The sequence below is a fragment of the Ulvibacter sp. 2305UL32-6 genome (assembly GCF_058148545.1).
In genome coordinates, this window is record NZ_JBYVKA010000002.1 from 230686 (window position 1) to 288356 (window position 57671).

The window sequence follows — 57671 nt, forward strand, 5'->3', positions numbered from 1 at the left end:
CTGAAATATCAGATTATATTATTAAACCTATTAAACCAGGAGAGTTGATCTCGATAGTTAGCTCATTTCAGGACAATAAAAATTAGATCGACTGCTTTCCAAGATTATTCTAATTTTGTAATTCTAACCTTTCGCTTTTTAAGGCGTGAGTTATTGGTTCTCGCAATAACACTCTCCACCCTATCGCGAGGTACTGCTACAAAAGCACAGTCTTGCTTAAGTTCAATTACCCCTACTTCATCACCAGCCAAATTCCCTTGTTTAATAAGTAGCCCCGCAATATCTCCTTTTGATATCTTATCTTTTCGACCACCTGAAATATACAGCGTCGCCCATTCAGGTTGAATTTTTGTCGATTTCTTCTGAAATTTTAAAATTTCCGAAGTAGTAATAAAATCAGGTGTTCTTTCTTTCTCCCATTGCAACACATATGCTGTTCCCGCTGCATTCATTCGAGCGGTTCTACCGTTGCGATGTGTGAATTCTTCAGCTTTAAAGGGCAATTGATAGTGTATAATAAAATTTAATTCCGGAATATCGAGTCCGCGTGCCGCTAAATCTGTAGCAATAATAATTTGGTGTGTTCCGTTTCTAAATTTGATGAGGGCGCGTTCTCGATCGATCTGCTCTAAACCACCGTAAAATAAGCCATGTGGAATATTATTTTCTTCTAGAAAAGAGCTCACAAACTGAATTGTATCTTTATAATTACAAAAGATGATCCCTGGTTGATTTCCAATATGATGAATAAGATCCACCAAGGTTTGCAACTTGTCTTTTTCTGGCGAAACCACCTTCTTAATAGCCAAATTAGAGGTTTTGGTTCCTAAGTGATCTATAATCAAAGGGTTTTGAACCTGAGCAAAACTAGGAATTTCTATTCCTTGTGTAGCCGACGTTAAGACTCTTTTCTCAATATTTGGGAGATAGGATATAATTTCGCGCATTTCGCCTTCAAAACCGATCTCTAAAGATTTATCAAACTCATCTAGCACAAGTGTCGTAATATCTTCTACGGAAAAAGTTTCGCGCCTTAAATGTTCAGCAATACGACCGGGTGTTCCAATAAGAATAGCCGGTGTATGTACTAAGTCAACTTTGTCTTTTGAAAAAGGTCTTCCGCCATATACCGCATTAGCCTTAAAACCAGTACCCATTTCTCTAATAACTTGCTCTATCTGTATGGCTAGTTCACGTGAAGGAACTAAAATAAGTAGCTGTACATTGTCGCAATTAACATCCAAAGCCTTGAGGGTAGGCAATAAAAAAGCAACGGTTTTACCCGTTCCTGTAGGTGATAACAAAACGGTGTTTTCGGTAGAAGAGATTGCCAGAAGTGCTTCTTCCTGCATCGGATTCAAGGTCTCGATCCCTAATTTTGCTAAAATATCTTTTTGTGATTTTAATGTATTTGCCATCCTGATTCTACTTCTTTTTAGGCTTCTTCTTTTTTGTCGTTGCTACCTTCTCAGATATGATACTTTGGTCTAAGTGATCTGCTAAGATCTTTTCGATCAATTCATCCTTAGTGAGGTGATGAAAGATAGTTTTGACATTTGTTTTGCATTCTTCGGAAATAGCTCTATTTGGCTTCGTTTTAAAAATTTTTCGCGCCCATAAGATTGCGTTATTCTCTTCTATCGCTACCGCATTTGCTTTGGGCATTTCAGAAAAAGTAATTCCCAATTCATTTTCTAGATCCGGAAGATCAGCTACTTCATCCTCTTGGATCACACTCAAGGAAAGTCCTTTTGCTCCTGCTCGCGCCGTCCGCCCACTTCTGTGCACGTAAGCATCGTAAGTATCAGGCAAATGGTACTGCACTACATATTCTATCTCTTTTACATCAATACCTCGAGCGGCAAGATCAGTTGCGACTAAGATATTGATATTTCCTTCGCGAAACTGTCCCATCACGCGGTCTCGAATGCCCTGGGTTAAGCTACCGTGTAAGGCTCCTGAAGAGAACTTATTTATAGCGAGATTCTTTGCGAGTTTATTGACCGCAGCTTTTGTTTTACAAAAAATAATTCCACGTTGTCCAGCTTTGGTGTTTAAAAAATGCATTAACACCTCTAATTTTTCAATAGGTTCTACTACAACGTATTGGTGATCAATTCCTTGATGCCCAATGGTAGCCATATCTGCTTCGATATGCACAACATGCTTTGATAAATAATTCTGAACAAGCTGCTTGATCGTACCAGGCATGGTAGCTGTAAAAAGAAAGGTTCTTCTAGTTTTAGGAAGTTCTTTAACGATAATATCTAATCCTTCCTTTAAAATGGAAATCATTTCATCTGCTTCATCAAGAACCAAATATTTCGTTTTTGTAATATCTATGGCTTTGCGTTGCAAAAGATCAATAAGTCGTCCTGGCGTGGCAACAATGATATGCGTATCCTCTTTTAACCGCTCAATTTGAGGTTTTATAGGAATTCCACCGCAAATAGAAGCAATCGAGATTTCAGGTTTATGTACTGCGAAATCACTTAAATTTTTAAAAATTTGTTGTCCGAGTTCCCTCGTTGGAGCTAAAACAACCACCTGAATATCCGTGTTTTCTGAATCAACCAATTGCAATAATGGAAGTCCGAAAGCCGCAGTTTTACCTGTACCTGTCTTTGCCAATGCCACTACATCCTCTTTTTGGTTTAAAACCACAGGGATCACTTTCTCCTGAATGGATGTAGGCGTTGTGATATTTGCTGCTTTTAATGCTTTTATCAAAAAAGCTGCTATGTCAAGATCCTTAAAAGTAGTATTCATAGTACATTAATTTAGTATTGCTCCATAATATGCAAAAGTAAGGCTTCTGTTAAGCTTCCTGAAGAGTCCGTTTGGTCTTTCGGTACGTATACTTAGGATAAATGGTGCGCTTTGCAAAACGATTGAGGTTGCCGGCATTAACCATTTTGATATAAACAGGCTTAGTCACGCCGAAATATTCATAGGTGCTTCCGTCGGTAAAAGTGATCTCAAGTAATAATCCTTTGTGCTGGTAATCTGCAATAGCAGCATTTGCAATGGTTTCTTTGTAGTGTGGAAGGTTTTTTTCTTTGGTTTCGGGGGCCATACTCACCAAAAAATGATAGCCGTCAATTATTTTTCGGCTTTGTATTTCTGCTTCTTCCTGAAGCGAGTCCCCTTCTTGGAATTTATCTGGATGCCACTCTTTGACCAAGTCGCGGTAGCTTTTTTTAAGTAGTTTAAGATCAATTTCTTTCTCTACTCCAAATAGTTTTTTATACTCGTGTATTCGCTTCATAATCAGGACTTTTATTTTGGCGCGAAACTACCTCTTTTTAATGGATATCTTCTGAAAATTAGGCAATAAAAAAGTCCGTCAATAATGACGGACTCTCCTTAAAAAATATAGGTGTATATGTTTAGCTTAACTTTACGTTAACCGCGTTTAATCCTTTATTTCCTTCTTGTAGGTCAAATGTAACCTCATCGCCTTCTCTGATCTCATCGATCAATCCAGAAATGTGTACGAAGTGATCTTTTTCAACTCCTTCTTCAGTGATGAATCCAAAACCTTTAGTGTCGTTGAAAAATTTTACTGTTCCTTTACTCATTTTACTATAATTTAATTTATTAATACTTATTACTAGGCAAAGATGGTGCCATTAATTTACATTATAAGCTTTTATCTTCTTTATTATTCTTTTATTTACTAATTCCCGTTCGCTTAGTGGGCTACAAGGCTATCGTGCTCTGTTTTTTTGAACTACCTTTATAGTCAAATTTCCCTAATTTACTGACAATTGCAACAACCAAAAAAAGAAAAAGAGTCAAAAAACCCTATTAAAAAGTGGTTTCAGTCCTTTGTTTCCTTAAAATATCTTCCTCGATTTTTTAGATTAGTTTATAAAAGTAGCCCTAAACTCTTTATTGCCAATTTAATTTTAAGGTTGTTGAGCTCTATTTTTCCCGTGCTACTATTATGGGTAGGGAAAGAGATCATTGATGAGATCATCGCGCTGACTAAAGTTCCGGTAAATGATTATACATTATTATTTCAACTTATTGGTCTCGAAATTGGTTTGGTCATTTTAAATGATATCTCCGGAAGGCTCATCTCACTAACTGACACATTAATAGGAACACGCTACGGAAATACCTCCTCTATTGATCTCATACAAAAAACTGCCCGGGTTGAGATCTCAGATCTGGAGGACTCCGAATTTTACGATAAACTAGAACGTGCGCGTAGACAAACAACCAACCGAGTAACACTACTATCAACTGTGCTTTCGCAGGTGCAAGACCTCATCACCATCGTAACCTTAGTTTCAGCATTGCTTTACTTCTACCCTATTTTGATTATTCTGGTGGTCCTCTCGGTGATCCCTTCGTTTATCAATGAGATGAAATTCAGTAAAGAAAATTATAAGCTGCAAAGTAGAATGACCCCCGAACGACGTGAATTAGATTATATGCGCTTGCTTGGAGCGAGTGATGTCACCGCTAAGGAAATCAAACTATTTGGTTTAGCCGATTTTATAAGTGATAGTTTTTCTCGGATAGCCGACAAGTTTTATGATGAAAATAAAAAGCTGGCAGTAAAACGAACCTATTTGGGAGCCATATTTCACATCATAAGTGATCTAGCATACTATGGCGCCTATGTATTTATTGCAATAAAAGCCGCTGTTGTAATCATTACAATTGGAGAACTTACTTTTCTAGCGGGGTCTTTCAATAGGCTGCGAAAGCAAATTGAAGCCATATTTTCACGCTTTACACAGATTAATGAAAACGCGCTGTACCTTAAAGATTACTTCGAGTTTATCGATATGGAATTCCATCATACGAGTGATTTTGAAATATATCCACTTCCGAAGGATATTAAAGAAGGTTTTGAATTTGTAAACGTTTCATTTCACTACCCGAAAAGTACGCAAGCCGTTTTTAGTAATATTTCATTCAAACTCAAGAAAGGAGAAAAATTAGCACTCGTAGGTAAAAATGGTTCAGGAAAAACAACTCTAATAAAAATTCTACTTCGGTTCTATGAGCCTTCCGAAGGTAAAATTCTGCTCGATGGTGTTGATATTCGGCATTATGATAAAGCACAATACCAACAGATGTTTGGAGCGATCTTCCAGGATTTTGTTCGCTACTATCTTACAGCCAAAATAAATATAGCTGTTGGTAATATAGAGGACAAACAAAACCTAGAAAAGATAAAGGATGCAGCCTCACTGAGTTTGGCAGATAGTGTTATTGATACCCTTGAAAAAGGCTATGAGCAAGAACTCGGAAAACGTTTTAGATCTGGAACCGAATTATCGGGCGGTCAATGGCAAAAAATTGCGCTTGCCAGAGCTTATATGTCGAAAGCGCCCGTGATCATACTCGACGAACCTACTTCAGCCCTAGATGCCGAAGCTGAATACGATGTTTTTCAACGTTTTATGGGCCTTACGGAAGGAAAAACAAGCATTATTATCTCTCACCGGTTTTCGACGGTGCGTATGGCCGACAGGATATTGGTATTGGAAAAAGGAAAGATCTTAGAACGCGGTAGTCATGAAGAGTTGATGGAAAACAAACAATTGTACTATAAACTGTTCGATTTACAAGCCGAGGGCTACCGGCAATAACAATTCGCAGTGTTTCTCATTATTGAAACCGTTAATGATAATCAATTTGTAAGATTTCAATTTTTCGAATCTCATCGCCTAGTTTGAAATCAATAAAGTCGCCTACCTTACCCCCTGTGATCGAGCGAGCAATAGGTGCTACAAAAGCAATTTTCTTTTGCGCAACATCAGCCTCATCGACGCCCACAATCTGGAATGTTTGTAACAGATTATTCATCTTTAACTGTACTGTAGCACCAAACCTAATTTCATTTGACGCCTGACTTTTAAGCTCTAAGATACGCGCTGAGGCAATACGCTCTTGTAGTAAATTTAACTTTCCATTCAATAACGCTAGATCCCTGCGACGCTGTTGCTCTTCAGTTACAGATAGGTTGGCCATCGCCAATTCGAGGCTCTTTCGCTCGTTTAGCAATTGTTCCATTCCTACAGGTGTGACATAATTAGTTACACCGTCAGGCAAAGCCGCCCTTGGTGGAATTATGGGTGCTTCTTCTTGATCATCTTCTTTTACAAATCCCCTACTCATTTTTAAAATTTTCTAATAATTATGTATTCTGAAAGAACCATTACTTGTACCTCAATCTATTTTACTTACTCAAGTGTTATCTTTTCTATTTCCAACGAGAAAGATTCTTTGGTTTTGTTTCCTATAAGGATCGCAATTTCCTCCATCAATTCACCACTATAGTTTGGCATCTTTAATTTAACCCCTCGAAAGCTAGGATAGCATGTAGCAAGTGAAATCTCGATCGTTTCCCAATCTCCCGCTGTTTGAAAGGCTTGGATGTAAGAATATTGTTGAGAGCGGTCTTCTTTTATTCTGAATTGATACGATTTACCATCTCCTTTTAACTTTAATTTGACTTTCGTATAATCTGAAACATTTATAGATTCAAAATTATGACGGATCGACGAAAAGCCACCGTTATTCTCAGTTCGTACGGTGCCAGTATATAGTGCATTTCCTGAATCATTTTTCCGTAATGCGCCTTGGGAGAGTCCGCCCATAACACCATCATCGACAACAAACCAATTTTCGGTTCCTATTTGATTCTGAAAATCGCAAATAACGAGAGGGTCTTCTTGAGACATAAAAAGTAGTACTAAAAAGGTGGATAAAATAAATTTCATAATAAGGTTGAGAGAAAATTACAAAGGACTAAACAAAATAATCCTATCATTAACTTAATCTTATCATTTCAACATTGCTAGAGCAACTCACAAGCGATATATGTAGTGTAAAACACAAGCTCTTTTCTATGAGAAGCGCATTTTTGACACTTCTTTTACATTTATTTGACAGTTAAAAGCCAGAACTAGCCTATTATTACCGAAGTATCTATATTAAAATATACCGAACATGATTATAAAACGCCCAAATACCATTACACTTTTATACATAACGCTACTTATCTCAACCGCAGCGCTATGTCAAGACCTAAAGGATCTGTCTATTTTAGCGGCAGATGCGTCCTATGGAAAGGAGATTATTAAACTTCCTGTCGATTGGGCTCCTAATATGAACATAGAAGGTTTTGAAGAATTACGATTCTCACCCGGTTGGAATGACCTTGAGAGTCCGCAGTTTTGGTCGTACGTACTTGCTTGGGACATAAAAAGTACAAGTGCACTTTCTGCTTCGGAAATCGAACAAAACCTAGAACAGTATTTTGACGGTCTTATGAAGCCTAACCATTGGGCTACCGCCTTTCCCGAACCCGTAGTGGTTCTATTTCCTTCCGAAGATAAAAACACCAAGCAACAGTTTAAAGGGCGCATGAAGTATTTTGATGGTTTCCATACCGGAAAAATGATAACTACCTATATTTTGGCAGAACAAACCTTTTGCGCGACAACGCAACGTGCGATTGTTGTTTTCCGCATTTCGCCCAAAACTATAGACCATGAGGTTTGGAAAGAACTAGCAACTATTCAGAAAAAACCGAATAGCTGCAATTCTAATTAAAAACATTGATAGTAAGCACTACCAGATCTTGATACGCTCTTCTTCGCTTCTGTAATTCACTTCTCCCGGCTGAACGTCAAAAGCCTCATAAAAGGGTGTAAAGTTCATCAACGGACCGTTAACACGCCAAACGGGTGGTGAATGTGGGTCTGTAGCAACATAGTTTCGTAAATAGGCATCCCGCGTTTTAACACGCCAGATACGCGCTATAGATAGAAAAAAACGTTGATCGGGCGTATAACCGCCAATTTTAGTGGTGTCCTTACCTTGTTCAGTCATTTTAAAAGCATCGTATGCAATCGCAATTCCGCCATTATCGGCTGTATTTTCTCCTACTGTCAAAGCGCCTTTTAAATGAACACTATCCAATACGGTAAAACCGCTATATTGATCAATGATCTGTTGAGTTTTCGCCTTGAATTTGGTATAATCTTCTTCCGTCCACCAATTGGTTACATTTCCGTTTTTATCATATTGAGCGCCTTGATCATCAAAAGCGTGAGTAAATTCATGACCAATCACCATTCCAATACCTCCATAATTCACGGCATCATCGGCATACAGATCAAAATACGGCGATTGTAGAATTCCCGCGGGGAATACAATTTCGTTTAACGACGGATTGTAATAGGCAGTCACCGTAGAAGGTGTTGTATGCCATTCATCTCTATTGGGCGCTTTGTTTAGCTGAGCTAATTCATACTGGTATTCGCTCTTCCTTAAAGCAACAACATTTTCAAAAAACTGATCTCTATCAATGCTTACGTCGTATTCTCTCCAAACATCGGGATACCCTATCTTTTTACTAATAGCAAACAACTTCTCTTTCGCTTTTACCTTGGTACTATCACTCATCCAATCCAAACGCTCAATACGCTTTTCTAAGGTTTTCTGAAAGTTGTTAACCAATGATAACGCACGTTTTTTAGCATCTTCATTAAAGTAACGCTTTACATACAATTGACCTAAAGCAAAACCGATCTGCCCATCCACACGTCGCACCATAAGCTTGGCTCGTGGCTGTTGCACGGATTGACCCGACAAAACTTTTGAATAGGCAAAAGAAGCATCTTGAAAAGGCTTGCTTAATATATCATCATGTGTACTTATGGAATGTGCTTTTAAATATAGTTTCCAATCCTCCAATGGAACGGAAGCTAGCATGGTATTCAATTTTTCATAATACGCTGGTTGGCGTACATCTACTGAATCTGCCTGCATTCCCAACTGCTGCAACATCGTTGACCAACCTATATTCTTCTGACTTTTATTCAGATCTGAAATAGCCATTTTGTGGTAGTTCTCCGTGATCACTCTACGCTCAATGCGAGTTTTGTGCGATTCGGCTAGTTTTTTTTCGATCTCATATACAATGTCGGCTTGTTTTTTTGCTTCGGAAGCGCCTGTCAACTCAAACAAGCTAGTGAGATAGGTTTTATATGCGTCCTGAATTTCAGCTACTGATGGATCCGTTCCGAAGTAATAATCACGATCGGGTAAGCCCAAACCTGTCTGAGAAAAATGTAAGATATTGATACTGCTGTTCTGCTGATCTGGAGAAATATACGGACTGATCATAGAGCGGTCTCCCGACATCAGCTGCGTTGCTACAAACTCCATCAACGAAGGAATATCACCAATAGCATCGATTCTATCTAAGATAGGCTGAATAGGTGTCATTCCACGTTCGTTTATTTTTAATGTATCCATTCCCGAAGCATAGAAATCGCCTACTTGCTGTTCAATACTCCCTTTTGGATGTTGCTCTGCAGAAACCTCTTCGAGAATGTTTTGCAGTAATTTTTGTTGTGGAATATTCAGAAAACGATATGCCCCTACGCCTATTTGATCTTCTTCAATAACTGCGTTGTCATACCATTCCTTATTTACATGGTGGTAGAAATCGTCACCAGGTTTGATTGATGGGTCAATACCATCAAAAACGACGGGTTCATGCTTTGCAATGTCTTTGGTTTCATTGGATGTTTGTTCGTTTTTGCACGAAATCAATACAAATGTCAGTAACAAAAGGAAAACGATTTTTTTCATAAGATGGGTTGTTGTTTTCTCAAAGATATTGAATTATAAGAAAGTATGTAGAAACCAAGGGGATCAAAATATGCAAAGAGCAAAAATCACAAGCGGCCTGTCCGCTCTAACTTAAATGCACTGGAAGCTTCGGTGAGCGTCTTTAATTCAACATTTACTCATTAATTCATTTAGAGCATTAGATCATTAAACCAATAACTATCCCTCCACTTCCAATTTATAACCAACACCATGTACATTGGTAAGTTTGATAGCATCGTCTTCTTGTAGTTTCTTCCGAAGTTTAGAAATGTAGGTGTCTAGACTTCTTCCTACAATAACACCATTATCCTCCCAAACCTGCTTAGTAAGTTCTTCGCGGGTTACAAGCTGATTTGGTTTGGCTACAAAGATGGCGAGCAACTCACATTCCTTTCTTGAAAGCGGAATATCTATAGCTTGTTTTACCAATTTATTCTGTTCAGGATAAAATCGAAAGCTCCCCAATACAGTAGCATCACTATCCTTTTCTTTGGAATGATACGCACTATATCTACTATAAAATACAAAAGCGAGAAACGCCAAAACAAGCATTACCAACACATAAAAGAGGATCGACTGTGCTTTGCTTACTGGCTTCGCTCCAAAAATCACCTTGATGATATAGCAATTTTCTGGTACAAGCCTACCGCCACAGGGAATGATGTTTTTTTCAGTTTGACCAGACATTTCATAACTATAAGCTACTTCCCCATCATGACATTGAATGACTTCTATAAGATAATCTTGAGGAAGTTCTGCCTGTTTAAATATGGTACTTGTGGAAACATTCAAAGAAGTTGGATCGAATGCCAATGGTTTTTCAAATGTGAGTTCAAAAGTGTTTTCCGCTTTTTGTATAACGGGCAACACCAACGACGTAGAATCTTTATTAGACAATAACAATTCATTTCCCACGGCCCGTAAAGCAACTTTTACGCGCTGAGTATCTAAGGTCGCTTCCTTTTCAGAAGTACAAGAAAACGTTATTAGCAATAAGAACACAACGCATATTACTGATATACATCGTTTAATTTCCTTTTTCATAAGTACAAATAACACGCAATTTGGTGAGATTTTACAGCTGTTGACACTTCTTTTACATTCTTTTGACACTTTTGGTAGTCTGCAAATCTAGTTTTACATCAAAAATAAAACATATGCAACATTTACTTATTACATGGATCCTTTTTATCAGTTTAACGGCTTTTGGTCAGAATCAAGAAATTCATCAACTAGATACCGAAAAGAGCACAATTAAATGGAAAGGCACCTATGCGTTTCAATTTAGTGAACACCAAGGCACGGTACAATTTCAAGACGGAAGATTGATCGTTGTTGACGACGCTATTATTGGCGGTGATTTTGTTATTGACATGACCACGATATCAAATGAAGACTACCTTCAAGGCATCGGACCGGTAGAACATTTACGTAACGCCGACTTTTTTAATGTACCGAAATTCCCCCAAGCACAATTGGTAATTACTTCGGTCGAGTATTTTCCAAATGAAAACATACATAAAATGCTAGCCGATCTTACTATTAAAGGAATAACAAAACCAATAGAATTTTGGGCCACTGCTGATGGTGTAAAGAAAACACTAGAAACCAAATTCAAGATCGATCGTACCCAATGGGGCATTACGCATAATAACAAACTGAAGAATCATTCTATTTCAGACGCGATCGAATTTTACGTTACCTTACAATTTTAATTAGCTGGATCATGAAAACTTTCCTTCTTACAATAAGTTCATTACTGTGTTTCTTGATGCTTACAGCGCAGCATAATGAAGAATATTTACTCCTCGAAGCCGATTCGTTATGGTCTAAAGAAACCTTCGATATTCCCACGCGGTTTGCTCCTGAAATGACTTTGGAAGGGTTTGAAGACGCCCGATTTCCTCCCAAGTGGGGAAAACCCGAAAGTGAAGCGTTTTGGTCGTATGTTTTTGCTTGGTCCGTTTCCGAAGAAAACCAAATCCCTATTAAAGATCTTGAACACAACCTAACAAGTTACTTTGACGGACTCATGAATATTCCGAAAGACACTATCATTGCTTCCAAACTCCCTACAACTGCTTTATTGGTTGAAAAATCCCGTACAAAAGACAAGATCGTTTATCATGGAAAAGTAAGGACTTTCGATAACTTTAGTGCTCAAAAAATGATGACCTTATATCTGTTAGCCGAGCAATATCTATGTGCATCTACAAAACGAAACATCATCGTCTTTCGGTTTTCACCCAAAGCGTTTGATCATTCCATCTGGCAAAAACTGAACACGATTTCCTTACTTAAAGGTGTTTGTGCACCAGAATAGTGCCATGACCCCAAGTTTTAGTATAAACAATTAAATCATTATTCCATTAAATCACTAATCCAGCTCATTTCCGTAGATATCTAGCTCAATAACAGGCTTCCCTAGTTTTTTTACTTCGGAAAATTGTGTGGTTTTGTCACCTACTACTAGGTAGATCATATCTTTTTCAGCAATGTACTGATCAATAACGCTTTTAAAATCTGCTAAGGTCATATTCATCAACAGGCGTTGCTCCTGATCGACATAATCTAAAGGTTTGTTGTATTTGCTAATATTACTTAGCATGTTCAACTTAGCGCCAAAAGATTCAAAGGCTCTGGTGTTTGCTTTGACCACTTTATTTTTGGTTAATTCCACGTCGGCTTCCGTAAAATCAGCACCGTAGTTGGTTACCATTTCTTCAATGATCTCTAAGGATGGTAAGGTTGCATTCGATCGTACGCTAGACGCAATTCTAAAAGGCGCTACATCCGTTCTATTAGGCACACCCGAAGAAGCCCCATAGGTATATCCTTTTTCAATTCGCAAGGTTTGAAATAATCGGCCACTAGAACCACCCCCTAAAATTTCATTGGCGTAATCTAGCTTCTTACTATCAGGATCTTCAGCCGATAAAGCGAGCTTTCCGATATATAAAACTGATTGCTTAGCGTCCGGAACATCAATAAAATAAAGGTTTCCAGCGATGTCTTGCTGCGGAATCGTGTTCTTCGGAATGCTGACATCACTGCCTTGCCACTTTTCAGAAAGACTTTCTAAACTACTTTTTACTCGCTTCGGGCTCACATCTCCAACGACATGAAAACTTGCCAAGGCGGGTGATAAATTATTATAATACGCTTTGACATCGTCTAGGCTAATGTTCTTTGTAGTTTCAATAGTTCCATTGTTTGGCACGCCATACGGGTGCTCTTTTCCGTAGAGCAACTGATTAAAATTAATGGACGCAATAGCATTCGGGTTCGCTTCTCTGCCTTTTAACGCTGTTTGTAATTCTTGCTGTAATCGCTCAAATTCCGTTGCATCCCATCGAGGCTGCAACAGCATCTCTTCAACAAACGCGATCGTTTTTTCAAAATTTCGCGACAGACAACTACCACTGATATAAAATTCTTCGGTGCCTGCATTCACTGAAATACTTGAACCTAACAAACCGATCGCCTCTTCCAATTCGGCTGCAGTTTTGGTCGCAGTGCCTTCATTCATCAAATCGGCCGTTAACCCAGCTAATCCTGCTTTTCCACTTGGATCTAGTAAATGTCCGCCTTTAAAAGTAAGTTCAAAATTAACTAGCGGAAGTTCATTGGTCTCAATTCCGTAGAGTGCAACTTTGTTCTTAAGTTCTCCAGTCCAAACTTCTGGCACTTTTAACAGTGGTGCAGCTCTAAAAGGAGGTTCAGAACGATCAAATTTAGAAGGCGTTTTATCATAAACAGCTTCAGCGCCCTGCCCTACTTCTTCGCTGGCCGCCATTTGTCCAACCTCTTCGATCCAAACACTCGCTTCTTTTGCATTCGCAACAGCAAGCTCAGCGCTATCCTTAGGTACAACGCTGGTCATTACGTAGTTTTTATTTTTGATGTATTTGTTATACACGCGCATCACATCGTCTCGAGTCATGTTTTGAATGATCTTGGTATCTTTGATCGTTTGTTCAGGATCGCCTGCAAATTCATTGTCCCGTACCAGTTGAAACGCTTTGTTTAACACAGTGGCCACGCCATAATAGACTTGTGTTTCAAGTTCGGCTTTAATTCGTTCTAACTCATTATCTGTAAAACCATTGGTTTCAAAATCTGTAAAACCTTCATTTATTGCTTGCTGAACATCATCAAGATCAACACCTTCATTGGCCCGCACTCGAATCACAAATTCGCCTGCGAGCTCATTACTACTTTGATAAGTTCTCACATTGGGAGCCAATTTCTTTTCCTCTACGATCTTTTTATACAAAGCAGATTTTTTACTGCCGCTCATTAACTGTCCCAACACTTGTAGTGCATACGAGTCGTTATTGTAGTTTTCAACGGTTGGAAAAACCATGCGAAGTTCGGGTAACTTGGCAAAGTTATCTTTAAAATACAGTGATTTGGTTTCAGATAGGGTAACCGGCATAGGCGGAAGTTTCGCCACATCTGGACCACTCGGAATCTCACCAAACCATTTTTTTACGAGTTCTTTAGTTTCAGCAATATCAATATCTCCAGCAATTACCAAAGAAGCATTAGATGCTCCATAATATTGATTATAAAATTCTTTTACGTCCTCAAGCGTTGCTGCCTGTAAATCGGGCAAAGCTCCAATTACGGTCCAGCTATAAGGATGACCTTCAGGATAAAGATTTTTTCTGATGATTTCGTCGGTATACCCATATGGCGCATTATCAACACGCTGACGCTTCTCGTTTTTTACTACTTGCTTTTCACGCTCTAATGCTTCTTTAGTCACTGTATTCAGCATATAACCGAAACGGTCACTATCAATCCATAAGATCTTTTCGAAAGCATCGGTTGGCACAACTTCGTAATAAATAGTACCATCGCTCCAAGTACCCCCGTTTCTACTACCTCCCCATTCTGGGATCATTTTTCGGTTGGCCCCCACGGGAACATTTTCGCTGTCATTAAACGACATATGCTCAAAAAAGTGTGCGAAACCAGTTTTTCCAGGCTTTTCGCGATTCGAACCTACATGCATTACGGTTGCGACTGCTACTATGGGATCACTTTTATCTACATGCAAAATAACCTCTAAACCGTTATCGAGTTTAAATTTTTCGTAATCTAACTTGAATTCGGTTTCGGTGGTTTTCATATTTTCTTCGGAAGGTGATTCACAAGAACTGCAAAACACAAGCAACAGGATTGCTATTGTAAAAAAAAGAGGTTTCATAATACTTAATGAGTTTGATTATTAGTAGTTTAAGATTGTAAGATAACTATAATTTTAAGCGAATTATTTCAAAAAAACATACAGTTTTCGATTTTTCCATCATAATTGTGACCACCAAGCACTGTTTGGTTTTGGTAATTGGTCTAGCACAATTGGTTCGCCTATCACAGGTGTAACTAACGGAAGCCCTAATGCTTCGGCTTTTTTTGTAACTCGCTCAATTGGATCTGTCCAGCTATGCAAAGCTAATTTAAATCCGCCCCAATGTATAGGCATGATCGCCTTGGCTTTAAGATCAAGACCGGCTTGTGCGGTCTCTTCAGGCATCATATGAATATCAGCCCATAATTCATTGTATTGTCCGCATTCCAGCATTGCAAAGTCAAACGGACCGTATTTTTCGCCAATCGCGGTAAAGTGATCGTCATAACCGCTGTCGCCACTAAAAAAAATGCGTTCTTTTTCTGAAGTGATTACCCATGAACTCCAAAGCGTACTTTGCGCACCGCCAAATTTTCTTCCCGAAAAATGCTGAGCTGGTGTGCAGGCAAATTGAAGTCTATCAAATTGGACTTCCTCCCACCAATCAAGTTCGGTGATCTTTTCCTGCGGAATACCCCACGCCAAGAGATGAACGCCAACACCAAGTGGTACAAAATAATGGTTTACCTTACCTTTTAGTTTGTTGATAGATTCATAATCTAAGTGATCATAGTGATCGTGTGAAATAATCACTGCATCAATATTTGGTAGCTTTTCAATATCAATGGGCATTTCTTTATTAAATCGACTGCCACCTAGCCATGGATGTGGCGCTGCTACATCACCAAACATGGGATCTATCAAGATATTTTTTCCTTCCATTTGGAGTAAAAATGCCGAATGGCCAAACCAAATAAGTCGGGTGTCTTGGGTATAATCTGAAACCGCTGCCGAATCGATCTTCTGTACTTTTAAATCATTTTCTGGTCGCCCTTTAGGAACTTTGGTGGTAAAAAACGTGTAGGCCAAGGAAACGGTCTTTGAAAAACCCAAGTCTTTTGGAACGTCTTTTTTATTTACAAATTTGCCCTCTTTAAAGTTATTCGACTTAGCGTAGTCTTTTTTTAGTGATTCTGAAACATCTCCACCAAAACTGGGATAGAAATTTACAAAAAGAAAATAAGCAATAACTAGGAGTCCGAGGATCGCCAAGAGCGTTATTAACATGCGTTTGAGGTATTTTTTTAATGTTTTCAAGAGTCCGAAATTACAACAAAACCCATCAAAAAACGAATTACCAATGTTTTTGGCATTTCACAGGGTTTGAGTAGATTTTCAGCTTGTGTACGATAATAATTAAAGCTAATAAAATCGGTATCCCCCAAGGCCTCTGCATAGACCTTTATACTTCTCCCGCCATTAAAGTCTGTACGAGTCAAGCCGTAACGTTTTCCGAGGTAACGACCTTCCGAATATCCTAACGGCAATTTCAAAATGGCAGAATGTAAAAGATCTGAATTCATTAAAAATTTGGTTGTTTTCTTCGGAAAAGTATATCGCGACTCCAAGACCCTTCCGAAGAAAAAAACACCTTTATTCAAATGGCAAGGTGCTTTTTATTGTTACTTCAATTTGTCGGCGTGCAGTTGCCGAAGTTTTGCTAATTTCGGATCAATCACCACTCTGCAGTAGCCTTGTTCGCTGTTATTCGCGTAATAATCTTGGTGTTCCTGCTCCGCCTTATAAAACGTCTGCACAGGGCTGATCTCGGTCACGATGGGTTGTTTAAAATATGGGCTCATCTCATTTAAAACAGTCTGGGCCATTTGTTTTTGAGCTTCATTGTGATAGTAGATCACCGAACGATATTGCGTGCCAGCATCAGCTCCTTGGCGATTAAGTGTTGTTGGATCATGCGTCGTCATAAAAATGATCAACAGATCTTTATAGCTCACTATGGAAGGGTTAAAAGTGACCTGAACCACTTCAGCGTGGCCAGTAAGGCCCGAGCAGATCTCGCGATAGGTTGGTTTGCCAGGAACCGTTCCGCCTGTATATCCTGAAATTACTTCGGTTACGCCTTTTACTTCAGCAAAAACCGCTTCGGTACACCAAAAGCAACCACCACCAACAATCATTGTGTCAAGATTATTTTCTTCCATTAGTTTTCTTTCTTTACAGTTTGTATGGTCATTGATTCAGAATTAATACAATAGCGCAAACCGCTAGGTTCTGGTCCGTCTGGAAAAATATGACCTAAATGTGCATCGCAAGTGTTACAAAGTACCTCAACACGTACCATTCCAAAGGAAACATCTTTTACATATTTAATTGCATTTTCTTGAATGGGCTGCGTAAAACTGGGCCATCCACTGCTCGAACTGAATTTAATGGTAGAATCAAACAAGGGAGTACCACAACATACACAATTGTAGATGCCATCATCATAAATGCTACAAAGAGCGCCACTATGAGGAGCTTCGGTACCTTTATGACGTGTTATTCTATATTGTTCGGGTGTTAATTGACGTTGCCATTCGGCGTCTGTTTTTTCAACGCGGCGGTCTGGTTTTGGGTTTCCGTTAACCGTAAAGTCGATAATATTTTTCCAAGTAAGCATATGTAAATTCGTTTCCTCTATTTATTAGACTAAGATAGCTAAAAGCGTAGCGAAACTGTTTAAAGGTTTCGCACATTAACGCCATTTTAGCATCTGACAATGATGAGTTTTGTTCAGTATTAGACCGACAAAGCATCACATACTTACAGGCAAATTTCCCAAGGAAAACACAAAATATTTTGTAGACTGTCTTAAATACTTAAAGATTTATTAAAGTTCTCTGACAGTACATAAATTGGCTCGTGATTTGCTATATATCTATCATAATAACAATTAAACTTAAACAATCATGAACAACAAAGGAAAAGGTATTTTGGCACTTATAGGATTAGCAGGTGGAGCTTTCGCATATTGGAAGTATAGAAACATGAGTCAAGAGGAAAAAGATGCTATGAAAGCAAAACTTAATAAGACAGGTGATAAGATCAAAGAATCTGTTGCAGACGTAGAGATGACAATCTCAGAGAAATACGATCAACTTAAAAACAGCGCGAAAAAACACGCAAAAGACATCGCTAGCTAATAACTATAGTTAGGAGTAGTAAAAATCCCGCCAAAAGCGGGATTTTTTTTTGTTTCATTTACAGCGTCAATAAGTTTTCACCTTATAAGTGATTAGTTTTTCATTATCGGCAAACGTATCAACGAAGGGAATTTGCTTGAATGATGTACGCTATTTTGGGCAACAACACTTTCAGATTCATTGTAATTATCTCCTCCTGTGTTGAGATTTCGCGCGAAACGCGGAAAATTACTACTAGAGATCTCAATGCGGATACGATGTCCCTTTTCGAAATAATTACTCGTTGACATAGGTGTAAGATCTACTTTGTAAACCTCTCCTTTTTTCATAAATACTTCTTTGTCGTAGCCCTCTCTGTATCGCACACGTTGAATCGTCTCGTCTAAATTGTACGCTCTTCCATCAGGATATACATCGATAAGCTTAATGGTAAAATCGGTGTCTTTCGCATCTGAAGAAACATACAGCGTCGATTCTATAAATCCGCTTATTTCCGTGCCTTCTTCAAGAACATCTGTCGTATAAACTAGAATATCATTCCGTGTTTCCATTTGTTGTTGATCGAAAGAACCTCCCTCAACTGCGTTTCCGGTGCAACAAACATTACCACCATGCGATGGTACCGGATTCATGGGATCATATGTAAAGGTGTCTGGATTATCTTTGGAGGGCTTATTCTTTGTTAATTTTCCATTTCCGAAGAAACTATTGGCACTCCCTTTACTGTCTAAATAATACGTTGTCATTTCGGTATCCTTGGGTGGCCATTCGTCTGCCGACTGCCACTTGTTGCTTCCCATGGTATAATATTGAACGCGTGGTGTTGTTTCTTTAAAGTTATTTTTTTGGTCTTTAAGCCAAAGGTCAAACCACATATAGATCTGTTCCTCATAGTTTAAGCGCGCATCACCAACACTGCGTTCTCCAACGATCGTATTTTCTGTTGCCCGAGTGTATCCACAATGTAAGGTAGGCGCAATGACGAGATACTGGTTATCACGAAGTTCTTGGGTCTTTGCATTCGTACGAACATGATTAAATAATGCTAGATTCGGACTAATAGAAACATCATACCAGGATGCGAACCAGAAGCTCGGAACTCCAAAATCCATTGTATCGTGATAGAGTCCGCCTTCAAACCACTCCTTATCGTTAGGTTTGCGTTTTACCATTTTATCAAAGATCTCTCTTTTCCCATGCATGTTTTGTAGCATATCGCTAATAGGAAGATGCTTCATGGCCTCAGCCATATCAATTTCTGGATTTTCGGGTGCTAGGTCATAAAAGCGACTGATCCGAATAAGGTCTTCTTGGGTTGCTCCTTTCGGAATACGAGGCTTAAATTTATCGTGTTCAACGCTATATAACCAAGAAAAGAATAACAATTGCTCAGCACCTCCCCGATACCAGTTACCCTGTTCGTAGTAGTCACCAACAACACCAACGCCAGCACCATACCCTTGTGGAACCATTGCAGCGTGCGAGGGATGATCTAGAGCGGCAACGGCCATTTGCCATTCGGCGGTAGACGAACAACCTAATGTTCCAATTTTACCATTTGACCATGATTGATCTTTCATCCAAGTAAAGGCGTCGTATCCGTCGGTTAACGGAACACCTAAAATATCCCATTCTCCTTCCGAATAGTATCGTCCGCGTTCATTTTGAACAACATACGCATAGCCTCGTTTTACGGCTTCATAGGCTCGTTCAGCGGTACGGGTTCTTTGTTCTCCATCTCCCCATGTATTAAAATTATACGGTGTTCGCGAAAAAATGATGGGTACTTTACCGCTAGTCTTAGGTCTGTAGATATCGGTTGCAAGACGAACCCCGTCGCGCATAGGCATCATAACTTTTTGATCAACAATCGCGATTTCTTCGAGTTGTGAAATAATGTCGGCTTGTGCGTAGATAAAACTCGTCGACAAAAGGAATAATAAGAGTGAAAAGTAATTTTTAACTGTTTTCATAGGAAACTGCTTAGTTAATTGGTCTTTAAAGGTACTTATAATTTGTGTTTATTGAGTAGAGCGCTTTCTAATATCTTTTACTTCCGAAGAAAAAGCACTCCCACAAAGGCAACAATTGAAATCATTAAATTTTAAGTTTTTTCCTACAAAATCAAATTAAAAAAATAGTTGAAGTGTCTACTTTTTTGATAAAACACATATACAGGTGAACTTAGAATTAAACTATAAGACAAGACTTTTTTAGTTTAATATTTCCCCGGAAGGAGAAAATTCGACGTCTTTGTTTTTACCTTTTTGTTTGAATTCAACATCAAAGAATAATCCTTTAGTGGCGTGTTCTACACGCTCCACTTCGGTAATTTCATAATCACCATACTCCTTTTTTATACGATCTTGGATTACTTTAGGCAGTTCTTTAACATCAATACTACTTTCGGTTTCGATCCATTCCCCTGATGGCGCAAAATCTGCGCGATATTTAATTCCTTCGATCTTAAAATTAGATTCGTAGTTTCCATGGGCATCTAGATGCCAATCGGGATCATTTTCACCGGGATATAGATTTTTAAAAGTTTCTTTTACTGCGGAAGGCGTTTCGGTCTGTGTGCCTTCTTGGCAACTTCCGAAGTAAAAAGAAAATAAAAGAATGATACTTACTACTAGTGATTTCATAACGTTAATTTGTAATAATATATGACCTTCCGAAGACAAACTCAGCCAAAAAAGTCTTAAAAAAACGTCAAGAAATTCTTAGAAGGCTTCGCTCCTTTGATATAGGGGCAAGACTTTCTATAATTTCCAATTGTATTTAAATAAAAAGGGGGAAATTTTATTGATATATAAAAGAATGACGCAATAGGATTACGCTCTACTCCCTCACTTTGATATCACTGATGTTAACAGGGTTTGCTTTATCACAACGGTTTGGCATACGCAGAGGATGAAATGTAAACCATACTTTCTGACCGTTATTTTGAAATAGCGGATCTAAATTTTGTGGATCATACATGAGACTGGCATCCTTTTCCATAAGAATAGTATAGGCACAATCGCCCTCCTTATCTGAATAGACAATTATCCCTTGACTATATCCCGCTTTCATCATACTATCTATCAATTTAGACTCCACCTTTGCCGTTTCTTCGGCCATCTTTTCTTTACTTTTCGAAGAAGAACAGGCAACTGTCGTGAACACCACAACTATTAATAGGAAGTATTTAATTATAGTCATAAGTCTATTTTTATGTTTAAGTTAATTCAAAAATACCATGTTTTATTCGTTTACACTAAGCTGAGGTTCAAAAAGTTAAAAACATGGCATTTCGGGCAATATTGACAACTAAGTTTTATCAAAAAGATATAAAATACTATATTTAGCACCACAAAACATCTTGACTAACCAAAACCGTCTCGCCCTATAAATTCACGAAATTATGAAAAAAATTACTTTACTTCTTGCGCTTATTATAGCAAACGTTGCTATTGCTCAAGAAAACCGAACCTATGATGGTGTAGGGAATAATGTTGCCAATCCTGAATGGGGTTCTGCGCCCACCAACTTTAGAAATTATACAACAAACGGCTTCGCCGACCAAATAAGTAGTCCAGGAGGTGAGTTTCGTGAAAACCCGAGAGTTATTAGCAATGCTATTTCGAGTCAGACTGAATTTCTTGCAAATGAACTAGGCCTAAGCGATTTTGTTTGGGGTTGGGGTCAGTTTATTGATCATGATATCAATTTAAATGATGATGAACCTTCCGAAATAAACGATATCCCAGTACCAGCCTGCGAACCACTTTTTGATCCGGCCTGCACAGGAACAGCAACTATACGCATGTTTCGCTCTATCTCCGATCCTACTTCAGGAAGCGATATATCAAACCCTAGACGCCATGTAAATGAAATAACCAGTTTTATTGATGGCTCCGGTGTCTATGGAAGCACTCAAGAACGGGCTGATTGGTTGCGCAGTAATATAGATGGAAAGTTAAAAGTTTCTGCTGATGGTCTCCTTCCTTGGAATACGATTGATGGAGAATTTGATAGCGCCATTGACCCAAGTGCTCCTTTTATGGTCTTGGATGGTTTTCCCCTACCCGATAAATTTTTTGTTGGTGGTGATGTACGTATCAATGAGCAACCAGGTCTAATGGCATTCCACAACCTAATGGTAAGAGAGCATAATTGGCAATGTGATCAATTAAAAGCCGCACATCCAGGCTGGACTGACGAGGAATTGTATCAGAGAGCTCGTAAGATCGTTGGTGGAATCATTCAAGCCGTCACCTACGAAGAGTTTTTACCAAGTATTGGCGTTATTTTAGACACGTATACTGGATATAATTCGGCTGTAGAGCCCAATATACTCAATACTTTTTCAGCTGCCGCTTATCGCTTTGGCCATACGATGATCAACGGAAGATTAGTTCGCTATGAAGAAGACGGAAGCGATTGGTCTTTTGGAGCAGTTGATCTACGCGATGGTTTCTTTAATCCTCTAATATTAAAAGATGAAGGTGGTGTTGAACCTTTTTTTAGAGGTTTAGCCGCACAAGAACACCAGTTTGTAGATCCGATGATCATGGACGATATTCGAAATTTTCTATTTGGCCCTCCAGGAGCCGGTGGAATTGATCTTCTTTCTGTGAATTTGGCTCGAGCGCGTGAACGTGGTCTCCCCGATTACAACACCATTCGCGGTGACTTGTTTCTTACACCACATAATGATTTTACTGATCTAACATCAGACGCCGACTTAAGAGCGCGATTACAAACGGTTTATAGCGATATTAATGATGTGGATCCGTGGATTGGTTTTATGAGTGAAGATCACCTGCCCAATGCACTTATGGGAGAAGGGTTAAATACCATCCTCAATATGCAGTTTGGTTTTTTAAGAGATGGTGACCGATATTATTACGAAAACGATCCTGCCCTATCTGCCGACGATATTGCAATGATCAAAAACACTAAGCTTTCTGAAGTTATCTTACGAAACACTAGCATTGAAACCTTACAAGAAAATGTCTTTATAGCTGTACCTCGGGATCAACTTGCCGTGGAGTTATTTCCATTTCCGGAGATTCGCAATATAAAATTGACAGCCTACCCGAACCCAGTTCAGAAGTACTTTAATTTGGTTATAGACACCTCAAGACCCTCAAGCGCAACATTAAGTATTTGGGATGTTTCTGGAATTTTGGTAAGCGAAGAAAAAGTTACACTTAACAAAGGACGTAACGAACTGAACTTTGAACTAAGCGATAAATTAGCAAGCGGTTTGTACGTCATTAGCCTAAAATCTGATAATGGCAACGGACAATTAAAACTGATCAAACAAAAGTAAAATTGCTGTAAACACAAAAAAAAAGCCACTTTATATTAAAGTGGCTTTTTTATACAAGTTCGTCTTCTAAAAATGAAATGTTATCATTAACGATCTGATTTTTGCTTTCTTTTTCCTTTAAAATTGCGCTTCGGAACTTTCTTTAACTCTTCAAGAGTCAGATAACCGTCCTCATCAGTATCAATTTTACCGAAATTCTTGCTTAAAGGTCCTTTTGCCTCATCCTTAGAAAGTTTTGCGTCCTTATTGGCATCTAACTTTTCCATGATCTTTTCAGGTGAAGGTTGATTTCCCTTGCGTTTTCCATGGCCTCTACCTTTTTTATCACGTTTAGGTATTGCTTTTAACTCTTCCATAGAAAGTGAACCATCTTGGTTGGCATCGATCTTAGCAAAGTGTTTTTTTAAAGGTCCTTTTGCCTCATCTTCTGTAAGCATTGCATCTTTATTCGCATCCATCTTCTCCATGATCTTTTCGGGAGTAGGTCGCTCTTTGTTTTCCATTTTTCTAGTTTCCTGACTAATTCCACTTTGACTAAAGAAGAAAGTTAATAATCCGAAAGCTATAGTCTTAATATACATTTGTTTTTTCATAGCAATAAATTTTAATGTTATACTAATTAGACTACGTTTATTTGGTTTTCCTTCGGAAATAAAAGAAAAGCTAAGGATAATACACTCAGACTACGTGTTTTTCAGAAATAAAAAAAGCCCGTATATACAGGCCCTTTTATGATTATTCAAAAATTTTACTATCGTAAAACAGCCCGCAGCGTTTGAGTAGTTCCTTCGGCTTTTAATCGAATAAAGTAAATACCGCTAGCCAATTTTGCGCCCTGCTCGTTTGTACCATCCCAAGTAAGTTCTTGTTTGTTGGATACCACATCATCGAGCAATTTATTAACTCGCTTTCCAAGAACGTCGTATACTTCTACAGTTGTTTTCGTTTGTCGTTTTAAAGTAAAGGAAATTGTTGTTTGGTCGTTAAATGGATTGGGGACAATACTAAGTGCATTCTTTGTGTCATAGACATCATCAATATTTAAAATACCTTCTGGCGAAATTCTAGTATAGTAAACGTCTTGTCCGCCAGTAAACGTTCCGCACCATGCTACATGTGCAAAATCATTATCGCTTTTCATATCAAAATAATCCCCCATTTTTTGCTGAACAGGATAGCCAATATTTGGGTCAAATGCTTCGGAAATAGGCGTATTTGGTGACCATGTGGTTCCTTGATCTTCAGAAAACGAATAATATAAACGCGATAAAAATGTGCCTGGGTTATCACGAGTATCTAACCAAATGACATCTATACGTCCGTTGGGTGCAACAGCCATTGTTCCAAACCATTGATAATTGGTCGTTCCGCTGTCTGTATTGATTCTAACAGGTGATTCAAAAGTACTCCCGCCATCGGTGCTGCGTGCAAACATAACATCGGCTGGATCACTATTTGACAAACGCGCGACAGTAGACAGTACATATACATTATCTTGTCCGGGACCACTTGAAATATCAACATCAACCCAGCTTTGACCAAGCAAACCAGATGGATTGATGGGTTCAAAATAGCTAGGGTTCCCATCGAGATCAACAAAATTAACCGAGTCAAAAGTAACGGGCGTACTCATAGCATCTTTTGCCGTAGTTGATTTAACCACAGCAAAACCTGTAGCATTAATAAAACCAACCACATATAAATCACCGTTTCGATCAACTGCTAATGTACCCCACGCAGGATCTCCATCAACAAGTACGCAATCTTCAAAACTATCAGCTGTATCGGTTGAGCGGGTGAAATTTCCGTCATTAGAACACGTAGTAAAGTTGCTACTCCAATACGAATAATTATTTCCAGAACCAATAGAGTTGGAACGATCTATACGCATCCACTGTTTATCTCCACCATTGGCCGCAACAGGCGGGCTCCATACAACGCCGCCGTCTTCAATAGCCCATACATCGCATGGGAAGCCGCTTTGCAAACTGTTATAGTAGAAATTTCCATCTTTATCAAAATCTAACACAGGATCTGAGCGAAAGTTACCAGGATCTAAAACGCCTGGAAATGTAAAGCTTGTCCCATCCGTGGTATATCCGTAGCCAGCTTGTCTAAAGTCACTACCAATGTCATCAAACTGTCGCCAGCCAACCACAATGCGGTCTAAATTGGTAGGATCAACGGCCAATGAGGGTTCGTTAGCCGCATCATTTAATATGTTATCACCGTTTGCGTCAATATTTACTTGTCTTGTATAAAAATTAATTCCGCTCGCATTATATGCAGGACCTTTCGGCATGCTAGCACGATCTACAGGAATATAAGGATCATTAATGACCTCATTGTGTACTTGTTGAAATTGTTCGTCGGTAAGGCCTTGTGAGTACAAGTTAAACGGCAGAAGCAATCCTAAGACAAAGAAATAAAGTAGACATCTCATAACAGTCAGATATTTAGGTGGTTGAATTTTAAAATTTCACCTAAATGTACAATTTATATGACAGTTTTGAGTAAATGCCGATAAGAAGCAGCAGAAAACTTCTTTGTTCAAACGAAATCTTCGAAGTAGTTCGCAAGAAAAACTTATGATTACTTTCGTTTATTACGTTTGTTGTAATTCTTGTCGCCTTTCGTCTTCGGTTTTTTATATTTTTTAGCGATCTTATATTGGTAAGATCCACCTTGATTGGTCTTTTGATTTTTCTCACTCTTTTCGTGAAAACTAGGCCCCGGAACGTCTTCGGCCGTTTGTTTATGAGGATTATCTGGTTCAAAGACCTTAGGTTGCTCTTCGGGTGTAAGGCGTTTGGAATGTTCCACTTCCGAAGGAAATTCTCTCAACGGAATTTTATAATTCATAAGGCCTTCAATCGCTTCTTTTAGAGGCGTTTCAAATTCGGTATAAAAAAGGATAGAGGTTCCTTCTGCCTCTGCCCGTCCGGTTCTACCAATGCGGTGCATGTAATTTTCAGGATATTTTGGCGTATCAAAGTTGATCACATGGGTAATTAAGTCTAAATCCATACCGCGCGCCATCACATCAGTTGCAATCAAGATCCTATTCTTTCCTTCGTTAAACTGGTTGATTGAACGCAATCTGTAATTTTGTGATTTGTTGGAGTGTATTACACATGCTTCGGAACCATAAAATTCGTCGACTACTTCAAAGAGACGGTCGGCACTACGCTTATTAGACACGAACACCAAGACTTTGGTGAATTCGTCTGTATTCCGAAGTAAATGAACTAATAAATTCGCTTTTGTATAAAAATTGGTAACCTCGTAGGCCTGCTGCGAAATATTTTCTAAAGGTGTTCCACTAACAGCTACTGCGATTTTCTCTGGCACCGTAAAAAAATCATTAATAAGTGCCTCGACATCATCGGTCATGGTTGCAGAAAACATGATGTTTTGTCGTTTTTTTGGCAGAAGATCAAAAATGTTTGTAAGTTGAAAACGGAAACCCAGATCAAGCATGACATCAACTTCGTCAATAACTAGTTTCTTAATTGATTTTAGCTGAAGTGTACGACTCACAGCAAGATCATACAAGCGTCCCGGAGTAGCTACTACGATGTCACAGCCTTGGGCTACTTCTTTCTTTTGGGTATTAATATTTGTTCCTCCATAGACACCAATAGTTCGCACTGAGAGATATTTAGCAAATTTTTCGATCTCTTCAACAACCTGAACAACTAATTCACGGGTAGGAACCAACACTAATACGCGTGGATCATCTTGTTTTGAAAACTTTAGATCTTGTAATATAGGAAGCATATACCCCAGGGTCTTACCTGTTCCTGTTTGCGCTATTCCCACAACGTCTTTACCCGCTCGAACTACAGAAAAAGCCCGCTCTTGAATAGGCGTTGGAGATTCAAAGCCAAGATCGTCTATTCCGTACTGAAGTTGTTTGTTTAAGTTAAGGTCCTTAAAGGTTTGCATAAAGAAATTTTGGCAAAGGTACGTCAACTATTGGGTATAAAGCGAATGTGTCTAAAAAGTATAATATATTATGTACATTTACGGTTTTAAAAATTTCCTCGTATGATTAAGAATATACTTCTCGCAGTTGTCCTATTAGCTACAACTAACACCGTTTTTTCACAAGAAAAAGAGATCAAAATTGAAGAAGAACGTGTGGCAAATCGCCTCATGCTCTACGCTGTTAATGAAAACCTAGTCGATCTTGACGTTATGTTAGAGGTTGAAGGTACTGGTTTTAGACAGAGTAAATCAAAACCTCGTATGGTTCGCGTACCAGCGACATCAAAAGTACACATGCTTAATTTGATGGTCAATAAAAAACAACAACCTGTTTATACTGCAAAGATCACTGCAAACGACAGCTTGTCTAGACGCGCATTACGTAAACCTTTTGATCTTGTAAAAATTGACCCTAAGAAGCCTCTTACTGTTTATCTTACACGTAATTGCGTTACTTGTGATACCATTGTGGCTAGCTTAAATGCGAGTCCGTATCGCTATACATTACACGATCTTGTAGAAAAACCTGAAATAGAAAAGCAGTTAGCTGGATCATTTGTTGGTACAGGAACTACAATTGAAGAATTAACAAATCCTGTTTTCAGCATTCAAGGAAGTATCTACGGAAATATATCTGACTACGATACTTTATTAGAAAAACTAAACGAATAGCCCTCTGCATCCAAACAACATACATAAAGAAGGATATGATTTTTCGGCATTAACGAAACATCATCCCGAACTCGAACCCTTTGTTTTTATAAACGAACACGATAGAGAGTCTATTGATTTTGCTGATCCTGAGGCTGTTTTACACCTTAATAAAGCGCTGCTTAAGCGCCATTATCATGTAAACGACTGGAATATTCCGGCACATTATCTCTGTCCACCAATACCTGGCCGCGCCGAGTATATTCACCATCTAGCAGATATTATTGCTGAAACTGGAAAATCGGAAAACATACGCGGACTCGATATTGGAGTAGGCGCCAATTGTATTTACCCTATTTTAGGAAGTCAGATCTATCGCTGGAATATGGTGGGAGCCGATATTGATGACAACGCAATTGCTGCTGCACAAGCCAATGCACGTGCTACCGAGGGTACTGCAAAGCGTGTTGAGATCAGGCATCAGCCAAACAATGCCAATATATTTGAAGGGATTATAAAAAGTGGTGAATACTTTCATTTTACCATGTGTAATCCTCCATTTCATACTTCCGAAGAAGAAGCGACTAAAGGAACACTTCGGAAATTACGTAATCTTGACGATGATGATGCGCCGTATAAAACAAAGAAAGAAATTGTTTTAAATTTTGGCGGACAAGCGAACGAATTATGGTGTAATGGTGGCGAAGCGCTCTTTATTAAACGTATGATCAAACAAAGTGCTTCTTTTAAAACACAAGTTGGCTTCTTCTCTACCCTTGTTTCTAAGAAAGAAAATCTCAATAAGATCTACAAACAGCTTGACAAGTTAAAAGCGACACATAAGACCGTTATTATGAATCACGGAAATAAAAAGATCCGATTTGTCTATTGGTCTTTTAACAAAGATCAGTCTTCGGGAGGATAGCCGTGAATATCTTCAAAAAGCGTGTCAAAATTCTCTCGTAAATAAGCACGAAGTTTTAAACGGTAATCGTCTTTTAACCACGACACAAAATTGTGGGTGCTCTTACTAATGCATTTGGTGTATTTGTTAATACGAAAGTCAATATCGTCTCCTAACATCTTTGCTAGTCCTAAGGCATCGTAAACGTCTTCACTATTCTCAACACACATTTTGGCGTGATGATGTATGGAACGCTCTAAAACAACCTTTGACGACTCACCACTCTTGATAGAATCTACATAGGTCTTTTTAATATCGAAATGAACATCCTCAGACTTGGCAAATTCTTCCCGAAGTTCATCCGGCATGGTATAGGCAAAGTTGTCTTCAATATCTTCATCATCCAGAATGTTCTCGAGGTACATATTGGGTGACTTAAAGATACGTTGCCAATCTAGATCTGCTCCCCAAGGTCCGAAACGATGAAAATTATTTCCTAGATCAATTACTTTAAAAGTAGATTTATTATTGAGAACACGAGACCCACGACCAATCATTTGATAGTATAGGGTAAGTGATTTTGTGGCACGATTGAGAATGATAGACTCTACAGTGGGTTCATCAAAACCTGTAGTTAAAATACTCACGGAAGTTAGAATAGCATCTGGAGTATCTTTAAACCATTTTAAGATCGCTTTTCTTTGTTTTTTTGTTGCAGTATTATCTAAATGGGCAACGGGATAACCTGCGTGTTTAAAGGCGTCATATACATATAAAGATGTATTGATACCATTGTTAAAGATCAGTGTTTTCTTTCCTTTACAGCGCTCTTCATACGCTTGTAACAGCTTACTCAACATGTCACTTCCGGTATAGAGATCTTCAGATGACTGCACGGTATAGTCTCCGTTGGCTCCCACAACTAAGGAAGTTAACCCTACATTATATGAATACATCTCGGCCCGCGATAAAAAGCCGTTTTCAATAAGAGATTCAATAGATTCTCCTGTAATAAGTTCATCGTAGTTGTTGCTCATTGGCAACTTGATATTTGAACTTAAAGGTGTTGCGGTAACTCCTAAAATAAATGCTTTTTCAAAAAACTTAAACAGTTTTGTGAAGGAGTTGTAATGCGCTTCATCAATAATTACAAGTCCGACGTCACTAATATCTAGCTTATCTTCCTGAAGTCTGTTGTTTAAAGTTTCAACCATTGCAACAAAGCAACTGTATTCACCTTGATCTTCTAGGTTTGCTGTGCTGTTTACCACCTTATTTTTAACACCAAACTCAGTAAGCATGGTAGATGTTTGCTTACACAGCTCAATGCGGTGTGTCATCACAAGCACTTTTTTCTTGTGGTTTTTTAAATACTGTCTAACGATCTCAGAAAAAATAACCGTCTTTCCCCCACCAGTTGGTAGTTGATACAGTAAATGATAATCTTCAGCTGCATCATCGAAGGCAGTGAAAATTTTATCAATCGCACCTTTTTGGTAGCTGTAGAGGTCTTTTCCTGTTTTTTCTTCGTCTAAATCGATCTGATTTTTACCCATGTAGTTTTTTACTTTGCAAGGTTGCAAAAGTACGGTCTTTTCAGGGTATTTTAAGCATATCCAAAAAAAAATTTAATCAAATAATTCAAGGATTTTTTCTTTGTGAAAGATCTATGAATGATTTTAAAGTGTCTCGCTGCGCTTGCCGGAAATCAGGATGGTACTGAAGTCTTCTGCCTTGCGATAGCGCATGCACTTCTGTTTCACCTTGAAATAACATTTTTGTTCCTGTAAGTGAGAGCGTTGTGATCAATTGTGGATTGCTTCTTTTATAGGCAATTTTTCGTTCCGTTCTTATAAACTGAAGTGGCACGCTAAACAATTCATTCAAACTGATCTTTTTATTGCTTATGCTATTTTTTTCATCGGTGATACTATGAATAGAATCAACTACAAATCGGCAATCTTCAGCAACGGGTTTTAACTGAAAAGCTAATTCCGACTTTGCATTAATGAAATTGATCTCAATATTGTTTGTCATACTTCCGAAGTAAACATATTCAAAATCGGAGACAAAAATATATTTTTGGTATAATGAGTCGTTAAAAACACCGTTATCTTCTTTTAAACTTTTATCACTTCGGGAGGTAAAATAAATGATACGTTCTGGATCATTATTTGACTGAAAAGCATATAATTCTTCTACCACTTGAATGTCGTCATTCGCCTGCACATCGGTTGCTGTACAAGGCGTATCACAAAGAAAAAAGCGTTTGTTACCATAGGTGTTGCGCGTTTCACATAGTCTAAAAACATAGCCCGTATATTCGTCTAAGCGAACCGTTTCCTGCATACTTTTTTTGTAATTACTTCCGCAGGAAGCTACCAAAGCACTTGCAATGACAAGAATATAAATAAAACTGTTTCGCATCATTTTGAGTTGTTAAATTCAGATCCTCCCCCTAGGGCAAATCTCCAACTATAGTAATAATCGGGATGGTACGGAAAATCGGTCGAGTCGTGTATAAAATCCTGAATATCAATTGCATTGATGTCGTATACTGTTGCATAGGCATTATAAGCTTGTCGAAAGCTCCGCATTCTGGCGGTCCACTGCTGCTGATTAAAACCGAAAGCATCTCCATTTTTATATGGTATATGATCTAGTTGCAATTTATCGGCTGCATCAACCGCATACTGCTGCCATCCTGTAAACTTATGAAAGCTCAACTCCAAGGCGTTCACATGATAATCGGCATCTAAATGCACGCTAAGCAGCATGCCACCTGTATAATAGCGGTCTTCTTTGTCCCCCAAAAAGCTTAAAATTGGTCCGCCGTCATTGTAATATGCAAGTTGGACATAGCGCGCGACATTCAGATTGAAAAACCCAATGGTTTGTGAGGCGCGATTTTTATCGGGATTCATTAACCAATTCGAACCTAAAGAAATTGAATAGTCGAAGGTATTCTGTAATGGATTTGCTGTAAAATCTGAAAAGTGATGCAAAGGTACCAAACGTTTCTCTATGCGATCTATAACAATTTCATTGTGGTATCCCGCTGTGAGCGTAGCATTTGCAAAGAAATCGAAAAACGCGGTACGATAATAATTTGTATTCAAATTACTTCCAAGCATACCTTTATTATAGAAAAGTACACCAATATGTGCGGTTGGAAGCACGCCAAAGTCATGGTTGGCTATAGGTACATATTGCGCAATACCCGCCGTGGCGCTAATTCGAAATTTGAGACCGTGTTTAACTTGATACTCCCCAACCAGATTTACGCCAGCTCCCAAACGAAGATCGTCTAAAGTGCTTTGCGTCTGCGAGGTTGATTCGAAAATGCCCACAACCAACATCGCAATAACAATATATACGGTATATCTCATTCTTAACGTGTAAAATTTCCGAAGTGAGGCAGTTTCAAAAAATATAAGTAACGGGGAATGAAGTAACTAAGGTATCGTTTTTTTTCTGAAAACAACTTGGCTCTCAACAAAATTACTGCGAATTCAAACTTTATTTAAATTGTATCTTTACTGAAGAAACCAACCAAGAACCATTATGAGAACTAAACCAATTGCACTATTTACAGTTATTTTAACCTTTTTAGCTTGTAATGAAATGCCGAAAGCAGAAGATCAAGCCATGACCGAAGAACAACTCATTGCAAAGGCCAGTGCCATTCATGAACGTGTAATTACACTCGATACACATTGCGACATCAACACTAAGAATTTTACCGATTCTATCAATTACACTCAAGAACTTGAAAACCAAGTAACCTTGCCAAAAATGAAGGCTGGTGGTCTCGATGTAGCCTGGTTCATTGTTTATACCGGACAAGATTCGTTAACTGATAAAGGCTTTGCGAAAGCATACCAAACGGCTAAATCAAAATTTGATGCTATTGATAGGCTAGTAAATGAATACGCGCCTAGCGAAATTGAACTTGCTACATCAAGTGCCGATGTAAAACGTATCACCAAAGCAGGAAAGAAAGTTGCAATGATAGGCATCGAAAACGGCTATCCTATTGGAAATGATGTGGGTCGCGTTGCAGAGTTTTACGACTTGGGAGGTCGTTATATGTCGCTTGCGCATAATGGTCATAGTCAGTTAAGCGATAGTAATACAGGCGAAGCAGATAGCATTTGGTTGCATAATGGCTTAAGTGATCTAGGCAAGGAAGTTATAAAAGAAATGAATCGGGTTGGGATGATGATCGATGTTTCGCATCCTTCCAAAGAGGCCATGCGGCAAATGATAGAACTGAGCGAAGCTCCTATTATTGCGTCTCACTCGTCGGCCCGAGCATTATGCGATAACAGTAGAAATCTAGATGACGAGCAATTGCAGTGGATGAAGGAAAATGGAGGAGTTGTTCAAACGGTAGCCTTTAGCAGTTACTTAAATACAGAAAAGTTTGAAAAACGTGTTGGAATTGAAGTTGAAGTAGCCAAAAAGATCGCAGATTCGATGGGCGTGCGCTGGTTGGATCGCAGTGAAGTATTTACCGTATCAAACGATGAACGAGAAACGTATTTTGATTTCTTGGGCAAAATGGTTCCTATTAGAAAAAGGATGTTGGCTAAAATGAACAACCTCCCTCCCGCTGTTGATGTTGCTGATTTTGTGGATCATATTGACTATTTGGTTAAAAAAATAGGCATCGAGCACGTGGGAATAAGTAGCGATTTTGATGGTGGTGGTGGAATTACAGGTTGGAGTGATGCTTCGGAAACGATGAATGTTACCGTCGAATTGGTACGCAGAGGTTATACTGAAAATGAAATTTCCATGCTTTGGAGTGGTAATTTGCTTCGTGTTTTGGATGAAGTGACTGAAGTAGCTGAAAATATTCAGAAAAAAGCATAAAATTTTTTAAGCACTTAAAAATTTAACGATTAGCGGCTTCAAAAGGCCGTATACCCTATTAACACTGAGCTTACACTGCCCACAACGATCATTGATCGCTGTGGGTTTTTTAATTGCATACTGCCTAAATTGTTAAAAAAGCGTTAAAATAGTACTTTGCATTACATAGTACTGTAACAAAATTACAAGTATCACGTCTATTAGATATAACCACAAAACATTAGAAATTATGAGAACTTTAGATAACAATCAAATTACAAGCCAATTTCCAACTTCAAAAAGCTATGCTTGGAATCAGAAAAGACGTTATAGATAAGAACGTCATAGTAAACTAACCTTTAAATTATAGCATCATGAGAACATTAGATAACAATCAAATCACAAGCCAATTTCCAACTTCAAAAAGTTATGCTTGGAATCAAAAAAGACGTTATAGATAAGAGCGTCATCCTATTATCAACCTTTAAAATATAGCATCATGAGAACTTTAGATAACAATCAGATCACAAGCCAATTTCCAACATCAAAAAGCTATGCTTGGAACCAAAAAAGACGTTACAGATAACACGTATCATTAAATCAACCCCTAAACTAACAACTATGAAACCCGTACAGCAATATTCAGGAAGCTTAAGAAGAGTTATGAAGCGTCAACAACTACACGCTATAAAAGCTGTACGTTGTTATTCGGAAGAGACAAAGCCTCGAACAGGCTTTTCAAAATATGCGTTTTAACGCAGCATCAATCAAAAATCGAACAGTTACCAACCAAAAAAGAGTGTTTGTCAATAGACAAGCACTTTTTTTATTCTCCTTTTTTTGGAGCCCTAGGTGGCATGGGGCCACGAAGATGAATGATAAGTCCGTTTAAAAAATTTCGAAGAAATTGATCCCCACATTCCATAAATTTGGGATGGTCTGGATTTCGGTACAAAGCACCTATTTCACTTTTGGTCACGTTAAAATCGACCAACTTGCAAATCTTTACAATGTCTTCGTCACGTAGTTTATGTGCTACGCGCAGTTTTTTCATGATATCGTTATTGGTAAGTGCAGCCATAATTAAACGAACATTTCTTTAAATTTGATATCCAAAGCCTTTTGTATTTCATGTACACGTTGAATCTCGCTAGGTAATACCAAGGCTATAGATTCTCCTGTTTCTCCTGCCCTAGCCGTTCTTCCACTTCGATGTGTATAATATTCTAACTGCTCAGGCAATTGATGATGTATAACGAAAGCTAAATTATGTACATCAATACCGCGCGCAGAAACATCGGTTGAGATCAATATTTGCAAACTCTTATTCTTAAACGCGCGCATTACTTTATCGCGTTCTTTTTGTTGCATATCGCCTTCTAAAGCAGCTACCGAAAAACCTTCTTCGGTCAACTCGGCCGTTAGAGCTTGTGTTCCTAGTTTAGTTCTGCAAAAAATAATACCTCTCTTTTCCCCCATTTGATCGAGCAAGCCTGCAATAACATTAACCTTATTCTTAATGCTAGTACTAATATAATGGTGGCTTATGTTTGCGTTTACAAGCAGGTTTTTATTCACCGAAACCTGTTTCGCATTAGCATCCATATAGGTTTGCACAATAGCTCGTATCTCCTTAGGCATAGTGGCCGAAAACAACCACGTATTCTTTTGAGTTCCCGTTTTTGCTAAAATAGTTGTAAGATCATGTTGAAACCCCATACTTAGCATCTCGTCGGCTTCGTCGAGAATAACAGTTTTAATGTTTCTCAAGTCAATAACTTTACGGTCAAGCAGATCAACAAGACGGCCAGGTGTTGCAACCACAATATGTGTTGTTCTACGTAGACGTGCTATTTGAATATCAATTTTCTCACCGCCGTAAACACCTTCAGCAAAAATTTTACTTTCAGCATATTTTGTAAACTTAAAAAGTTGTTTCTGAATTTGCTGTACTAACTCCCTGGTGGGAGCTAGAATGAGCACTTGAACGCTATTTTTTGTGGGATCAATTTGTTGTAAAGCGGGTAACCCGAAGGCTGCCGTTTTTCCAGTACCTGTTTGTGCCAGTCCAATAAAATCGGTTGGAGATGCAAGCAAAACTGGTATGGTACTTTGTTGTACTTCTGTAGGTATTTTAATTCCTAGTTCCTTGAGGCCTTTGATAAGATCAGTGCGTACCCCAAGTTCCTTAAATGTAGTCATTATTGGTCTTAAACTTTTTTCACTTTTACAGCATTCATTCCTTTTTGTCCTCTTTCCAATTCATACTGCACGCGATTACCTTCTACAATTTCTTGAAGGGTACCACTTACATGGACAAAATAACGCTCTTTGTTTTCAGCATCAATAATAAAACCAAATCCTTTAGAACTATCAAAGAAATCAACAGTACCTTCACGTACCGGATCTTCTTCTTCTCCTTCTTCTTTGGGAGGAATTCCCAATACGATATCCTCAGCTTCAATCTCAACCTTCAGTGACGGATCTGGTGGCGTATCCACCAAGTGACCATTATGGTCAACGTATACAAACATATTGTCTTGATCAATACCTTTTTCGGCATTGGCCTTACGCTCTTCGCGCTTTTTACGTTTCTCTTCCTGCTTCTTTAAGCGCTTCTTTTCTCGTTCTTTTTTTCCGTAGGTCTCTTGTGATCCTGCCATGTACTTTTATCGTGTTTTAGATTATAACCGCAAAGGTACTGTTTATATAGGTTCATTCCATATTATTTCAAAGCTTTTCTTAACGTTATTCCATTTTTTTGCAACAATTCTCTTTACTTTTGCCGAAATTACTTCGGAAGTTTCCCTCGGGAATTCAATTTTTTAATGAATCATCAATATTTTAAGATATATAAACCCTACGGCTATCTCAGCCAGTTCATTACAAATGACGCCAAAGCAAAGAAGAAACGCTTTCTAGGAGAGCTCTATCCTTTTCCTGAGGGTACTATGGCAGTAGGACGTTTAGATGAAGCAAGTGAGGGGCTACTGCTTCTTACAACCAACGGAGCCTTTAGCTATCATATAAATAAAGGGCATGTTGAAAAGGAATACTACGTTCAAGTTGACGGGATTATTTCAGAAGAAGCTATTAAACAGTTAGAAAGAGGCGTTGAAATAGGGATTAATGGAGACAAATACACTACAAAGCCCAGCAAGGCAAGACAAATCCAAATTCCTGCGCTCCCTCCTACCAAGCAGCGAATTCGCGATGATCGTCATGGTCCTACTTCATGGCTTTCAATCATAATTACCGAAGGAAAATTTAGGCAGGTTCGCAAAATGACCGCGGCTGTTGGCTTTCCTACATTGCGATTGGTGAGATATCGCGTAGACCATTTTACCATTGACATGATGAAAAGTGGCGAGGTCATTAATATTACTTCTGAAGTGACTAACGGTCTTTCGGACTGATATGTCCGTACTTTTTAAATTGTTTTGCTACTTCTAAAAGATCTTTAGGAGCAAATACTCGTTCCGAAGAAACCGGATGTTTTACCAAATGTCTTAAAGGTCGAATTGGCCTTGGTGCAAAGCCGCCACCGCAATTCGGACAAACATTTTGAAAAACAGTTGTTGTGCATGATTTACAATAGGTACATTCAAAAGTACAGATCATCGCATCTGTAGCGTTATAAGGCAGGTCCTTGTTGCAATGTTCGCAGTTGGGTCTTATTTCTAGCATACTGAAAGATAGCGCAATTCGATAAATTAGTCGCTAGATTCTAAAGAAAAAAATGCATTTACGGGCTTACTAAAGACTTCAGATAATTTTAATGCTAACACTGTTGAGGGCACATATCTGTTGGCTTCGATCGAATTAATCGTTTGACGAGAAACCCCTATCTGCTGGGCGAGATCTTCCTGGGTTAAGCCGAGGATGGCACGTTCTACTTTGAGTGTATTCTTCATTATTCTCGCTTTTTAACAAAATGAAAAAACATTAAATAAACGATAAGCATAAACCAAAGTATTTGAAAATCGCCAAGATCCTCAACCGCTGCTTTTTCGGGTTTAATTAGAAGTGCAACAAAATAAGTTATTAAAGGTTGAAACAGCACATATAACACTGCCGCCAAAAAAGTAAAGGAAAAGGCCTGACCTCTCATTTTTTGAATACGCTCATCCTCTATTTCCTCTTTTGAAATGACAACGATAAAAAGAAAAACCAAAGAAACTTTCTTTAGTATATTTTTGAGAATCTCTAGATCTCCATCAAAAAACTTTGTACTTAGTAGTATGGCAAATACTACGGCAAACCCAATCCAACCATAACGCTTCCATTTATTGGATAATCTGAAATTCATTAAACGGTTTGCCCCTCTGCGTTCACAGTCTTGTATCGATTTTAAATTCATCTTCGGAAAATTTAATTATACATAAATTTGGAAAGTATAATTTCCATAATGACAAATATACTTTACATTTTAGATAAAACTGTATATTCCGAAGAAAAAAATAAAATTATTCTTTAATGATAATAATAGTGGCTTTATAGCCTGTGAGAAGATTCCATTTCTTGGCCGAGACAAGTTGTCCGTTTTCGTCATAAATATGAAGCTCAGCTGTATTTGGCCCAGAACTACCCTGGTTAAGAGCTAAAAAATCTACTTCATTAATGCCTGGTTGCAACGGAATATCGAGTCCGTTGAACGATCCCGTCAATACAATATCGGAACGAACCACGTCTTTATTAACATATACTCGAATTCGATCTCCATCAACATATTCATGGTCTCGGTAGACCACATTCACTTTAGATGCTCTTACTCGAACCTCCCCCAACGCTTGATCTTCTCCCAAGGGAGTAATATTGGTCTTGTCTTTTGTAAAAGCTCGTGGCGCCTTATTTGTTGTATAATCCATCAGTCCATCGCCTTTGGTGATATCTAATTTTTTAGGCTTGTTAAGGCCTAAATCACTATCGATAGCAGATTGTACAGGGTCTTTTGGCTCGCGCAAGCTAGGAATTTTAAACGCCGGAAGCTCGTAACCCGTTGGAGTTTCCACCTCGGTATCTTTATACTCAAACTCTACAGTTTCAGTATTGGTGTCCAACTGCGCATGGGCAGAAACAATGGTTGTCACACAAATAATAAGGAAAAATAGCTTTTTCATGCAGTTATATTCTAAATAGTACGAAGCAATAATTAAACCAAAGACGATAATTATCTAAAACTATTTCGGTTTTCGAGAATTTCTCCAAATAAAGTATAAAATTACACAAATGATTGGAAGAACCACGTAAATAATAATATCGGCTGGATTTGAAAAATCTATTGGCGTATTGTCGTCAGGGTTAGGGAGATCTGTTGGAAGTTGCATCATTTCTTTTTTGATGAAAAGATAAAAAAGGTTTTTAAAACATCATTATTATTAACATATACTGTTAAGAATTTGGATTTGTCCTATTTAGATGTTATTATACTGTGTTATAAATATAAAAACCAAACTTCATATATGAGACAACTCAAAATTACCAAGCAGGTTACCAATAGAGAAACCAAATCGCTTAATAGCTATTTGCAAGATGTGAGTAAGATCGATTTGATAACCGCTGAGGAGGAAGTTGAGTTAGCACAGAAAATTCGCGACGGAGACCAAAATGCATTAAATAAATTGACACGTGCCAATTTACGCTTTGTGATTTCTGTAGCTAAACAATACCAAAATCAAGGATTAAGCCTGCCAGACCTTATAAATGAAGGAAATGTTGGACTAGTAAAAGCCGCCAAGCGTTTTGATGAAACCCGTGGATTTAAGTTTATTTCATACGCGGTATGGTGGATCAGACAATCTATTTTGCAAGCCATTGCAGAACAATCTAGAGTAGTTCGTTTACCATTAAATAAAATTGGAGACATTAATAAGGTTAAAAAGGCGTCTATTCATCTTGAACAATTACATGAGCGTAAGGCAACTGCAGAGGAAATCGCAAATGAATTAGGAATTTCTATAAGAAACGTAAAATCTTCCATGAAAAATGTTTCTAAGAGTTTGTCTATGGACGCACCTTTTCAGGAGGGCGAAAATGACAATAATCTTTATGATGTTTTAAGTAGCGATAAGAGTCCGAGACCAGACAATGAACTTATGCAAGAATCGCTTAAAATTGAAATTAACCGTGCATTAGAGACTCTTTCAAGTCGTGAAGCCGACGTTGTACGACTTAACTTCGGTTTAAATGGTGAAACTGCATTAACACTTGCCGAAATTGGTAGTACGTTCGAGTTAAGTCGGGAACGTGTTAGACAAATTCGGGAAAAAGCTATTCGTCGTCTTAAACACGAATCGAAAAGTCATATTCTAATGAACTATTTAGGATAGGATCAACTTACAGAATGTTGTAAAAACCGCGAGAATTAAGGTCTCGCGGTCTTTTTTTGTCCGTTTTTTCAAAAAAATAAGTGAACAACGTACTTCTTCAAGCTTTTAGTATATGCAGGTGTTTTTTTAACATTCCATCACTTTTCTAAGGCTCATTTAACAAAACAATAGGTTTTTGTAAGCACTTTATTAGCCTTATACCTACGTATATTTGACCCAAACCTAAAACATACAATATGAAAAATGTAACAAGAGCACTCCCCATGCTGGCACTTATGATCTTAACTGTATCATGTGTCTCGAAAAAAAAGTACGTTGAACTTGAAAATCAGTACAACGATACTCGTTCCAACCTCGCTAAAACACAATTTGAAAAAGAAGAGATCGAGGCGAAATACGCTAAAATTGAAGAACGCGTAGCTAACTACAATGCCAAGATACAATCGTTATCATCTTCAAATTCAAGCCTTCAAGAGTTGAGCGATAGCCGACTTCAAATGTATGGAAATGTTGCTGTTTCCAACAAAGACAAAGAGCAAATGAAGAAAGCTTTAGCTAATGTAAATCAAGCTGAATTAGCACAGGCTAAAACGTTGCAGGATTCAATGAACCTGATCGTTTCTTATAATCTGAAAAAGAATCTTGACAACAGCTTAATTGCCGACGGTGAAGAAGATGATATCAAAATTGACATCAACGAAACGGTTGTTATGATTACGATCTCAGATAAGATGTTATTTAAATCGGGTAGCTATAAAGTAAATCCGAAAGCTAATAAATTGCTAGAGCGCCTCGCTAATGTTATCAATAGTGAGCCAGCCTTAGAAGTTATGGTAGAAGGTCATACCGATGCACAAACCGTAAAACCTGGTGCGTATATTAAAGACAACTGGGAATTAAGCGTTGAACGTGCAACCGCAGTAATTAGAACATTACAAGAAGATTATGGCGTAGCCCCAGAAAAATTAATTGCTGCAGGAAGAAGTAGCTATCACCCCTTAACCGAAAATGACACTAAGGAAGGTAGAGCCGCCAACCGAAGAACAAGAATTGTTATTTTACCAAATCTAGACAAATTCTTAGCGCTTTTATCGGCTAACTAAAGAACATAAAGTTTATAAAAAAAGCGGCACTTTTGGGTGCTGCTTTTTTTTTGAGCATATCTCATAATATTAAAGTACTTTTATAGAAACCCTTGGTCCCCCAATCTTGAAGGTAGAAGATTCAAAATACAAGCAGCTTTATCAAAAGAAACTTTCTTTTGACTTCGGAAATTTTTATATATTCGATCATTATGTGATCGGTGAAATATTTGAAGATGCACATTATAATTGGGAGCTTGCCGAAAAAGCTATTGAAGCTGTATACGACTTTTACGGAACACGAAGCATTAAGGTCTCGTACATCTCTAACCGGGTTCATTCCTACTCTATAAACGCGCAAGATTGGCTGCGGTTTTTTCAAGATCGACACCATCTAAACGCCTTCGCCATTGTTGCTTACGACAAATTAAGAATAATGAATGTGGTGCTCGAAAAGATCTTCTTCCACAGTAGAATTAAGAAGTTTCACTCCTTAGATGATGCCGTGGCTTGGATAAAAACTATTCAGACTCATACTGAGCGCAAACAGGATGCTTAGCATATAATTTTTCACTTATAATTTTTAGGAGCACAAACTAATACGCTCCTATTTTTTTGCTTTAGCTGGTCGCACCTCAATTTTACTAGGTAAAGTACGTGGGTGCATGGTTAGCAGATCTAAAACCAATTTTCCAATATCCTCTGGCTGAATCTTCCAATCATCTTGCTCGCTAGGTTCGTTCCCATTAAAATGGGTTGATACACTTCCAGGCATAATAGTACTCACTTTTACACCTTTGTCTCTAACATCAAGCATCGCGGCCTGAGTAAAACCAGTTAAGCCAAACTTACTTGCATTATAAGCTGTACCGCCACTAAAGAAGTTCGTCCCGGCCAAACTCGAGATACTAATATAATATCCTTCTGTTTTAACCAATTGCTCTAAAGTTGCTTTAAATGTATAAAAAGCGCCACTTAAATTAGTGTCAATGGTTTCTTGCCATTGCTCTATTGTCAAGTCTTCAAGACTTGCAAAGTGTCCTACTCCTGCATTTGCGATCACAAAATCGATCTTGCCAAAACTTGCTACAGTTTCTGCAACGGCTTTCTTTTGACTTTCAAAATCGCGCACATCGGCAACTACCCCTTTGATGCTACCAAGAGCACCTAGTGTTTGTTTCAAATGCGCAACTCCTTCTGACACACTCTCCTCACTCCTTCCGGTAATCGCCACATTTACACCGTTTTGTAAAAGAATTTCAGCAATTCCATATCCTATTCCTTTTGTACCACCCGTTATAAAAGCAACTTTTCCTTTGATCGATCTCATATTTTTGATTTTTTATAAAAGTACAAAGTCATAAAAGATTAGTTTATTAATAAATCCTTAATTTTAACGACTTATGAAATTCCTTATTCTCCTATATACACTTCTGTTCTTTTTCCCTTTTTCTTCGGAAGCGCAACCGAATCAGTTGGTTGATATGGCTAACATTTCTGAAGCATTCGACTATGAGATTAGATACGCTACGGCAGAAAATTTTATAGGCGAAGTGCTATACGATTGCCCCAAATGCCTTTTACAACCCGATGTAGCCGAAGCCATCATCAAGGCCAATCAATATTTTTGTGAACGTGGTTACAAAATAAAATTTTATGATTGTTATCGGCCGTTAGACGTTCAGAAAAAAATGTGGGCAAAGGTTCCGCGCCCTACCTATGTTGCCAATCCGTATGGCAAAGGTTCTATACACAATAAAGGCGCCGCCATCGATATGACCTTAGTAACTTTGGAGGGCTGTTATGTTGAAATGGGAAGCGATTATGATTACTTCGGAAGAGAAGCACATATAGACAACTATAACTTTTCTTCGGAAATTCTCGAAAACCGAAAACTACTCTTTAACGGCATGCGCAAACATGGTTTTCAAACGGTACGTACCGAATGGTGGCACTTTAGCTTCCGAAGAAATGGTGGATACCCTACCCTCAACGAACCACTTCCTTGCGATTAATTTGAATCTCTTTCGTTATTCATCATAGTTACGGCAACGGGAATGTCACTTGAACCTCCATAAAGCTTAAGCTCCGTGATATCACCTGGCATAATAAACTCAGCTTTAATAAATGCTTCTTTGACCAATTTGATGATTATTCCTCTTGTTTGACGTGAAGCTCTTCTGTAATCTTCGGTATGGATCCAAAAGAAAACTTTAAGATTTACAGTACTTGGCGCTAATTCATTTTCGATCACAAAGTTTTCATGGGTCTCATTATGTACAACCGACTTATGGTTATTTAAAATATCCATAATAATTTCTTTGGCATGATCAATATTATCTTCATAGCCAATTCCGACTACAAATTCGACTCTAAAAAAGCCATCGGCTGTATAATTTTCAACGGGTTTTGTCAATACATCACTGTTGGGAATAAAAATATCTCGCCCATCACTCGTTTTTATGTGTGTATAGCGAAAATTTAAAGCACGAACTTTTCCGAAGTGTGGATCGATCATAATCGTGTCATTAATATTAAATGGCCTATTGAAAGCCAAAATAATTCCTGCTAAAAAATTCTTTCCGATATCCTGAAAAGCAAAACCCAAAACGATTGCGGCGCCTCCAGCAGCGGTCAAAATACCCGTAGCAACACCGTCAAGTCCAGCTACATTAAGCGCCAGCATTACTGCGATAAGAATAAGTATTAGCTTAATAGCCTGTGCCAAAAAGCGCGCCATCAAAGGATCCTCAGCTTTTTTCAGAATTCTTTTCTTATAGATATTGGTAATAACTTGGGCAATCAAGACGCCCAAGATCACCACAAAGATTCCCAAGGCAATTCGTGGTAGAATCGCTAAAAACTTGTCGTAATAAATTTCAGCAGATTTAATAATGGTTTCTTGAGCGGTAGGTTCTTGCATGAATATATATTTGTACTAAAGATACTATTCTTGACCTTTTAGAACCTGTTTAACTCACCTAAATTATTCTTAAAATTGTCATAGCGAGCATAGTTCCTGTATCTTTGCAAAAAATCAATAGACGTGAAAAAATCAGTCAAAACTTTTAAGGTAATTAGCACGCTTGAGGCTATTTCATTTTTGTTATTGCTAGGTATTGCGATGCCGTTAAAATATATCTGGGATCTCCCGCAAATGGTACAATTATTAGGAATGGCGCACGGTGTCTTGTTTTTATTGTATGTTGCTGGAGCGTTCTATATGCAGCGCATATTAGGTTGGTCTAATCTTGTATTATTTATTGCTTTAGCGTGTTCACTATTACCTTTTGGCCCTTTTTATGTGGAGAAAAAATATCTTAATGAGTAGAGAAAATCTATCATTTTACTTTAACTGGATCAAAGATGCTTTTGTCGAGGAAGGAATGAATGCGCAGTTAGCATCAGTGATAAACATGATCATTGTTTCTATCGTGATCATTGCTATCATTACGATACTAGATATTGTTGTGCGCAAATTTATTATTCAGTTATTTAAGGCCTTAAGTAATAAAACGAAAAGCACCTTTGACGATTATTTGGTTAAAAGTAATTTTCCACGTTATGTAGCGCATGTAGTGCCTGTTGTTGTCTTGTGGTATGTTACTCCTATTATCTTTTCAGAATATCCGTATCTGTTTAAGGCTATTCACGCGATTCTCAGCTTATATCTAGTTATTCTCGGAATATTCATTTTCCGAAGTATTTTACGCACCGCTCGTAATTTTTCTCAAACCAAGGAAAAGTACCACGATAAACCTTTAGAAAGTTATGTTCAGGTATTAATGATCTTTGCATGGGGTGTTGGTATTTTTCTGATCATCAACCTCCTTACAGACTTCAACATCAAAAGTTTGGCCACTTTAGGTGCTGCTTCAGCGGTTTTACTGCTAATTTTTAAAGACACCATCTTGGGCTTTGTTGCCAGTGTGCAAGTTTCAGTGAATGATATTGTACGAATTGGCGACTGGATCACCTTTAGCAAATACGGCGCAGATGGCTATGTAACAGAGATCAATCTAGCGACCGTTCGTATTCAGAATTTCGACAATACATTTACAACTATACCTACCTATAACTTGATCGCCGACTCTTTTCAAAACTGGCGAGGCATGCAAGAATCTGAAGGAAGACGCATTAAACGCTCTATCTTTATAAAGCAGTCTACGGTTAAATTTTTAACTTCGGAAGATCGAGAGCGACTCCAAAAAATACAGCTAGTCGCACCCTATATTGAGCATCGTGAAAAGGAAGTTGCTAAATTTAATCGAATCACGGAAGTTGATAAAAGTGAATTGATCAATGGTCGCAACCAGACAAACTTGGGTGTTTTCCGAAATTATGCTGAAGGGTATATAGTGGAGAACGAATTAATTAATAAGGATCTTTTTTTAATGGTACGCCACTTAGCACCTACAGACAAAGGCATTCCTATTGAGATCTTTTGTTTTACCTACGACAAGAGCTGGGAGAATTACGAACGTATTCAAGCTGATATCTTTGATCATCTCCTCGCAGCAGTCCCCTATTTTGATTTAGAACTTTTTGAAAGTCCGTCAGGTAGTGATTTTGATAAGATCGCCCTTCAAGACAAACGCTAGTTTTTCGGTAAAAATATTCCAAGGCACGTCTTAAAATAGCGTATTTGGATTGTCTAAATGCGGAATATGTAAGTTCGTACCAAAGCGTTCGTTTGCTTTCTTGATAAAGTGAGCCGACAATAAAGGGGATGCTTTTTCAATATTTTGATGTACAAAGAAGTAGATATTCTGAAGTCCTTGTTCTATCCAAATCTCTAAACGATCTACCCAGTCGTCGAGGCGCGTATAATCGCTTTCGTGATTAGCTCCATTATAGCGAATAAAGGCAGTATCGGTAGTGAGTCGCATATGAAGTAGATCTCTTCTCCCCGCCGAATCAACAATACTATTTGTCACATCGTACTGTTCCAAAATATCATAGAGTTCATTGGCAACAACGGGATCGTTAAACCAATCGGTATGACGAAATTCAATGGCGATCCGAATATCTTTAGGGATCGCTTCAAAACATGGAACCAAACGATCCATATTTTTTGGACCAAAATTATTGTGTAACTGAACAAAAGGCATCTCGAGCTTCTCCTTTAAATTGGAAGCGTTTAAAATATATTCGTTGAGATAGGTTTCAAAGTCATTGAGACGTTTCCAATGCGTCACGCCTTGAAATACCTTCGGAAAGAAGCGAAAATTTGGTGGTGTTTTCTCATACCAACTCGCAAAGGTTTCCGCAGGAAAAATTCGATAAAACGTGGCATTTAGCTCAATACTATTAAACTGCGTGGCATAATAAACCAATTCATCCTTAGTGCCTCGCGGATAAAAGCCTTTTAGATCAGCCCGATTCCATTTTGCACATCCCACATACAGTTTTGGTGTTTTTACTGGCGAATAGTTTGATATTGTTTTTTTGGTTCCTTCGTGATCTGGCGGTAAAGTAAAATCAATTTCTCCTGGATTATCAACGCTTCCAAATTTCATATCTCTAATTTTAAGGTAAATATACAATCTATTAAAATGTTAAATTCAGAAAAAAAGTAACATCCTTGTAACAATATAACGTTGTCAACGTCTTATTTTTACGTAAAACAATTAACACATTATAAAATGAAAATACTTAAAACATTATTCATTGCACTTTTATTTGTCGCTGTAACACCATTAACAGCACAAACTGCTGACGAAATTATTGCAAATTATTTCGAAAATACTGGAGGAATGGATGCTTGGGGAGCCTTAGAAGGAGTTAAAATTTCGGGTTCGGTAAATGCTCAAGGAATGGATATTCCGGTAGATATTTATCAGTTGAAAGACGGCAAACAATTGGTTAAAATTAACTTGCAAGGACAAGACATGACACAGGTCGCGTTTGATGGTGAAACCATGTGGACAACCAACTTTATGACCATGCAACCAGAGAAATCTGATTCTGAAACGACCGAAAACATGAAAAAGCAAATGGGCGATTTCCCATCTCCTTTCTTTAACTATAAGGATAAGGGGTTCACTGTTGAAATGCTTGGAAAAGAAACCAAAGAAGGAACTGAAACCTTTAAGCTTAAACTAACTCAAAAACCACTTATGGTTGACGGGATCGAGCAGCCAAATGTTTCATTCCACTATTTTGACACCGAAAACTTTGTACCTATTGCTAGTGAATCTGAAATTCCATCAGGTCCTATGAAAGGTCAAATGAGCACAAACACTATGAGTGACTATCAAGAAGTTGACGGACTCTATTTTCCTTTCGATATGGGAATGATGGGACAAAACTTGGTGATAAAAGAGATCACCTTGAACCCTGAAGTTGACATGGCTTTATTTAAATTTCCTGAAGCTACTGTTGAAGGTTCAAAAAATTAACACTTTTTATTCCAAACAAAAATCCCTGCTCGTTCGGGGATTTTTTTTACCCGCTTTTGAGATCTTATAAAAGCAAGTTGAAGCTAACCACTTTTTATTCTGAAATTAAACCAAAAAACAATGAAAAAATTACTTTTAACTCTACTTGCAGTGGCGCTTTTACCTTTGACCGCCAATGCACAAGAAATCGCTCTAAAGGGAAAAGAACTTTTTGGCGACATGAAAGCTCGCCATATTGGTCCAGCGCTTATGAGCGGAAGGATCAATGATCTTGAAAATCACCCAACTAACGCAAGGATCATCTATACCGGAACAGCTGGAGGTGGCGTTTGGAAATCGAATGATGGCGGAGCTACCTTTAACCCTATCTTCGACGAACACGTTCAATCTATTGGTGTAGTGAAACTAGACCCAAAAGATCCAGATAATGTAATTTGGGTGGGTACAGGCGAAACTTGGACCCGTAATTCGGTTTCTGTTGGTGACGGGCTCTATAAATCGGTTGACGGCGGTTCCAACTGGAAAGAAATTCCAGGTTTCGAAAAAAGTGAACGCATCGCTTCTATAGCGATCAACCCAAATAATACTGATGAAGTATATGTTGGAGTTTTGGGCGCGTTGTGGAGTGATAGCGAAGATCGCGGTGTTTATAAAACAACCGATGGCGGAAAAACATGGAACAAAATTCTTTATGTGAGTCCGTCAACAGGTGCAGCCGACGTGATCATGGACCCAAAAAATCCAAATGTGCTATATGCGTCTATGTGGGAATTCAGACGTACCGGTTGGGGTTTTAACTCAGGCGGATTAAACAGTGCTTTGTATAAATCTACCAATGGTGGAACTAGCTGGAATAAGATCCATAATGGCTTTCCATCTGGAAAATTAGGACGTATCGCAATAGCAATGGCGCCTAGTGATAGCAATATTCTTTATTCGGTTTTGGAAACAGAAGAGCCCTCAAAAAATGGCCTTTGGAAATCAACTAATGCGGGTCAGAGTTGGGAACATCTTAATAATGATTTTGGTTTGGTGGTACGACCATTTTATTTCTCCAGAATAACGGTAGATCCTAAAGACCCAAATATTATTGTAAAGGGAGGTTTAAGCGGATCGATTAGTCGTGACGGAGGAAAGACCTTTAAAGACCTCGGAAATATGCACAGTGATATTCATGATATCACTTTCGACATAAAAAACAGCGATATCATCTATTCTGGAACCGATGGTGGTGTATATCGCTCATGGAATGGTGGTACAACCTTCGAAATTGTGGAGAATTTACCTTTATCGCAATTCTACCATATAAGTGTAGATGATGCTGAGCCTTACAACGTGTATGGCGGCTTACAAGACAATGGATCTTGGTATGGTCCCTCCTCTTCTCCAGGAGGCGTGGAAGCTCGCGATTGGAACAGTGTTGGATATGGCGACGGTTTCCGTGTGCTAAAACATCCAACGAAAAATATTATTTATTCTGAAATGCAAGGCGCCGACAATGTGTGGCGTTATGATGTTGAAAAGAATAAAACGAAAACCATTCAACCGCTTCCGAAGAAAGGTGACGCCGACCTACGTTTTAATTGGAATGCTCCCATGGCAGTAAGCAATCATGTGCCTGATCGTTTTTATATGGGAAGTCAATTTGTACACCGCTCTGATGATATGGGCGATAACTGGACGATCATTTCACCAGATCTAACAACCAATGATAAAGCCAAACAAGACCAGTCTGCTTCTGGTGGATTGTCTGTAGATAACAGTGGCGCAGAAAATCATACCACCATTTTTACCATTGCCGAATCACCTTTAGATAAAGATATTCTTTGGGTAGGAACCGATGATGGTAATGTTCAGGTAACCACCAATGGCGGAAAAAGTTGGACGAATGTAACTGCTAATTTAACGGGTGTTCCGAAGAACACATGGGTATATCACATTGAAGCAAGTATTCACGGGAAAGGAACCGCATACGCTGTTTTTGACGGTCATAGCACGGGTGATATGAAACCGTACGCGCTTAAGACGACAGACTTCGGAAAAACTTGGAAATCAATTATCTCTAAAGATATTGACGTTCGTGCGTTTGTACGGAACATTCAGGAAGATTATGTAAATGAAGATCTGTTGTTCTTAGGAACTGAATTCGGACTTTATGTTACAATTGATGGTGGTGACAACTGGTCACATTTTACAAACAACATGCCTCCTGTGGCAGTACATTTTATCGACCTTCAGAAGAAAACAAACGATATCGTTATGGGAACACACGGAAGAGGTGTTATCATCATTGATGATATTAGCCCGCTGCGAGAACTAGATCAGAATATTTTAGCAAAAGACGTTCATTTCTTTAAAAATAAACCATTTACGATGGTTGAAGAAAGTGGATTTTCAGGAAACTTTGGTGCTGAAACACAGTTTGTTGGTCAAAACAAAAGTACCGCTGGACGCATTGTATATTATTTAAAGAAACGACATACTTTTGGAAAGATGACTATGGAAGTTCAAGATATGAACGGAAATAAAATTACATCCTTATCTCCTGGAAAATCGAAAGGGATCAATGTCGTTAATTATAGTTTTAATACAACCAACCCGAAGATGGCGGCGGCGAAAACGCTGTCTTTTGGCGGATTTACATCGCCACGGATACCTGCTGGTAAATATAAAATCGTACTTACCAAAGGGAAAGACAGATATGAACATATCATTGAAACCAAATATGATGATTCTGCCATAACCACTTTGGCAGAACGCAAAGAGCAGGAAGCTTTTACCAAAGAATTGTATGATATGGTTGAAGAATTAGCCTATTTGGTGCATCAAATTGATGAAACTCAAAAAACAGCAAAAGCCACTATTGATGCAGGTGGTAAGGGCGTAAAAGAAGCCCAAAAAGCCTGGGATGCTTTAGAAGCTCTTCGGAAGGATCTCGTGATCACTACAGGTGATAACTATGTTGCTTCTGCCGAACCAGAACTTCGCGAACGAATGGGTGACCTCTATGCGAATGTTGCTGGAAGTTATGATAGAGTTTCGGGCGCTCACAAGTTAAACTATGAATTAATTTCTTCAGAATTTAATACAGAGAAAGAACGATTTAAAAATATCATGAATAAAGAAGTTGCAAAATTCACCAAAACACTCGAAAAGAATAGTATGGAATTACCTAAAATTCAAACGAAAGAAGAATTTTTAAGTAAAGAGTAATTCACAATGTAATTTTATTTAGAATCCAGACAGGTGTCAAACTTGTCTGGATTTTTTTTTATTTCTGAATATAAACGGTCTTTCGGTTTAAAAATTCCCGAATACCATGCTTACTGAGCTCTCTCCCATAGCCGCTTTCCTTGACACCTCCAAAAGGCAACCTTGGATCACTCTTTACCAACTCGTTGATAAAAACTGCTCCCTCGTCAAAGCGATATGCCATCTTTTCGGCAGCCTCGATATCCTTCGTAAAGATCGATACTCCGAGTCCGAATCTAGAATTATTCGACAATGCAATGGCTTCATCAGCATTTTTGAACGTAGTCACAGAAAGTGCCGGTCCGAAAGTTTCTTCTTTAAAGACGGTCATTTTTGGTGTAACACCGGTTAGCACAGTAGGCTCAAAATAAGCTCCTTGTCGCTTACCTCCTATCTCCATCTTCGCACCTTGCTCCACGGATGCGTTAACCTGCGCCTCGAGCTCTTTTGCCAGATCCTTTCTCGCCATAGTGCCAATGTATGTGCCTTTATCCATAGGATCTCCGCTTTTAAGTTCGCGTACCTTCATTAATAATTTTTCTATAAACTCTTCGGAAATTTTCTCGTCTATCAAAAGTCTTTTTCCCGCAATACAACTCTGACCTGTATTTTGAAAGCGCGCTTGTACACAGATATCAACAGTTTTATCCATGTCGCAATCTGCCATAACAATAAGTGCATTGTTTCCACCCAACTCTAAAACCGATTTTTTGATCTTTCTCCCAGCAGTGGCAGCAACAGCAGAGCCCGCCGGCCCACTCCCAGTAAGCGTTACCGCTTTTATAATAGGATCTTCAATGATAGCTTCTATCGCTTCACTACCCACTAATAAGGTGGTAAAACAATGATCAGGAAATCCCGCTCGCTGAAAGACCTTTTCAATATTTAATGCACTTCCAAAGACGTTAGAAGCGTGCTTTAATACACCAATATTGCCAGCCATTAAAGCTGGAGCCGCAAAACGAAAAACCTGCCAAAATGGGTAATTCCAAGGCATTACCGCTAGCACTACACCCATGGGCTCGTAACTTGTATAACTTTTATAAGCATCTGTTTTGATCGTTTCATTGGCTACTTGCTCTTTGGCTTCATTTGCGTAGTATTCACATACCCAGGCGCATTTTTCTACTTCTGCGATCGATTGACTAATGGGTTTTCCAATTTCCAAAGTCATCATTTCAGCATATTCTTGCTTATTCTTTTTCAGTTCGGAAGCTGCTGCGAGCATAAGCTTCTTTCTTTCAGCAAAAGAAGTCTCTCGCCACGAGTAAAACCGTTTATCGGCTTGCTGGAGTATAGACGAAATATCTTTCTTGGTATGCTTTTTATAGCTCGCTATTTTTTCTTCGGAATACGGATTTACCGAGTGAACCTGTGTCATGATTTTTCTTTTAAAAGTACGTAAAGCCTTGTAAACAGGTAGTTCGATTAAGATGATTTTAACGTGAATACTGTTAATAGTGCTGTGTATAACTTCGGAAGAAGCGAGCTTATTAGCCTTTAAGATTGGACTATCTTTATTAAAACCCAAAAGATATGGACACCAGAGACAGGGCTTTGTTAGCCCTACGACCCGAAATTCCTTCAGCCAAAGTAACATCCGGAATGTCTTCCGAAGAATCCTTTCAAAACAACACAATTAGACCTGTAGTTAAACTTCAAAGCGAATTACTAGTCGCCGTATTCATCAATTACATCAAGAAACATAAAAATGTTTTTTATGATCTATCTATCGATAAACGGTTAGATTACATTGAAAATGCTATTCATAAAGACATGAAATTTCGAAATTCCCTAAAAGGAATTATCATGGGACAATTTACTGTTGAGGAATACAATCTATATACAGAGAACTCTTCAGCATTAAACAAACGCATGATGAACATTGTTAAGGAAAGATTAAAAAGCAGTGTTCAACTATTTGATTTGGTCGCCTTAAATTAGCATAATTTAACACCCTAAAATGCTAATTAGCTATTGGCCAGCACCCTTTAAATAAAGGGAGTGTTAAAGATTTGCTCAAGCATAGTTAATCTTGTCCTAATTCGGATTAAGCCGCATTTTTTATCATTCTAAGTTGCTAATTTTGGTGTATAAATCAAAAAAAAAACAACTTATGAAAAAATTATTATTACTGACAGCTTTATGTGCTGCACCATTATTATCACAGGCTCAAGATACCGATATATCTTCTGCGGAAACAGCTTATAATAAATGGTCTATTGAATTAGGTGGTGGTTTACAAAAACCTTCAGGTTCTTTTGCTGATGGTTATTTCACCAAAGGCGCGAGTCCGTTTCAAGGATCATTAGGAGTTCGTTATATGATGAATGAGAAATTTGGTGTGAGAACTACTTTTGGTTATAATAGCTTGACTGAAGATGACGGAAGCCTTCCTTTTGAAGCAACATACATTCGTGGTACATTAGAAGGTGTTGTTAACGTAGGAAATGTTTTAGGTTTTTCAGATTGGACCAATACATTTGGCCTATTGTTTCACGGTGGTGCGGGGTATTCAAACCTTAACCATAAAACGCCTGCAGGTAATGATGAATCGGATCATTTAATGAACGTTGCAGCTGGTTTGACACCACAAATTAGACTTTCAGATCGTGTAGCATTTAATGTAGACATCACACTACTTGGGAATGTTGGTTTCGATAAAACTTGGGATGGAACTCAAGCGATTCAGAGAAACTCAAGACAAATTGATGATGGACTCCTATACAATGTTTCTGCAGGTTTCAATATTTACTTAGGAAAAAATGCAAAACATGCCGATTGGTATAGTGAGAAGAACGTTGTTAAATCAAAATTAGAAGAACTTGAAGAGCGTTTGGCTAAAGTTGAGACCGATATGATCGATTCTGACATGGATGGTGTTCCAGATTATTTAGACCGCGAGCCTAATACTCCTTCTGGTGTAGCCGTAGACACTAAAGGATACGCAACCGATAAGAATGAAAATGGTATTCCTGATGAATTGGAGCCTTCTTTAGACAACAGATACGTAAACGAATCTGATTACATAGTTGGAGGTGGTAAAGGTTTAGGAGTAAAAGAACTTATTGAAAATGGTTATGTGAATGTATATTTCAAATTTAATAGTACACAGCCAGAAACTTATTCTTTAAGTGCGATCAACTTCCTAAAAACGTATATGAAGGAAAACCCATCGGCTCAAGCCGAACTCATTGGTTTTGCTGATGAAATTGGCAATGAGGCCTATAACGTGCAGCTTTCTGAAAAAAGAGCTAAACGTGTTTATGATATCTTAATTGCTTCAGGTGTTGATGCCAGCCGATTATCATTTACAGGAAATGGTGAAGATGCTTCTGTTGACAAATCGTCATCGGCTGCAAGACAGTTGGTGCGTAGAGTAACGTTTAGATTGAAGTAATTTTCAATCTATTTTTTATTAAGTGTTTATTAAGGCCCTTTTGATTATATCGAAAGGGCTTTTCTAATTTACAAGGTTGAAACACCATTGAGGTCGGTAGTGAGCACCTCACTCATATAATCGAAAAACGGACGCAGTAGTTCAAAATGTCTAACCACCTTTTCAACAAAATCATCCTGTAATACTTCCTCATCCGTAAAACGATGGGTCACGATATAACTTTTAAGTCGGATTAAGTCAATATTTACATCGTCTTTACTAAACCCTTTAGGTGCTGTTTTAACAGCGTTCTCTTGATTAAAACCATCAAAGGCCTTTTTAAATTCTTTTTCGCTTAGTATTTGACGTATTTCGGCCGTATCCATCTCAAACTCTTTCCGAATTCGCAACAGATCGGCTGGCTCCGGATTAAAAAACCCACCTGCCATCATACTATTTCCCGGTTCCAAACGTAAATAATACCCGCCACGTCGATGCGCTCCTGCCCTACTGAAACTCACACTTCTGTGGACGTTGTAAGGCGTTTTATCTTTACTAAAACGAATATCTCGATTGATCCTAAAAATTTTTGTCTTGGCGATCTCATCTGTCTTGTTTAGGCCCATTTCTATTTCAGTATAAACCTTTTTTAAGCTCTTTTCACCCGCCAGATAGGTTTTTTTGTTTTCCTGCATCCAATCGCGGTGATTGTTCTCTTTTAGCTTGTTTAGAAATTCAAAAACAGATGTCGGTATAGCCATGATGTTGATTTATTAATGATATAATGAATTGATGATTGCATGATTAATTTCTCAGCTACCTAAAACTACAAAACTTCGTATGATTTATTTTAATTCTCCTTTGCAGTTTCTTCGTCTAGCACTACTTCGTTAAGTAGGAGTCCGCTGGCCTGAGCAATATGTTCTAGCTTAATTTCGTTGGTTGGATCTAAAGTTCTTCGGAAAAAATCCATATCCATCTTACCTTGACCTATATCGAATAAAGCGCCCATCATCAACCTAATTTGATGTCTTTTAAAGCCTTTCCCACGCACTTTAAACACATAACTTTCCGATGGAAAAAAATTAGCGGTATAAAAGGTGTTTTCTGAAATTTCAGAAACGTCAATCGTTCCTATTGTTTGCGTTTCAGGATTGGGTTTATAAGCATACGTTCTAAAATCATGTGTGCCTTCAAATAATTTAGCAGCTTCCTTCATAAGCGCAATGTCAAGGTCTTCGAGGCAATTAGCCATTAAGGGAGCGGCAAATGGATGTTGCTTACTTCCGAAGGAAAACAAATACAGATACTCCTTTGCAATTGGAGCATCAATGATATTGAAATCTTTTGTTACTTCGGAAATCGCTATCGCTCTGATATCGGGCGGTAAATTTTTGTTGAATTCGGGTAGAAAGTTTTTTACTTCCAGCGGGGCTCCGTCTAAAAAAAGCTCAAAATAAGCTTGATTTGCAGAAACCTTTGCATCAGTTCTGCCTGAAGCTAAGATCTTAAATTTTTTGTGATCGAGCACATAAGCAAGTGTTCTTGAGATCATTCGCTCAACGGTGAGGACACCTGGCTGCTTTTGCCAGCCGTGATAACGAAAGCCTAAATACTGAATATGAACTAAATAGAAATGACGCTTCAAAAACATGCCACCAAAAATAATGTATATTTACTTGATAACCTTAAACCTAAAAAGTATGAATTCGCAACACAAACCCAAAACCAGCTTTTGGATCATCGCCGTTTTTGCGCTGTTATGGAACCTCTTTGGGGTATTTCAACTGCTCGGTGCTACGATCTGGGCCGATAAACTCGCTGAAAGCTACCCAGCAGAACTTCTTAGTTTGATGAATGAATTGCCTTCATGGTATTATATTGTATTCGCGATAGCCGTAGGTGCTGGAGTTCTAGGGTCACTCCTATTATTGCTACGAAAAAAACTAGCCATGCCCGTTTTCGGTATTTCCCTAATTGCCTTACTGATTCAGATGGGATACTGGTTATTTGCAACAAACGTTATTGAAGTTTCCGGACCACTAGACGCCATGCTGATGCCGGTCATCGTGATCGCTTTTGGTATTTTTATCTATTATTATAGCAAAGGAGCCGCTCAAAAAGGTTGGTTACAGTAAGCGATATTTAAAAAAAGTAAAATGACGTCGGGCTTGTCTCGACGTCATTTTTTATATTCGTATTTAAAGTTGAGCCTTGAATATTTCTTACCCATTCGATCCAAAATTAAAGCATCATATTATTATCGCCCTCGCCCTCGCGCTGTGGATCTTTGTATTTCTTTTTGCCACCGAGCCACTTGACATCAATGAATTAAATACTTCTGAAAAATTGATGTTCTTACCTGTTTATGGACTAGTTGGAGCAATTGCTTATTTACTCCAAATGCCTTTTCAACGCTGGTTATATAACCGTAATAAGCATTGGTTGTTAACTCATGAGCTGATTTTCTTCGGAACTTTTATTCTGTTTGGCGGGATCATTGCTCGTCTTGTTTATCTAAACCTTATTGTTCCTAACGAGCCCAATCCGTATACCCTTACTTACTTTATTGGCAGCCTTTATCTTCCCACAATGTTAACCATTTTGCCTATCGTGGTTGCTGGACGATGGGCCTTCGGAAAATATAAAAACAAAAAAATGGAAGATCAAAAGATCGAAATTGAAGGGGAAGGTACCTACGAAGGACTTCGCTTACTATGGAATGATCTTATTTCGGTTAAAGCCGACGACAATTATATTGAAGTTTCATTTCTAGATGGCCCTGTTTTAAAGAAACAACTTATTCGGAATAAGCTCTCAGTAATTTCCGAAGCATTCCCCGAACTCTTACGAACACATCGTTCTTTTCTTATAAATCCGTATCATTTTCGGCAATGGAAAACACAAGCAGGTAAACCATTTATGACTTTGAGCAATGGAATTGAGGTGCCTGTTTCCAAAACATATACACAACAGGTCAAAGATCGGCTACAACTCGCCACAAAATAGGTGTATTTCGCCCCAAACCACTGTATATATTGGTCCCGTTGGTTTTTCTGAAGTAGGTTTGCTCCAGAAGAAATCACTAAAACCAATACCATGAAAACACTATTTATTCTATTTGCGGCTACCTTTTTTACTACGCTTTCACTTTACTCTCAAGCTGAAGGTCAAAAAGAACTCTACATTATTGGCGCTATGCATGGCGTTCCAAAAATTGTAAAGAACAGCTACAAACCGATGCTTAAAAAAGCATTGAAATATGATCCTCAGGCCATTTATGTGGAAGCTCCCATGCCAAATGACACAATAAGCTGGGAATACCTTAAAAAGGGTTGGTCTAAAGGCTATCAACGTTTTTATGCGCTTTCAGATAGTTTGCGATCGTCATTCGACTTTGATACAAATACCTTTAATACGTTATTAAAAAATGACTTCGCTTCCATGTCTCCAGCCGATCTAGACTATTTGATCTCTTCTTTTGGTTATCTACGCGATAACGCAAACCATGAATT

59 protein-coding genes (2 of these 59 only partly in view) are annotated in these 57671 nt (G+C 38.3%); 24 read left to right on the top strand and 35 right to left on the bottom strand.

The annotated features are described in order from the left end of the window. Positions 1 to 86: the end of a response regulator gene (locus tag ACY2RU_RS06805; protein ID WP_490137682.1), read on the top strand. It extends 328 nt beyond the left edge of the window; 86 of the gene's 414 nt are visible here — the last part of the coding sequence; its start codon lies off the left edge, out of view; it ends in the stop codon at positions 84 to 86. 18 nt (positions 87 to 104) lie between these two features. Here ACY2RU_RS06805 and ACY2RU_RS06810 read toward each other — a convergent pair whose 3' ends face one another. The 4 genes from ACY2RU_RS06810 to ACY2RU_RS06825 all read right to left on the bottom strand — a co-directional run bounded on the left by ACY2RU_RS06810 (position 105) and on the right by ACY2RU_RS06825 (position 3581). Continuing rightward, the gene (locus ACY2RU_RS06810; RefSeq protein WP_490137683.1) at positions 105 to 1418 is read right to left on the bottom strand and encodes a DEAD/DEAH box helicase; all 1314 of its coding nucleotides are present in this window, start codon (positions 1416 to 1418) and stop codon (positions 105 to 107) included. 7 nt (positions 1419 to 1425) lie between these two features. Then, positions 1426 to 2769: a DEAD/DEAH box helicase gene (locus ACY2RU_RS06815; RefSeq protein ID WP_490137684.1), complete on the bottom strand. Its 1344-nt coding sequence runs from the start codon at positions 2767 to 2769 to the stop codon at positions 1426 to 1428. 49 nt (positions 2770 to 2818) lie between these two features. Beyond that, positions 2819 to 3268 (bottom strand): KTSC domain-containing protein, encoded by a 450-nt coding sequence (locus ACY2RU_RS06820; protein WP_490137685.1) that lies wholly within the window; start codon positions 3266 to 3268, stop codon positions 2819 to 2821. Between the two features lie 121 nt (positions 3269 to 3389). Beyond that, the gene (locus tag ACY2RU_RS06825; protein WP_490137686.1) at positions 3390 to 3581 is read right to left on the bottom strand and encodes a cold-shock protein; all 192 of its coding nucleotides are present in this window, start codon (positions 3579 to 3581) and stop codon (positions 3390 to 3392) included. Between the two features lie 189 nt (positions 3582 to 3770). Between ACY2RU_RS06825 and ACY2RU_RS06830 the strand changes: the two genes are divergently transcribed. Further along, positions 3771 to 5612, top strand: a complete 1842-nt coding sequence (locus tag ACY2RU_RS06830) for an ABC transporter ATP-binding protein (protein ID WP_490137687.1) — start codon at positions 3771 to 3773, stop codon at positions 5610 to 5612. A gap of 31 nt (positions 5613 to 5643) precedes the next feature. On the opposite strand, the gene ACY2RU_RS06835 is transcribed toward ACY2RU_RS06830, so the two are convergent. Together ACY2RU_RS06835 and ACY2RU_RS06840 are read right to left on the bottom strand one after the other, a co-directional pair. Continuing rightward, positions 5644 to 6141 (bottom strand): GreA/GreB family elongation factor, encoded by a 498-nt coding sequence (locus ACY2RU_RS06835; protein WP_490137688.1) that lies wholly within the window; start codon positions 6139 to 6141, stop codon positions 5644 to 5646. Positions 6142 to 6206: 65 nt separating this feature from the next. Further along, a complete protein-coding gene (locus tag ACY2RU_RS06840) occupies positions 6207 to 6746 on the bottom strand; it encodes a CIA30 family protein (protein WP_490137689.1) in 540 nt (179 codons plus the stop codon). A 229-nt stretch (positions 6747 to 6975) separates the two neighbouring features. On the opposite strand from ACY2RU_RS06840, the gene ACY2RU_RS06845 reads away from it, so the two are divergent. Then, on the top strand, positions 6976 to 7581 hold the full coding sequence (locus ACY2RU_RS06845; protein ID WP_490137690.1) for a hypothetical protein: 606 nt from the start codon (positions 6976 to 6978) through the stop codon (positions 7579 to 7581). A gap of 18 nt (positions 7582 to 7599) precedes the next feature. On the opposite strand, the gene ACY2RU_RS06850 is transcribed toward ACY2RU_RS06845, so the two are convergent. Both ACY2RU_RS06850 and ACY2RU_RS06855 read right to left on the bottom strand, forming a co-directional pair. Then, positions 7600 to 9630, bottom strand: coding sequence for a M13 family metallopeptidase (locus ACY2RU_RS06850; RefSeq protein ID WP_490137691.1), 2031 nt, complete (start codon positions 9628 to 9630; stop codon positions 7600 to 7602). Positions 9631 to 9828: 198 nt separating this feature from the next. Further along, a complete protein-coding gene (locus ACY2RU_RS06855) occupies positions 9829 to 10695 on the bottom strand; it encodes a winged helix-turn-helix domain-containing protein (RefSeq protein WP_490137692.1) in 867 nt (288 codons plus the stop codon). Positions 10696 to 10808: 113 nt separating this feature from the next. Here ACY2RU_RS06855 and ACY2RU_RS06860 point away from each other — a divergent pair, with 113 nt between their 5' ends. Continuing rightward, entirely contained in the window at positions 10809 to 11366 is a 558-nt protein-coding gene (locus ACY2RU_RS06860; RefSeq protein WP_490137693.1) for a YceI family protein, read from the top strand. 11 nt (positions 11367 to 11377) lie between these two features. Further along, positions 11378 to 11974: a hypothetical protein gene (locus ACY2RU_RS06865; RefSeq protein ID WP_490137694.1), complete on the top strand. Its 597-nt coding sequence runs from the start codon at positions 11378 to 11380 to the stop codon at positions 11972 to 11974. 54 nt (positions 11975 to 12028) lie between these two features. Here ACY2RU_RS06865 and ACY2RU_RS06870 read toward each other — a convergent pair whose 3' ends face one another. The 5 genes from ACY2RU_RS06870 to msrB form a co-directional block, all read right to left on the bottom strand. Next, on the bottom strand, positions 12029 to 14866 hold the full coding sequence (locus tag ACY2RU_RS06870; protein ID WP_490137695.1) for a M16 family metallopeptidase: 2838 nt from the start codon (positions 14864 to 14866) through the stop codon (positions 12029 to 12031). 99 nt (positions 14867 to 14965) lie between these two features. Then, the gene (locus tag ACY2RU_RS06875; RefSeq protein ID WP_490137696.1) at positions 14966 to 16105 is read right to left on the bottom strand and encodes an MBL fold metallo-hydrolase; all 1140 of its coding nucleotides are present in this window, start codon (positions 16103 to 16105) and stop codon (positions 14966 to 14968) included. Then, positions 16102 to 16449 carry a peptide methionine sulfoxide reductase gene (locus tag ACY2RU_RS06880; protein ID WP_490137697.1) on the bottom strand — a complete coding sequence of 116 codons (348 nt, stop codon included), beginning with the start codon at positions 16447 to 16449 and terminating at the stop codon, positions 16102 to 16104. Before ACY2RU_RS06880 ends, ACY2RU_RS06875 begins: the two co-directional genes overlap by 4 nt. 21 nt (positions 16450 to 16470) lie before the next feature. Continuing rightward, a complete protein-coding gene (gene msrA / locus ACY2RU_RS06885) occupies positions 16471 to 17010 on the bottom strand; it encodes a peptide-methionine (S)-S-oxide reductase MsrA (protein ID WP_490137698.1) in 540 nt (179 codons plus the stop codon). Next, positions 17010 to 17468 (bottom strand): peptide-methionine (R)-S-oxide reductase MsrB, encoded by a 459-nt coding sequence (gene msrB / locus ACY2RU_RS06890; RefSeq protein ID WP_490137699.1) that lies wholly within the window; start codon positions 17466 to 17468, stop codon positions 17010 to 17012. Before msrB ends, msrA begins: the two co-directional genes overlap by 1 nt. 289 nt (positions 17469 to 17757) lie before the next feature. Between msrB and ACY2RU_RS06895 the strand changes: the two genes are divergently transcribed. Next, complete coding sequence (locus ACY2RU_RS06895; RefSeq protein WP_490137700.1) at positions 17758 to 17991, top strand: YtxH domain-containing protein; 234 nt, start codon at positions 17758 to 17760, stop codon at positions 17989 to 17991. 92 nt (positions 17992 to 18083) lie between these two features. Here the strand turns inward: ACY2RU_RS06895 and ACY2RU_RS06900 are convergent, their stop codons facing one another. From ACY2RU_RS06900 to ACY2RU_RS06910, 3 genes are all read right to left on the bottom strand, one after another. Continuing rightward, complete coding sequence (locus ACY2RU_RS06900) at positions 18084 to 19964, bottom strand: CocE/NonD family hydrolase (RefSeq protein ID WP_490137701.1); 1881 nt, start codon at positions 19962 to 19964, stop codon at positions 18084 to 18086. Between the two features lie 240 nt (positions 19965 to 20204). Further along, the gene (locus tag ACY2RU_RS06905; RefSeq protein WP_490137702.1) at positions 20205 to 20636 is read right to left on the bottom strand and encodes a PepSY-like domain-containing protein; all 432 of its coding nucleotides are present in this window, start codon (positions 20634 to 20636) and stop codon (positions 20205 to 20207) included. A 196-nt stretch (positions 20637 to 20832) separates the two neighbouring features. Further along, a complete protein-coding gene (locus ACY2RU_RS06910; RefSeq protein ID WP_490137703.1) occupies positions 20833 to 21159 on the bottom strand; it encodes a hypothetical protein in 327 nt (108 codons plus the stop codon). Positions 21160 to 21397: 238 nt separating this feature from the next. Here ACY2RU_RS06910 and ACY2RU_RS06915 point away from each other — a divergent pair, with 238 nt between their 5' ends. Next, complete coding sequence (locus ACY2RU_RS06915; protein ID WP_490137704.1) at positions 21398 to 23311, top strand: peroxidase family protein; 1914 nt, start codon at positions 21398 to 21400, stop codon at positions 23309 to 23311. Between the two features lie 86 nt (positions 23312 to 23397). Here ACY2RU_RS06915 and ACY2RU_RS06920 read toward each other — a convergent pair whose 3' ends face one another. From ACY2RU_RS06920 to ACY2RU_RS06930, 3 genes are all read right to left on the bottom strand, one after another. Next, entirely contained in the window at positions 23398 to 23904 is a 507-nt protein-coding gene (locus ACY2RU_RS06920; RefSeq protein WP_490137705.1) for an EF-hand domain-containing protein, read from the bottom strand. A 158-nt stretch (positions 23905 to 24062) separates the two neighbouring features. Next, positions 24063 to 25754: a T9SS type A sorting domain-containing protein gene (locus ACY2RU_RS06925; protein ID WP_490137706.1), complete on the bottom strand. Its 1692-nt coding sequence runs from the start codon at positions 25752 to 25754 to the stop codon at positions 24063 to 24065. A gap of 149 nt (positions 25755 to 25903) precedes the next feature. After that, positions 25904 to 27259, bottom strand: coding sequence for a DEAD/DEAH box helicase (locus ACY2RU_RS06930; RefSeq protein WP_490137707.1), 1356 nt, complete (start codon positions 27257 to 27259; stop codon positions 25904 to 25906). Between the two features lie 102 nt (positions 27260 to 27361). Here ACY2RU_RS06930 and ACY2RU_RS06935 point away from each other — a divergent pair, with 102 nt between their 5' ends. Both ACY2RU_RS06935 and rlmF read left to right on the top strand, forming a co-directional pair. After that, a complete protein-coding gene (locus ACY2RU_RS06935) occupies positions 27362 to 27973 on the top strand; it encodes a hypothetical protein (protein ID WP_490137708.1) in 612 nt (203 codons plus the stop codon). A 19-nt stretch (positions 27974 to 27992) separates the two neighbouring features. After that, positions 27993 to 28877, top strand: a complete 885-nt coding sequence (gene rlmF, locus ACY2RU_RS06940) for a 23S rRNA (adenine(1618)-N(6))-methyltransferase RlmF (protein ID WP_490138276.1) — start codon at positions 27993 to 27995, stop codon at positions 28875 to 28877. On the opposite strand, the gene ACY2RU_RS06945 is transcribed toward rlmF, so the two are convergent. The 3 genes from ACY2RU_RS06945 to ACY2RU_RS06955 form a co-directional block, all read right to left on the bottom strand. Then, positions 28859 to 30412: a DEAD/DEAH box helicase gene (locus ACY2RU_RS06945; RefSeq protein WP_490137709.1), complete on the bottom strand. Its 1554-nt coding sequence runs from the start codon at positions 30410 to 30412 to the stop codon at positions 28859 to 28861. The genes rlmF and ACY2RU_RS06945 overlap by 19 nt on opposite strands. An 85-nt stretch (positions 30413 to 30497) precedes the next feature. Continuing rightward, positions 30498 to 31286 carry a hypothetical protein gene (locus ACY2RU_RS06950; protein WP_490137710.1) on the bottom strand — a complete coding sequence of 263 codons (789 nt, stop codon included), beginning with the start codon at positions 31284 to 31286 and terminating at the stop codon, positions 30498 to 30500. Continuing rightward, a complete protein-coding gene (locus ACY2RU_RS06955) occupies positions 31283 to 32245 on the bottom strand; it encodes a polymorphic toxin type 23 domain-containing protein (protein WP_490137711.1) in 963 nt (320 codons plus the stop codon). Before ACY2RU_RS06955 ends, ACY2RU_RS06950 begins: the two co-directional genes overlap by 4 nt. 175 nt (positions 32246 to 32420) lie before the next feature. Here ACY2RU_RS06955 and ACY2RU_RS06960 point away from each other — a divergent pair, with 175 nt between their 5' ends. After that, positions 32421 to 33734, top strand: coding sequence for a dipeptidase (locus tag ACY2RU_RS06960; protein WP_490137712.1), 1314 nt, complete (start codon positions 32421 to 32423; stop codon positions 33732 to 33734). Between the two features lie 805 nt (positions 33735 to 34539). On the opposite strand, the gene ACY2RU_RS06965 is transcribed toward ACY2RU_RS06960, so the two are convergent. Genes ACY2RU_RS06965 through ACY2RU_RS06975 form a run of 3 tightly spaced genes read right to left on the bottom strand, consistent with a single transcriptional unit; the run spans position 34540 to position 36376 of the window. Continuing rightward, positions 34540 to 34794, bottom strand: a complete 255-nt coding sequence (locus ACY2RU_RS06965; RefSeq protein ID WP_490137713.1) for a DUF1456 family protein — start codon at positions 34792 to 34794, stop codon at positions 34540 to 34542. Between the two features lie 2 nt (positions 34795 to 34796). Beyond that, positions 34797 to 35915 carry a DEAD/DEAH box helicase gene (locus ACY2RU_RS06970; protein WP_490137714.1) on the bottom strand — a complete coding sequence of 373 codons (1119 nt, stop codon included), beginning with the start codon at positions 35913 to 35915 and terminating at the stop codon, positions 34797 to 34799. Positions 35916 to 35923: 8 nt separating this feature from the next. Further along, the gene (locus ACY2RU_RS06975; protein ID WP_490137715.1) at positions 35924 to 36376 is read right to left on the bottom strand and encodes a cold-shock protein; all 453 of its coding nucleotides are present in this window, start codon (positions 36374 to 36376) and stop codon (positions 35924 to 35926) included. Positions 36377 to 36541: 165 nt separating this feature from the next. Between ACY2RU_RS06975 and ACY2RU_RS06980 the strand changes: the two genes are divergently transcribed. Continuing rightward, positions 36542 to 37129 carry a pseudouridine synthase gene (locus tag ACY2RU_RS06980; RefSeq protein ID WP_490137716.1) on the top strand — a complete coding sequence of 196 codons (588 nt, stop codon included), beginning with the start codon at positions 36542 to 36544 and terminating at the stop codon, positions 37127 to 37129. Here the strand turns inward: ACY2RU_RS06980 and ACY2RU_RS06985 are convergent. The 4 genes from ACY2RU_RS06985 to ACY2RU_RS07000 form a co-directional block, all read right to left on the bottom strand. Further along, positions 37110 to 37400: a DUF1272 domain-containing protein gene (locus ACY2RU_RS06985; RefSeq protein ID WP_490137717.1), complete on the bottom strand. Its 291-nt coding sequence runs from the start codon at positions 37398 to 37400 to the stop codon at positions 37110 to 37112. The genes ACY2RU_RS06980 and ACY2RU_RS06985 overlap by 20 nt on opposite strands. 26 nt (positions 37401 to 37426) lie before the next feature. Next, entirely contained in the window at positions 37427 to 37627 is a 201-nt protein-coding gene (locus ACY2RU_RS06990) for a helix-turn-helix transcriptional regulator (RefSeq protein WP_490137718.1), read from the bottom strand. Further along, positions 37627 to 38073, bottom strand: a complete 447-nt coding sequence (locus tag ACY2RU_RS06995; protein ID WP_490137719.1) for a hypothetical protein — start codon at positions 38071 to 38073, stop codon at positions 37627 to 37629. Before ACY2RU_RS06995 ends, ACY2RU_RS06990 begins: the two co-directional genes overlap by 1 nt. A 106-nt stretch (positions 38074 to 38179) precedes the next feature. Further along, the gene (locus ACY2RU_RS07000) at positions 38180 to 38833 is read right to left on the bottom strand and encodes a hypothetical protein (protein ID WP_490137720.1); all 654 of its coding nucleotides are present in this window, start codon (positions 38831 to 38833) and stop codon (positions 38180 to 38182) included. Between the two features lie 342 nt (positions 38834 to 39175). Between ACY2RU_RS07000 and ACY2RU_RS07005 the strand changes: the two genes are divergently transcribed. The 3 genes from ACY2RU_RS07005 to ACY2RU_RS07015 all read left to right on the top strand — a co-directional run bounded on the left by ACY2RU_RS07005 (position 39176) and on the right by ACY2RU_RS07015 (position 41683). After that, positions 39176 to 40042, top strand: coding sequence for a sigma-70 family RNA polymerase sigma factor (locus ACY2RU_RS07005; protein ID WP_490137721.1), 867 nt, complete (start codon positions 39176 to 39178; stop codon positions 40040 to 40042). A 236-nt stretch (positions 40043 to 40278) separates the two neighbouring features. Then, positions 40279 to 41145 carry an OmpA family protein gene (locus tag ACY2RU_RS07010; protein ID WP_490137722.1) on the top strand — a complete coding sequence of 289 codons (867 nt, stop codon included), beginning with the start codon at positions 40279 to 40281 and terminating at the stop codon, positions 41143 to 41145. Positions 41146 to 41251: 106 nt separating this feature from the next. Next, positions 41252 to 41683 (top strand): hypothetical protein, encoded by a 432-nt coding sequence (locus ACY2RU_RS07015; protein WP_490137723.1) that lies wholly within the window; start codon positions 41252 to 41254, stop codon positions 41681 to 41683. A 48-nt stretch (positions 41684 to 41731) separates the two neighbouring features. Here the strand turns inward: ACY2RU_RS07015 and ACY2RU_RS07020 are convergent, their stop codons facing one another. Continuing rightward, entirely contained in the window at positions 41732 to 42454 is a 723-nt protein-coding gene (locus ACY2RU_RS07020) for an SDR family oxidoreductase (protein ID WP_490137724.1), read from the bottom strand. Positions 42455 to 42527: 73 nt separating this feature from the next. On the opposite strand from ACY2RU_RS07020, the gene ACY2RU_RS07025 reads away from it, so the two are divergent. After that, positions 42528 to 43139 carry a M15 family metallopeptidase gene (locus tag ACY2RU_RS07025; RefSeq protein ID WP_490137725.1) on the top strand — a complete coding sequence of 204 codons (612 nt, stop codon included), beginning with the start codon at positions 42528 to 42530 and terminating at the stop codon, positions 43137 to 43139. Here ACY2RU_RS07025 and ACY2RU_RS07030 read toward each other — a convergent pair. Then, complete coding sequence (locus ACY2RU_RS07030) at positions 43136 to 44047, bottom strand: mechanosensitive ion channel family protein (RefSeq protein ID WP_490137726.1); 912 nt, start codon at positions 44045 to 44047, stop codon at positions 43136 to 43138. The two genes, ACY2RU_RS07025 and ACY2RU_RS07030, sit on opposite strands and share 4 nt — an antisense overlap. A 117-nt stretch (positions 44048 to 44164) precedes the next feature. Between ACY2RU_RS07030 and ACY2RU_RS07035 the strand changes: the two genes are divergently transcribed. Beyond that, positions 44165 to 44455: a DUF3817 domain-containing protein gene (locus ACY2RU_RS07035; RefSeq protein WP_490138277.1), complete on the top strand. Its 291-nt coding sequence runs from the start codon at positions 44165 to 44167 to the stop codon at positions 44453 to 44455. Continuing rightward, complete coding sequence (locus tag ACY2RU_RS07040; protein WP_490137727.1) at positions 44448 to 45725, top strand: mechanosensitive ion channel family protein; 1278 nt, start codon at positions 44448 to 44450, stop codon at positions 45723 to 45725. The genes ACY2RU_RS07035 and ACY2RU_RS07040 overlap by 8 nt, the downstream gene beginning before the upstream one ends. Positions 45726 to 45755: 30 nt before the next feature. Here ACY2RU_RS07040 and ACY2RU_RS07045 read toward each other — a convergent pair whose 3' ends face one another. Continuing rightward, complete coding sequence (locus ACY2RU_RS07045; protein ID WP_490137728.1) at positions 45756 to 46643, bottom strand: DUF72 domain-containing protein; 888 nt, start codon at positions 46641 to 46643, stop codon at positions 45756 to 45758. A gap of 126 nt (positions 46644 to 46769) precedes the next feature. On the opposite strand from ACY2RU_RS07045, the gene ACY2RU_RS07050 reads away from it, so the two are divergent. After that, positions 46770 to 47525, top strand: coding sequence for an outer membrane lipoprotein-sorting protein (locus tag ACY2RU_RS07050; protein WP_490137729.1), 756 nt, complete (start codon positions 46770 to 46772; stop codon positions 47523 to 47525). Positions 47526 to 47645: 120 nt separating this feature from the next. Next, a complete protein-coding gene (locus ACY2RU_RS07055; RefSeq protein ID WP_490137730.1) occupies positions 47646 to 50738 on the top strand; it encodes a WD40/YVTN/BNR-like repeat-containing protein in 3093 nt (1030 codons plus the stop codon). Positions 50739 to 50796: 58 nt separating this feature from the next. Here ACY2RU_RS07055 and ACY2RU_RS07060 read toward each other — a convergent pair whose 3' ends face one another. After that, positions 50797 to 52158: an NAD-dependent succinate-semialdehyde dehydrogenase gene (locus ACY2RU_RS07060; protein WP_490137731.1), complete on the bottom strand. Its 1362-nt coding sequence runs from the start codon at positions 52156 to 52158 to the stop codon at positions 50797 to 50799. Between the two features lie 155 nt (positions 52159 to 52313). Here ACY2RU_RS07060 and ACY2RU_RS07065 point away from each other — a divergent pair, with 155 nt between their 5' ends. Continuing rightward, complete coding sequence (locus ACY2RU_RS07065) at positions 52314 to 52721, top strand: glyoxalase (RefSeq protein WP_490137732.1); 408 nt, start codon at positions 52314 to 52316, stop codon at positions 52719 to 52721. A 172-nt stretch (positions 52722 to 52893) separates the two neighbouring features. Then, positions 52894 to 54177 carry an OmpA family protein gene (locus tag ACY2RU_RS07070; protein WP_490137733.1) on the top strand — a complete coding sequence of 428 codons (1284 nt, stop codon included), beginning with the start codon at positions 52894 to 52896 and terminating at the stop codon, positions 54175 to 54177. Between the two features lie 68 nt (positions 54178 to 54245). Here ACY2RU_RS07070 and ACY2RU_RS07075 read toward each other — a convergent pair whose 3' ends face one another. Together ACY2RU_RS07075 and ACY2RU_RS07080 are read right to left on the bottom strand one after the other, a co-directional pair. Continuing rightward, positions 54246 to 54917 carry a DUF2461 domain-containing protein gene (locus ACY2RU_RS07075; RefSeq protein WP_490137734.1) on the bottom strand — a complete coding sequence of 224 codons (672 nt, stop codon included), beginning with the start codon at positions 54915 to 54917 and terminating at the stop codon, positions 54246 to 54248. A gap of 89 nt (positions 54918 to 55006) precedes the next feature. Next, complete coding sequence (locus tag ACY2RU_RS07080; protein WP_490137735.1) at positions 55007 to 55810, bottom strand: tRNA pseudouridine synthase A; 804 nt, start codon at positions 55808 to 55810, stop codon at positions 55007 to 55009. 49 nt (positions 55811 to 55859) lie between these two features. On the opposite strand from ACY2RU_RS07080, the gene ACY2RU_RS07085 reads away from it, so the two are divergent. From ACY2RU_RS07085 to ACY2RU_RS07095, 3 genes are all read left to right on the top strand, one after another. Next, positions 55860 to 56294 (top strand): hypothetical protein, encoded by a 435-nt coding sequence (locus ACY2RU_RS07085; RefSeq protein ID WP_490137736.1) that lies wholly within the window; start codon positions 55860 to 55862, stop codon positions 56292 to 56294. A 76-nt stretch (positions 56295 to 56370) separates the two neighbouring features. Beyond that, entirely contained in the window at positions 56371 to 57165 is a 795-nt protein-coding gene (locus ACY2RU_RS07090; protein ID WP_490137737.1) for a LytTR family DNA-binding domain-containing protein, read from the top strand. 90 nt (positions 57166 to 57255) lie between these two features. Further along, positions 57256 to 57671: the 5' end (the start) of a DUF5694 domain-containing protein gene (locus tag ACY2RU_RS07095; protein ID WP_490137738.1), read on the top strand. The gene runs 541 nt beyond the window's last position; 416 of the gene's 957 nt are visible here — the first part of the coding sequence; it begins with the start codon at positions 57256 to 57258; its stop codon lies off the right edge, out of view.

Bases quoted from the DNA above. Each gene is read 5' to 3' on its own strand.
- ACY2RU_RS06810 (WP_490137683.1), bottom strand. From the start codon at position 1,418: ATGGCAAATACATTAAAATCACAAAAAGATATTTTAGCAAAATTAGGG.
- ACY2RU_RS06815 (WP_490137684.1), bottom strand. From the start codon at position 2,769: ATGAATACTACTTTTAAGGATCTTGACATAGCAGCTTTTTTGATAAAA.
- ACY2RU_RS06820 (WP_490137685.1), bottom strand. From the start codon at position 3,268: ATGAAGCGAATACACGAGTATAAAAAACTATTTGGAGTAGAGAAAGAA.
- ACY2RU_RS06825 (WP_490137686.1), bottom strand. From the start codon at position 3,581: ATGAGTAAAGGAACAGTAAAATTTTTCAACGACACTAAAGGTTTTGGA.
- ACY2RU_RS06835 (WP_490137688.1), bottom strand. From the start codon at position 6,141: ATGAGTAGGGGATTTGTAAAAGAAGATGATCAAGAAGAAGCACCCATA.
- ACY2RU_RS06840 (WP_490137689.1), bottom strand. From the start codon at position 6,746: ATGAAATTTATTTTATCCACCTTTTTAGTACTACTTTTTATGTCTCAA.
- ACY2RU_RS06845 (WP_490137690.1), top strand. From the start codon at position 6,976: ATGATTATAAAACGCCCAAATACCATTACACTTTTATACATAACGCTA.
- ACY2RU_RS06850 (WP_490137691.1), bottom strand. From the start codon at position 9,630: ATGAAAAAAATCGTTTTCCTTTTGTTACTGACATTTGTATTGATTTCG.
- ACY2RU_RS06855 (WP_490137692.1), bottom strand. From the start codon at position 10,695: ATGAAAAAGGAAATTAAACGATGTATATCAGTAATATGCGTTGTGTTC.
- ACY2RU_RS06860 (WP_490137693.1), top strand. From the start codon at position 10,809: ATGCAACATTTACTTATTACATGGATCCTTTTTATCAGTTTAACGGCT.
- ACY2RU_RS06865 (WP_490137694.1), top strand. From the start codon at position 11,378: ATGAAAACTTTCCTTCTTACAATAAGTTCATTACTGTGTTTCTTGATG.
- ACY2RU_RS06870 (WP_490137695.1), bottom strand. From the start codon at position 14,866: ATGAAACCTCTTTTTTTTACAATAGCAATCCTGTTGCTTGTGTTTTGC.
- msrA (WP_490137698.1), bottom strand. From the start codon at position 17,010: ATGGAAGAAAATAATCTTGACACAATGATTGTTGGTGGTGGTTGCTTT.
- msrB (WP_490137699.1), bottom strand. From the start codon at position 17,468: ATGCTTACTTGGAAAAATATTATCGACTTTACGGTTAACGGAAACCCA.
- ACY2RU_RS06895 (WP_490137700.1), top strand. From the start codon at position 17,758: ATGAACAACAAAGGAAAAGGTATTTTGGCACTTATAGGATTAGCAGGT.
- ACY2RU_RS06900 (WP_490137701.1), bottom strand. From the start codon at position 19,964: ATGAAAACAGTTAAAAATTACTTTTCACTCTTATTATTCCTTTTGTCG.
- ACY2RU_RS06905 (WP_490137702.1), bottom strand. From the start codon at position 20,636: ATGAAATCACTAGTAGTAAGTATCATTCTTTTATTTTCTTTTTACTTC.
- ACY2RU_RS06915 (WP_490137704.1), top strand. From the start codon at position 21,398: ATGAAAAAAATTACTTTACTTCTTGCGCTTATTATAGCAAACGTTGCT.
- ACY2RU_RS06920 (WP_490137705.1), bottom strand. From the start codon at position 23,904: ATGAAAAAACAAATGTATATTAAGACTATAGCTTTCGGATTATTAACT.
- ACY2RU_RS06925 (WP_490137706.1), bottom strand. From the start codon at position 25,754: ATGAGATGTCTACTTTATTTCTTTGTCTTAGGATTGCTTCTGCCGTTT.
- ACY2RU_RS06930 (WP_490137707.1), bottom strand. From the start codon at position 27,259: ATGCAAACCTTTAAGGACCTTAACTTAAACAAACAACTTCAGTACGGA.
- ACY2RU_RS06935 (WP_490137708.1), top strand. From the start codon at position 27,362: ATGATTAAGAATATACTTCTCGCAGTTGTCCTATTAGCTACAACTAAC.
- ACY2RU_RS06945 (WP_490137709.1), bottom strand. From the start codon at position 30,412: ATGGGTAAAAATCAGATCGATTTAGACGAAGAAAAAACAGGAAAAGAC.
- ACY2RU_RS06950 (WP_490137710.1), bottom strand. From the start codon at position 31,286: ATGATGCGAAACAGTTTTATTTATATTCTTGTCATTGCAAGTGCTTTG.
- ACY2RU_RS06955 (WP_490137711.1), bottom strand. From the start codon at position 32,245: ATGAGATATACCGTATATATTGTTATTGCGATGTTGGTTGTGGGCATT.
- ACY2RU_RS06960 (WP_490137712.1), top strand. From the start codon at position 32,421: ATGAGAACTAAACCAATTGCACTATTTACAGTTATTTTAACCTTTTTA.
- ACY2RU_RS06965 (WP_490137713.1), bottom strand. From the start codon at position 34,794: ATGGCTGCACTTACCAATAACGATATCATGAAAAAACTGCGCGTAGCA.
- ACY2RU_RS06970 (WP_490137714.1), bottom strand. From the start codon at position 35,915: ATGACTACATTTAAGGAACTTGGGGTACGCACTGATCTTATCAAAGGC.
- ACY2RU_RS06975 (WP_490137715.1), bottom strand. From the start codon at position 36,376: ATGGCAGGATCACAAGAGACCTACGGAAAAAAAGAACGAGAAAAGAAG.
- ACY2RU_RS06980 (WP_490137716.1), top strand. From the start codon at position 36,542: ATGAATCATCAATATTTTAAGATATATAAACCCTACGGCTATCTCAGC.
- ACY2RU_RS06985 (WP_490137717.1), bottom strand. From the start codon at position 37,400: ATGCTAGAAATAAGACCCAACTGCGAACATTGCAACAAGGACCTGCCT.
- ACY2RU_RS06990 (WP_490137718.1), bottom strand. From the start codon at position 37,627: ATGAAGAATACACTCAAAGTAGAACGTGCCATCCTCGGCTTAACCCAG.
- ACY2RU_RS06995 (WP_490137719.1), bottom strand. From the start codon at position 38,073: ATGAATTTAAAATCGATACAAGACTGTGAACGCAGAGGGGCAAACCGT.
- ACY2RU_RS07000 (WP_490137720.1), bottom strand. From the start codon at position 38,833: ATGAAAAAGCTATTTTTCCTTATTATTTGTGTGACAACCATTGTTTCT.
- ACY2RU_RS07005 (WP_490137721.1), top strand. From the start codon at position 39,176: ATGAGACAACTCAAAATTACCAAGCAGGTTACCAATAGAGAAACCAAA.
- ACY2RU_RS07010 (WP_490137722.1), top strand. From the start codon at position 40,279: ATGAAAAATGTAACAAGAGCACTCCCCATGCTGGCACTTATGATCTTA.
- ACY2RU_RS07020 (WP_490137724.1), bottom strand. From the start codon at position 42,454: ATGAGATCGATCAAAGGAAAAGTTGCTTTTATAACGGGTGGTACAAAA.
- ACY2RU_RS07025 (WP_490137725.1), top strand. From the start codon at position 42,528: ATGAAATTCCTTATTCTCCTATATACACTTCTGTTCTTTTTCCCTTTT.
- ACY2RU_RS07030 (WP_490137726.1), bottom strand. From the start codon at position 44,047: ATGCAAGAACCTACCGCTCAAGAAACCATTATTAAATCTGCTGAAATT.
- ACY2RU_RS07040 (WP_490137727.1), top strand. From the start codon at position 44,448: ATGAGTAGAGAAAATCTATCATTTTACTTTAACTGGATCAAAGATGCT.
- ACY2RU_RS07045 (WP_490137728.1), bottom strand. From the start codon at position 46,643: ATGAAATTTGGAAGCGTTGATAATCCAGGAGAAATTGATTTTACTTTA.
- ACY2RU_RS07050 (WP_490137729.1), top strand. From the start codon at position 46,770: ATGAAAATACTTAAAACATTATTCATTGCACTTTTATTTGTCGCTGTA.
- ACY2RU_RS07055 (WP_490137730.1), top strand. From the start codon at position 47,646: ATGAAAAAATTACTTTTAACTCTACTTGCAGTGGCGCTTTTACCTTTG.
- ACY2RU_RS07060 (WP_490137731.1), bottom strand. From the start codon at position 52,158: ATGACACAGGTTCACTCGGTAAATCCGTATTCCGAAGAAAAAATAGCG.
- ACY2RU_RS07065 (WP_490137732.1), top strand. From the start codon at position 52,314: ATGGACACCAGAGACAGGGCTTTGTTAGCCCTACGACCCGAAATTCCT.
- ACY2RU_RS07070 (WP_490137733.1), top strand. From the start codon at position 52,894: ATGAAAAAATTATTATTACTGACAGCTTTATGTGCTGCACCATTATTA.
- ACY2RU_RS07075 (WP_490137734.1), bottom strand. From the start codon at position 54,917: ATGGCTATACCGACATCTGTTTTTGAATTTCTAAACAAGCTAAAAGAG.
- ACY2RU_RS07080 (WP_490137735.1), bottom strand. From the start codon at position 55,810: ATGTTTTTGAAGCGTCATTTCTATTTAGTTCATATTCAGTATTTAGGC.
- ACY2RU_RS07085 (WP_490137736.1), top strand. From the start codon at position 55,860: ATGAATTCGCAACACAAACCCAAAACCAGCTTTTGGATCATCGCCGTT.